Raw genomic sequence first — 56,465 nt, 5'->3', positions numbered from 1 at the left:
TGGAGGTGCACACCGCGGTCGAGCACCAGCTGCCCGTCACCTTCGTGATCTTCAACAACCAGTCGCACGGCATGTGCCACACCAGGGAGCAGCTGTTCTACGCGGGCGACTACTCCTACAACCTCTTCCGCCCGGCCCGGATCGGTGACGGCATGGCCGCCATGTTCCCCGGCCTGGACGCGGTGACCGCCCGGAGCGCGGGCGAACTGCGCGCGGCGCTCGACCGGGCCCATTCCGGCCGCTCACCCGCGCTGATCTGCATCGAGGTCGATCCGGCCGAGGTGCCCCCGTTCCGTCCCTTCCAACACGCCATCGCCGCCGGAACCAACCGGTCCGCCAACCAAGGAGTCGTACCAGGATGACCACCGCCCCGACGCACACCGACCCCGCCGCCGGATACACCCCGCCGCCCGCGGTCCCCGACGACCTCAAGGACGTCCCCGGGCTGCTGCGCTGGGAGACCACGCCCCGTGAAGAGGCGTTCGCGCGCGCCGCGGAGCTGACCAAGGAGACCTTCACCTACGACGAGGTGTACGGGCAGTTCGTGACGGTCCACCAGTACATCGACGCGCCCCCGCAGGCCGTCTACGACTATCTGACCGACGAGCGCAACCTCAACGAGTACACCTACAGCACCCGCGACTTCGCACCCACCGACACCCCCGGCCTCTACCAGGGCCGCGACACCCTGCTCGACGACGAGACCAAGATATTCCTGCGTATCGACGGCAACCCGGACGCGCTCACCGTGGACATGAAGTGCGCCTGGGACCAGGGCGAGGAACTGTGGATGGTCTACATCCACCGGATCATCTCGGCGGAGACCGTGCTGGGCAAGCGCGGATCGGTGGTCATCTGGACCAACTGCCACCACCCGTACTACGACAAGAACCCCCACCCCGAGCTGGCTTCCAGCCCGGAGCGCCCCTGGGTCGGCGACACCTGGGGCCTCTTCTACGCCGGTCACAAGGTGGAGATCGACAACCTCAAGACGATCCTCGAACTTCGCCACGGCACCGCCGCATGAGGACGGTGAGCCTGCTCGAACTCGCCTCCTACCTGCCGGGGGAACCGGTGGGCACGGACTACTTCCTCCAGTACCAGGAGGACAGCGGCGAGATGGCCGGGCACACCATGTTCAAGGCACCGCGCCACCGGCACCAGGTGGCCAGGGACGAGACACCCGCTGACATGATGGAGAAGGCCGGTCTGCTCCTGCAGGAACGGATCGGCGAGGACGCGGTCCGGGGCGCCGACGTGGTGATCACCAACACGCTGCTGCCCGAGGTGCCGTTCACCGGCCCGGGCGCCGAGGTCGCCCACCGGCTCGGCGTCGGGGCCGACTGGGTGCTCGACGCCCACAACGGCGGCTGTGCCTCCTTCGTGCACCTGCTCCGGCTCGCCACCGCCCTGATCGGCTCGGGCCAGGCGGGCTCCGCGCTGCTGTTCAACGTCCAGAACGGCGCGGGCCCGGTGATGACCCAGTCCGAGGTGCGCAAGCTCCCGGAGGCCGTCATCCCGGGCGACGGTTGCGGTGCCGCCTATGTGGCGGCCTCCGAAGAGTCGCCGGTGCTCGGCTTCGCGGTCGCCAACCGCGGCGACTACACCCGCGACTGCGGGCTCTCGCTCCACGACGGGCGCAAGTACTGGGAGCCGGGGGAGAGCCAGATGCACGTCGGGTTCACCCCCGACAAGGTGTCGGACATCGTCGAGCGCGGCAACCGGCTCGTCCCCGAGGTGGTGGGCCGGGTGTGCGAGCAACTCGACCTCAAGACCGGCGACATCGATCTGCTGATCACCAACCAGCCCAACCGGATGTTCCTCAAGCAGTGGCAGGAGCGGCTCTCCATCCCGCCGGAGCGCCATCTGGACACCTTCGACCGGTTCGGGAACCTCTTCGGCGCGGGCGTCCCCATCACGCTCGACCACGGCATCCGCGAGGGCCGGGTCGAGGACGGCAGCCTGCTGATGCTGGCGGGTTTCGCCCATGCCGGGGACTTCGCCGGGGCGGCGGCCGTGCACTGGCGAGCGGGAGGTGCGCGCGAGTAACCGGGGCGGGCCGGCCGGACCGGGCCCCGGCTCCGTCCGCCGGCCCGCCGGCCCGAGCACGCACCGCATCCACCCCGAGGAGAGCCCATGTCCCGACCCCGAGCCGTCGTCATCGGCGGTGGCATCGGTGGCCTGACCACCGCGCTGGCCCTGCACCGGCGCGGCTGGCACACCGTCGTCCTGGAACGCGCCTCCCGACTGGCCCCCGTCGGGGCCGCTCTCACCCTGGCCCCCAACGCTCAGCGCGCGCTGGCCGCGCTCGGCCTCGGTGAGGAGATCACCAAGCTGGCGTCCTGGCAGGGCGACGGCCTGATGTGCGATCCGGTGGGCCGCCCCCTGACCCGCACCCACAGCGAGGCCGTCGTCGCCCGGTTCGGTGCCCCCCTGATCGTTCTGCGGCGCAGCGATCTGATCGATCTGATCGTCGACCGGCTCCCCGAAGGCACCGTCCGCACCGGGGAGGCGGCGTTCCTCACCCACGCCGGCTCGGCGCGGCGCAAGGCCCACGTCGGCACCCCGAACGGGATGCACGAGGCGGATCTGGTCGTCGCCGCCGACGGCGTGCGCTCCCCGGCCCGCGCCATCCTCTTCCCCGACTTCCCCGGCCCCGCCTTCGGCGGCTGGACCGTCTGGCGCATCCTGGCGCCGACACCGGGCTCCGGCTTCGTCCCGCACGAGTCGTGGGGCCGCGGCCAGGTGTGGGGGAGTCTGGTGCGGGACGCGCAGAGCGTGTTCATCTACGCCTGCGCCGCGACCGGGGAGGGCGGCCGTTCCGCCGACGGGGAGAAGGCGGAGCTGCGCCGCCGGTTCGGCCAGTGGCACGACCCGGTGCCCACGCTGATCGAGTCGGTCCAGGAACACGAGATCCTGCGCAACGACGTCTACCACATGCGGGTGCCGCTGAAGGCGTTCAACCGGGGCCGTACCGCGCTGCTGGGCGACGCGGCGCACGCCATGGCGCCGACCCTGGGGCAGGGCGCCAACATGGCGATCGAGGACGGCGTCGTCCTCGCCCACCACGCCGCGCCGGACGGCGACCCGCTGGCCGCGCTCGCCCGCTACGACCGCGACCGCAGGCCCCGTACCAACGCGGTGGTACGGCGGGCCGCGCGCATCCTCAGGCTGACCTCGATGCGCTCCCCGGTCACCGTCGCCGCCCGCGACGGCCTCATGCGGGCGGCCTCCCGGTCCGTGCCGGGACTTCTGCTGCGCGGCTTCGACGGCATCGCCGACTGGCGGCCGCCGACCGCGCGGATCGGGGCCTGACCGGCCCGACCACCGGGCTGCCCGACCACCGGGCTGCTCCTGGGCCTCGCCCGACCCCGCGGCCCTCCCTCCCCGATGTCTCACGCGCCCGGCCTTCCCTGATCTCCCGGACTCGGGCGACCGACCCCGGTCGCCCGTGGCACCACCCATCACGAGTGAGAAGAGGAATCGAAAATGCGTCGGATCATCCAGGCAGGCACCGTCGCCACCACCGCCGCGCTGCTCGGCGGATTGGCCCTTGCCTCCCCGGCCTCCGCAGCCCCCACCGCCGTACAGACCGTGACAGCCACGTACGACTGCGGCGCCTACGGGGTCACCGACCTGAAGATCGAGGCGTCGGCCGAGGGCGGCGTCGGCTCCGTGAAGGTCTCCACCAGCGGTGGTCTCGCCCCGGCCGACATCCCGGCCGACTCCATCACCGCCACCCTGCGCCTGGAGCGGGCCTCCGGTGGCACGGTGGACTTCAGCGGCACCGCCAACGAGGCCGCGCCCGCCGGCCAGCCGGTGACCATCGGCCCGCTGACCGCACCGGTCGCCGCCGGTGACAGCCTCGACTCCTACATCCCGGCCGCGGGCTCCGACGACGCGTCGCTCAGCCTTGAGATCCTGGGCGTGGCGAACACCTGCAAGGCCGTCTCCAAGCAGACGCCGGGCCCGATCGTCTTCTGATGTCCGACCCGATCGTCACTTGACGCCGGGCCCGATCGTCTTCTGACGGCGGTCCCGACAGCGCCGGCCCCCCGAGCCGTTCGGGAGGCCGGCTGCTGTGCGTCAGCCCGCGGCTGCGTCCTCGTGCCGCACCCCGGGCTCCGGCGGCCGGATCAGCGGCCGGACCACCAGCGGAGCGGTGTCGTCGGCCGGGCGGGCGAGCGCGGCCAGGCAGTCCTTACCGGCCGGCACGTCCCGGACCACCCACAGCTCCCGCACGGCAGCCCCCGCCGCCTCCGTACGCTCCAACACCGCGCTGCGCCGGCCCGGACGGACGGCCACCCGGGCCAGATCGGTGCCCAGGCCGACTCCCCAGCCCTTGACCACGGCCTCCTTCCGTACCCAGCAGCGCATCAGTGCCTCGTCCCGCGCCGCGCCCTCCGGCGCCGCGGCGACATGGGCGCGCTCCTCGGCGCCGAGGCAGCGACGCACCACCGCGGGCACCGCGAGCGGGCGGCGGCACTCGATGTCCACACCGACGGGCGCCGAGCGGGACAGGGCGAGCATCCACCACGGGCCGGAGCGCGAGACGCTCACCCGCCAGTCGGTGCGGGGCGCGCGGATGAGCGGCGGGCCGTGCCGGTCGCTGCCGCAGCCCGGGCACCGCCCGGTGCCCCACGCCACCTCGGCCGGCCGGACGCCGTGCCAACGCGCGACCGTACGCCGCACCGCGGCCCGGGCGCCCGCGTAGTGGGCGGCCGCGACCGCGTCCCGGTACTCCGTGAAGCGGCGCCTCTCCCGCTCGTCCAGCACCGCCAGGTCGCCGGCCGCGGCGACATCCCGCACGCGGCCGGCCCAGATGTGCACCCCCGTACGCGCGGACCCGCTCACGGCCGGGCCCGCTGCAGGGCGCGTACGACCTGCACCCGGGAGCCGCACTCCAGCTTCTGCATCACAGCGCGCAGATGGTTGGTCACGGTCCACTCCGAGATGCCCAGTTCGGTGCCGATCTGCCGGTTGGTCATCCCCTCGGTGACCAGCAGGGCGATCTCGTGCTGCCGGGGCGTGAGGCCGTGCGGGGCCACCGGTCCCGTGGTCCGCGCGGCCGGCTTCCGCCGCGGTCCCGGGGCGAAGAGGCCCGCTATCAGGGCGTCGTGCAGCGAGACACCTTGCGCCCCGCGCCGCGAACGCCGCAGCACCCCGGCGTCGAGACCCTTGCGCAGTCGCTCCGTGACCGCGCTCAGCTCCGGGTGCTCGGCACCGGCGAGCCCGTGGCGGCGACGGATGCTCTCGGCGCAGGCCAGCACCCGGGCCAGGGCCTCCGGCTGCGCCTCGTCCCCGGGGTGCGCGGTGACCAGCGCCAGGGTCTCCAGGGCCTCGGCGACCTCGGCCGGGCCACCCGTGCACAGCAGCAGCCGCATCGACTCGCGTACGTCCTCGTACGCCTCGTCGGTGCGGCCGAGCGTCCCACGGACCCGGGCCAGGGCGGCGAGCAGGGTGGCGCGTACCGCGACCGGCGAGACCGGGTCCGCCCAGGCCTCCCCGCCCCCGCCCGGCGCGCCGGACATCACCTCGGGCGTCCCCGACGGCCCGGGTACGGCGGGCTGTTCGGCCAGGGCCGTGAGCACCGGCTGCTCCGCCTCCGGGTCGCCGAGCGCCGCCCGCAGCAGCGACTGAGAACGGCGGGCCATGGCCGCGCCGAGCGTGTCGCCGACTGCGCACAGCCCCTCCAGCGCCGAGCCGAGCAGCAGGTCGGCGGCGACCGGGTCGCCCCGGCGGCGCAGCAGTTCGCCACTGAGCGCGGCCACCCGGGCGCGGGCCCCGGGGTGTCCGGCGGCTGCCGCGTCGGCCGCGTCCAGCGCCTCCTCGGCGCGCCGTTGGGAGCCGTGCTCCAGCCTCCAGCGGGCGACGGCCAACAGCGCCTGAGCGGTCAGCGGGCCGCCCGCTTCCGCACGGTGCGCGGCGGCGGACTCCGCCAGCTCCTCCACCGCCTCCGGGGCGAGTCCGTGGCCCAGCAGGGGGACCTCCAGCGCGGTCAGCAGGCGCAGCGCCGCCGTGTGGTCACCGCGCCCGCGCAGATGACGGGTGGCCGTGCGCAGATCCGGCAGCCTGGTCTCCACGAGGGAGAGCAACTGCGCCACGTCGTGCCCGCGGCGCAGCCCCTCGGCGATGCCGGCGGCGAAGTGTGCGCAGCAGTCGGCATGTCCGTCGTGTGCGTCGGCGAGCGCCGCCGGCCGGTCGGCCAGCTGAGTCCGGTAGTGGACACGGACCGGTTGCGGCAGCCGGAACTCCGGGCCCCTCGGGCCGGTTCGGCTCAGCAGCAGGCTCCTGCGGACGAGGGACTCGATCCCGGCCACCAGCTCCTCCCGCTCCAGCCCCGCCGTCCGGCCGGCCTCGGACAGTCCGACCGGTGCCTCGAAGACGGCGAGGCCGTCGAGCAGCGCGCGCTCCGTGGTGCTCAACGGCCGCGCCCCCCACTGCAGGGCGCTGGCGACCGAGCCGTGCCGCGCGGGCGCGTCCCGTAGCCGTCTGCCCCCGGCGGGCGCACCGTCGCGCAGCCTCTTGAGCACGGCGTGCGGGCCCTCGCTGCCCACCGCTTCCGCCGCCAGTTCGATGGCCAGCGGGATGCCGTCGAGTTCCCGGCAGATCTGCGCCACGACCGACGGCCCGTCGCCCTCCGCCAGGCCGGCCCGGTAGTACGGTCCCACCCCGGCGGTGAACAGCCGCTCGGCGGACGAGCCCTCGCCGGTGGGCAGCGGCCCCACCAGGAAGAGGCGCTCGGCGCGGATGTTGAGCGGCACCCTGCTGGTGACCAGGACCTTCAACCGTGGGCAGGCCCGCAGCAGGGCGGCAAGGTGCAGGGCCACATCGGTGGCCACCGGGTCGCAGTTGTCCAGCACGACCAGCAGCTCCGCGGTGCCGATCCGTTCCTCGGCCCGCTCCGCCGTCGCCGCACCGACGGCCGACCACAGGGAGGCGGCACCTGCCGCCTCGGCGAGGTCGGTCCACAGCACGGGCACGGCGCCGCGCCACAACCGTGCCGCAACCGCCGCGTGGGCCAGGTGGCTCTTGCCCACTCCGGCGGGTCCGGTGAGCGTGATCAGTCGTTCCCGCTCGTCGGTCAGGAGACCGGCGAGCAGGTCGAGTTCTTCTCGGCGTCCGTGCAGCGTGCCGAAACCGGGCCCCGCGAGGAAGCCGGCGGCCGGTTCCTGGTCGTAGGGCGTACCGCTGCCCTCCGGTGTGTCCGGAACGGTGTCACCGAGCCCCCGCTCTGGTGCGAACATTTCAGCCCTCCATATGGTGTGTGTTGAGCGGAGCCGCCCGCGGCCTGCCCCGGCGCCCTACGGCGAGGCGCTGCGGGAGGCGGGGGGGGGCTCGTTCGGCCTCCCTGGTCTCCTTTCCGGTGTCGGCCGTGCCCGCGGCGACCACCATGGTGCTGCGGGGTCCTCCAGGGCCGGTCCGGGTGCCGGGCCGACGTGTGGTCGAGGGGTCACCGGGCCGGAACAGGGTCGTACCGGCGTGCCACCGCGGTGAGGTGGCGCAGCAGAGCGTTCTCGTGGGTGCGGACGAAGAAGTGTCCGCCGGGCAGCGTGCGCAATGTGGTTCCCGGGCCGCCGTGCGCCGACCAGGCGTCCATCGCCGCCACCGGCACCAGCCGGTCCTGGGCGCCGACGAACAGGTGCAGCGGCACCCGCAAGGGTTCGATCTCTTCCTTGGGCAGCGTTCCGGAGCACAGCCGCAGATCGTCCCGGACCAGCGGCATGTACCGGGACCGGAACCCGCGTCGGCCGGCCAGCTCGGGCGGTATGCCGCCCAGTTCGGCGAGTCTTGCGGCCAAGGCCTCGTCATCGGCGTCCGGATCGAGGACGCGGTTGGGGGGTACGTGCGGGGCGCGGTGGGAGCTGAGCACGAGTGCCCGGGGCAGTGCCGCACCGCGCCGCTGCCGTCGCAGGACCAGGGCGTGGGCGACGAACGCCCCCATGCTGTGCCCGTACAGGAGGTGGGGCCGGGCCAGGGCGTCGTCGAGCTGTTCGTCCATCTCCTCGACCAGGGCCGCCAACTCGGTGAACCGGCGTTCCTGGGCGCGCTCCTCACGGCCCGGCAGCTGCACCGGCTGCACCCGCAGCCCGGCGCCGAGACGGTCCAACGCCTGCTGCCACCCCGCGTAGGCGGACGCGCCTCCGCCCGCGCACGGCAGGCAGAAGAGCGACGGCCCCGTCCCGGCAGCGGTGGCCGTGCGCGGCAGATACGGCGTCATGGTGGGCCCCTCCCGTCGGTCTGGTCGGCCGGCCCCTCCCGGTTCGGGCGGAGCGACTGCTGACCGCCGTGCCACGAAGATCGCACCCCGCGCCGGGCCGGAAACAGTGGCGACGTCCTCGCGTACTGCGTGCGTTTCGCTGTGCTCGGCCATGACGTCGTCATGGTCGGCGCGGCTCCGGCCCAGCGCGTCGGAGTCCTCTCGGATGCGGGAACATACCGGTATGCCCGCAAATGCCAGGGGAGTTGAGAGCGCTGAAGCTGCGGTGAGCCCCTTTGGGAAGTGAAAAACAGAGGGATGTGCCCGGTAATACGTCATCTGGCGACCATGAAACGGTGACTGTCCGTTGCCGGGCCCCCGGGACAGGATCCTGCCGTGTGAGGAGCCGCACCAGCACCTGCCGCGTTCCTCGAAACAGTGCGATGACAGCTGCCGAGACCGTAAAGGACTTGCTCATGACGAACGAGACCATGGCCGGAACGCTCGTCCACACCACTGTCCCCGCCGCGGCGGACGCGCGAGGCGACGCGCTCCCGCAGCTGGTCGTGGACCGGCTCGACCACGGCGCCGACGAGGCGGACACCGCCCTGTTCAGCTTCACCGCCGTCCCCACTCCCTTCGCCGAGCCGGCCCTCGCATGACGGTGGCCACGGGGGAAGCAGGACTGGTGGAGTTCAAAAGCCACCTCGAATGCACGGTGGTGCCCGGCGAGGCCGCCTATCTGGTGTCGCACTCCGGTATCACCGCACTGCGCGGCCCGCAGGCCGAGATCCTCGCGCCGCTGCTCGACGGGACCCGCACTCCGGCCGACATCGCCCAGGATGCCGCGGCGTCGCTGACCCCCTCGGAGGTCGACGACGCGCTGAGCGTCCTGGACGAGGCCGGGCTCCTCAGATACCGGACGGAGTCCGGCCGCACGCCGCCGGACCGGGCCGCCGAGGCGTACTGGGACCTGGCCGGACTGGACGGCGCCCGGGCGGTCGAGGACACGGCGCGGGCGGCCGTGCGCATCGTCGCGCTGCCCGGCGTCGCCGCCGACGCGGTCCGGGAGGCGTGCCGCGCCTCCGGACTGCGGGTCACCGGCTCGGCACGCGAGGCAGGGCTCGGCCTCGTCCTGTGCGACGACTACCTCGCGCCCGAACTGAGCGAGGTGGACGCCGAGCACCGGGCCGCCGGACGCCCCTGGCTGCTGGCCCGGCCGACCGGCCCCGAACCTTGGATCGGCCCGCTCTTCCGGCCGGACGACGGGCCGTGCTGGTCCTGTCTCGCCGTTCGGCTGCGCGGCCACCGGCAGGCCGAACCGACCGTGCGGGGCGTCCCCCGCCTCTCCCGGCCTCAGGCCGCCCTCCCGGCCGGGAGGGCGCTGGCCGTGCAGGCGGCCGTGCTGGAGGCGGTCAAGTGGACGGCCGGGCACCGCGGGGCTGAACAGGACGAGGTACGCACCTTCGACCTGCTCGGGCTGCGGGTCGGCGTCCATACGGTGTCCCGTCGGCCGCAGTGCCCGGTGTGCGGCGATCCGCGGCTGGTCGGCGCGCGCGGCTGGCGCCCGCCCGTGCTGCGCAGCCGGCCCAAGGCCGGGTCCGGTCCGGAAGGCGGCCACCGCACGCTGAGCGCCGAGCGGATGCTGGAGCGGCACGGCCACCTTGTCGACCCGGTCACCGGTGTGGTCGCCCAGCTCCGTCGGGCCACCGGTGCCCCGGACTTCACCCAGGTGTACGTCTCCGGCCGGAACCTGGCCATGGCGGGCTCCGACTCCGGGGTGCGCTCGTTCAGCGGCGGCAAGGGCCTCACTCCGGCGGAGGCCCGGGCCGGCGCACTGGGAGAGGCGGTGGAGCGCTACAGCGGCACCCTGCACGGTGACGAGCCGGTGGTGCGCGACAGCCTCCGCGGACTGGGCGAGGTGGCACTGCACCCCAACGCGGTCCAGCTCTACCATGAGTGGCAGTTCCGCGACCGGTCCAGCTGGAACGCCGACCGCTCGCCCTTCACCTGGGTGCCGGAGCGCTTCGACGAGGACGCGCCGGTCGACTGGACCCCGCTGTGGTCCCTGGCCACGGGCACGTACCGGCTGCTGCCGAGCAGCATGCAGTACTTCTCCGCCCGGGCCGGCTCAGGGGGCGAGCCGCTCGCCGACTCCAACGGCAACGCGGCGGGCAGCAGCTTCGAGGACGCGGTGCTGCAGGGCCTGTTGGAGCTGGTCGAACGCGACGCCGTGGCCCTGTGGTGGTACAACCGCACGCGGCAGCCGGCCATCGACCTCGACGCCTTCGCGGAGCCCGACCTCGAAGCCCTCCGGCACGGCTACCGCCGGCAGCACCGCCAGGTCTGGGCGCTCGATCTCACCTCGGACCTGGGCATCCCCGTGGTGGCGGCGCTCTCCCGGCGGACCGACAAACCGTCCCAGGACATCGTCTTCGGGTTCGGTGCGCACTTCGACCCGCGGATCGCCCTGCGCCGGGCCCTGACGGAGATGGGGCAGCTGCTCCCCGCCGTGTGCGACGCCCGCCCCGACGGGTCGGGCTACCGCGTCGAGCTTCCCCAAGCGGTGGACTGGTGGCGGCACGAGACGGTGTCGAGTCAGCCGTATCTGCGTCCCGCCGTCGAACCGCAGCCCCGCACACCGCACTTCTGGGACTACACGCCCACCGCGGATCTGCGCGACGACATCGTGGCGGCCACCGGGCTGTTCACGGCGCGCGGGATGGACGTGCTGGTGCTCGATCAAACGCGCCCGGACCTCCAAGTGCCCGTCGTCAAGGTGGTGGTCCCCGGCCTGCGGCACTTCTGGGCCCGGTACGCGCCCGGGCGTCTCTACGACGTTCCGGTCGCACTGGGCCGGCTGACGGAGCCGACGCCGTACGCCCGGCTCAACCCGGTCGCGCTGTTCGTCTGACACCGGGTCGACGTCCGGGCGGGGTATGTCCTCGGCCGGTGCGGGTGCGGCGGTGGCGTAATTTCTGCGGGAAGGGGCTGATGTGAAACAGGTCATCCGCGTAAAGTCTTGCGGACGAGCGTTCGGGCCCTGAAAGCAGGCTCCGGTCCCTGGAGCGTCCGGAAATCCCCTCGCGAGCGCTCCCGAAGGGATAGGAGTATTCCGAGGATGCCAAGCGACGCTCAGCCGGACACCGCGGCGCCCCGCATCCGATGGTGGAGCACCAGCCCCGCTCCACGGCTGGCCCGGGGCATTCTACTGGCCGCACTCTCCTGCTATCTCGGCATCACGGCGATCAACATCATCAGCGTCCGGCCGACGACTCCCGCGATGGTGACCGGACTCGTCACGCTCGCGGCCGTCTTCGTGCTGCAACTCGTGCACTGCCGGCCGGGGGCGGCCCGGGCCCCGCTCTGGTCCAGGGCGGCGACCCTCGGCATCCAGTGCTTGCTCACGTTCCTGCCGCTGGCCTACTTCGGCATCATGTGGGGCGCCATGGCCGGCTTCCTCGGCGGCTCGCTGCTGCTCCTGCTGCCGCCCCGGGTGGGCTGGCCGCTGTACGGCCTGACGGGGCTGAGCCTGCTGATACCCGGTCTGCTGCAGAAGATGTCTGTCATAGATCTGCTGTACATGTGTCAGACGACCCTGCTGACCGGACTGGTGACCTACGGCCTCACCCGGCTCACCGCGCTGGTGGAGGAGGTCTATGCCGCCCGCGCCGAGATAGCCCGCATGGCGGCGAACAGCGAACGCCTCCGCCTCGCCCGCGACCTGCACGACCTGCTCGGCTACAGCCTCTCGGTGATCGTGCTCAAGAGCGAGTTGCTCCAGCGGCTGATCCGCGTGCAGCACGAACTGGCGGACCAGGAGGTGGAGGAGGTCCTCACCATCTCCCGCCAGGCGCTGGCCGATGTCCGCCGGGTGGCCCACGGCTACCGCGACATGTCGCTCACCTCCGAGATGTCGCTGGCCCGCTCGGTGCTCGACGCGGCGGAGGTCGAGACGGAGTTGGTCCTCGATCCCGCCGTCGAGGAGATCGACACCCGGTCGCGCACGGTGCTGGCCACGGTGCTCCGCGAGGGAGTCACCAATCTCCTGCGCCACAGCAAGGCCACCCGCTGCGGTATCACCGTGGTGATCGACCAGGACACCGCACGGCTCACGCTGCTCAACGACGGAGTGGTCGTCGACTACCACGACCCCTCGCCGGACAGCGGCAACGGTCTGGCGAACTTGCGTCAGCGGCTGGCCGAGGTCGGCGGCAGGCTGATCACCGAAGGCGACAACGAGGCCACCAAGGACTCCGCGGGCTGGTTCCGGCTGGTCGCGGAAGTGCCCGTAGCGGCGAACGCGCCGCAGGAGACGGCCGCTTCGAACGAGGCCAGGGAGAAGATTCCAGAATTAGGATGATTCGGGCGGCTGTTAACCTGACCCACCAAGGGGTACAGGCGGCTGCGTTTCGGACAGTCATGGGGGACTTTCGATGATTGGTGTCCTGCTCGCTGAAGACATGCACATGATGCGTGCGGCGCTGGTGGCGCTGCTGGACCTCGAACACGACCTGAAGGTCGTGGCAAGCGTGGAACGCGGTGACGAGATCCTTCCCGCGGCCCGCGAGCACCTCCCGGACGTCGCCGTCATCGATGTCGACCTGCCCGGTATCGACGGCCTGAGCGCGGCCGAGCAACTGCACGAACGCGTACCGATGTGCCGAACCCTGATCCTCACCACCCTCGGCCGCCCCGGCATGCTCCGCCGGGCGATGGCGGCGAAGGTCTCCGGTTATCTGCTCAAGGACGCCCCGCCGGAGGAACTCGCGCAGGGCATCCGCAAGGTGGCGGTCGGCCAGCGCGCGATCGACTCCGAACTCGCCCTCGCCGTCTGGGGCAGCGAGGACAGCCCCCTCACCTCCCGCGAGACGGAGGTGCTCCGACTGGCCTCCCACGGGGCCGACGCGGCCGAGATCGCAAAACGGCTGCGGCTGACCGCCGGCACGGTGCGGAACTACTTGACCACGGTGGTCAGCAAACTCCACGCCCGCAACCGGGTCGACGCCATCCGCATCGCCCAGGACTCCGGCTGGCTGTGAGCCCACCGCCCCCGCGGTGACGCGGCGCGTGCGACTGCGGGGGTCCGCCTGGCCGCGGGCAGCGTCCTCAGCACTCGATGACGTTCACCGCGAGCCCGCCGCGCGCGGTCTCCTTGTACTTGACCTTCATGTCGGCGCCCGTGTCGCGCATGGTCTTGATGGCCTTGTCGAGGGAGACATGGTGGCGGCCGTCGCCGCGCAGGGACATCCGGGCGGCCGTGACCGCCTTGACGGCGGCCATGCCGTTGCGCTCGATGCAGGGGATCTGGACGAGGCCGCCGACCGGGTCGCAGGTGAGGCCGAGGTTGTGTTCGATGCCGATCTCCGCGGCGTTCTCGACCTGTTCCGGGCTGCCGCCGAGGATCTCGGCGAGGCCGCCGGCGGCCATGGAGCAGGCCGAGCCGACCTCGCCCTGGCAGCCGACCTCCGCGCCGGAGATGGAGGCGTTCTGCTTGAAGAGCATGCCGATGGCGCCCGCGGCCAGCAGGAAGCGGACGACGGCGTCGTCGTCGGTGCCCGGCACGAAGTGGTGGGCGTAGTGCAGGACGGCGGGGATGATGCCGGCGGCGCCGTTGGTCGGCGCGGTCACCACGCGACCGCCGGCCGCGTTCTCCTCGTTGACGGCCATGGCGTAGAGCGTCGTCCACTCCATGGCGTGCGCCTCGACCTGGCCCTCCGCGCGCAGCTGGCGTGCCGAAGTGGCGGCGCGGCGGCGGACCTTGAGGCCGCCGGGCAGGATGCCCTCCTGGGACAGGCCGCGTGCCACGCAGTCCTTCATCACCTGCCAGATCTCCAGCAGGCCCGCGCGGATCTCGTCCTCGGTGCGCCAGGCCTTCTCGTTCTCCAGCATCAGCCGGGAGACGGACAGCCCGGTCTCCCGGGTGAGGCGCAGCAGTTCGTCGCCGGTGCGGAAGGGGTGACGCAGGACGGTGTCGTCCAGTTTGATGCGGTCCTCGCCCACCGCGTCCTCGTCCACGACGAAACCGCCGCCGACCGAGTAGTACGTCTTCTCCAACAGCGGGGTGCCCGCCTCGTCGTAGGCGAAGAGAGTCATGCCGTTGGCGTGGTACGGCAGGGAGCGGCGCCGGTGCAGGATCAGCTGGGTGCGCTCGTCGAACCGGATCTCGTGGGTGTCGCCTATCTCGGCGGCGAGGAGGCGCAGCCGGCCTTCCTCGCGGATCCGCGCCACCCGCTCGTCCGCGTTCTCCACGTCGACCGTGCGCGGGGACTCGCCCTCCAGGCCCAGCAGAACGGCCTTGGGGGTGCCGTGGCCGTGACCGGTCGCGCCGAGGGAGCCGAACAGCTCGGCGCGTACGGAGGCGGTGTGCGCCAGCGCGCCCTCGTTCTTCAGCCGGCGCGCGAACATGCGCGCGGCGCGCATCGGGCCCACTGTGTGGGAGCTCGACGGGCCGATGCCGATCGAGAACAGGTCGAAGACCGAGATTGCCATGGTGCGGCTCCATGCCCTTGCGGGCGCGAGTGCGATGTCTGTGTGGGGCGCGCTACGGCGCGGGGCTCGATTGCCCGCCCTGCCGGAGGGGCCCGGGCCGGAGGGACCGGGTGGGCCCCTCCGACAGGGCGGGAGCTGTCCTACTTACCCAGTGTGGGGTAGAGGGGGTGCTTTTCCGCGAGGGCGGTGACCCGTGCGGCGAGGGCCTTGCCCTTGGTGTCGTCGAAGCCGGGCAGCAGGGCCTCGGCGATGATGTCGGCGACCTCGGTGAAGTCCTCGTCCTGGAAGCCCCGGGTGGCCAGCGCGGGCGTGCCGATGCGCAGGCCGGAGGTCACCATCGGGGGCCGCGGGTCGTTGGGGACGGCGTTGCGGTTGACGGTGATGCCGATGTCGTGGAGCCGGTCCTCGGCCTGCTGCCCGTCCAGTTCGCTGTTGCGCAGGTCGACCAGGACCAGGTGGACGTCGGTGCCGCCGGACAGCACGGAGACCCCGGCGTCCACCGTGTCCTGCCGCAGCAGGCGCTCGGCGAGGATGCGGGCGCCGGAGAGGGTGCGCTGCTGCCGGTCCTTGAAGTCGTCGCTGGCCGCGACCTTGAAGGCGACGGCCTTGGCGGCGATCACATGCTCCAGCGGGCCGCCCTGCTGGCCGGGGAAGACCGCCGAGTTGATCTTCTTGGCGTGTTCCTTCTTCGACAGGATCACACCGCCGCGCGGGCCGCCGAGGGTCTTGTGCGTGGTGGTCGTGACCACGTCCGCGTGCGGCACCGGGCTGGGGTGCAGCCCGGCGGCGACCAGGCCGGCGAAGTGCGCCATGTCCACCATCAGGTAGGCGCCGACCTCGTCGGCGATCCGGCGGAAGGCGGCGAAGTCCAGCTGGCGGGGGTAGGCGGACCAGCCCGCGATGATCAGCTGCGGGCGGTGCTCCTTGGCCAGCCGCGCGACCTCCTCCATGTCCACCCGGCTGGTCTCGTCGTCGACCTTGTAGGCGACGACGTTGTAGAGCTTGCCGGAGAAGTTGATCTTCATGCCGTGGGTGAGGTGCCCACCGTGGGCCAGATCCAGCCCAAGGATGGTGTCGCCGGGCTTGAGCAGCGCGAACATCGCGGCGGCGTTCGCCTGGGCGCCGGAGTGCGGCTGCACGTTCGCGGCCTCGGCGTCGAACAGCGCCTTGACGCGGTCCCTGGCCAGGGTCTCGACCACGTCGACGTACTCGCAGCCGCCGTAGTAGCGGCGGCCGGGGTAGCCCTCGGCGTACTTGTTGGTGAGGACCGAGCCCTGGGCCTCCATGGAGGCGACCGGAGCGAAGTTCTCCGAGGCGATCATCTCGAGGGTGGACTGCTGGCGGTGGAGTTCGGCGTCGACGGCGGCGGCGACGTCGGGGTCGACCTCGTGAAGAGAACCGTTCAGAAGCGACATGGAAGAACCGTCCCTGTCAGTGGCGGCGGGGTGGGCAAGCTGCCTCGGGTGACCGAGGCGTACCTCGGTCACCCGAGGCGGGCGCCTCAGCTGCCTGAGGCGAATGCGGCGTACTCGTCGGCCGAGAGCAGGTCGTCCGGCACCTCGGAGATCTTCACCTTGAACAGCCAGCCGCCCTCGAACGGAGCGGAGTTCACCAGCGCCGGGTCGTCCACCACGTCCTGGTTGATCTCGGTGATCTCGCCGGAGGCGGGGGAGTAGAGGTCGCTGACGGACTTGGTGGACTCCAGCTCGCCACAGGTCTCGCCCGCGGTGACGGTGTCGCCCACCTCGGGGAGCTGGACGAAAACCACATCACCGAGCGCGTTGGCGGCGTGCTCGGTGATACCGACCGTCGCGACGCCGTCCTCGACGTCGGACAGCCACTCGTGCTCCTTGCTGTAGCGGAGCTGCTGGGGGTTGCTCATGAGTCTGATTCTCCCGGATGCGAAAGGTGCAGTGAAAACGGTCTTGGCAGGTGGAACGGGGAGCCCGAACGCGGACCCACCGACGCGCGGCGCTCAGCCCGGTGCGGTGACCCGGCCCGCCGGTGGTGCGGTCCTTCGGCGCCTGTGTGCCTCGCGCGGCTCAGTGCCTCTTGTAGAAGGGCAACGCCACGACCTCGTAGGGCTCGTGGGAGCCCCGGATGTCGACCGCGACCCCCTTCGTCCCGGGCTCCGCGTGGGCCGCGTCCACGTACGCCATGGCGATCGGCTTGCCCAGCGTCGGCGAGGGCGCTCCGGAGGTGACTTCGCCCACAACCTGGCCGTCGGCGACCACGGGGTAGCCGGCGCGCGGCACCCGGCGCCCCTCGGCGATCAGCCCGACCAGCTTGCGCGGCGGCGCGGTCCGGGCGCGTTCGGCGGCCGTGGCCAGCGCGTCCCGTCCCACGAAGCGGCCCTCGTTGGTCGACTTCTCGAACTTCACGATCCGCCCCAGGCCGGCGTCGAACGGGGTCAGCGCGGTGGACAGCTCGTGCCCGTACAGCGGCATGCCCGCCTCCAGCCGGAGCGTGTCGCGGCAGCTGAGCCCGCACGGCACCAGCTCGGCGTCCTTGCCCGCCGCCATCAGCGCTTCCCAGACGGCGACGGCGTCGTCGGGGGAGACGAACAGCTCGAAACCGTCCTCACCGGTGTACCCCGTACGGGCGATGAGCGCGGGCTTGTCCGCCACGATGTCGCGCTCGCCCGCGTAGTAGCGCAGCCCGTCCACGTCGAAGCCGGTCAACTGCTTGAGGATGCCCGCGGCGGCCGGGCCCTGGACGGCGATGAGCGCGTACTTGTCCCGGTCGTCCCGCACCTCGGCGCCGAAGCCGTCCTGGCGTTCGACCAGTGCGTCCAGCACGGTCTGCGCGTTGGCCGCGTTGGCGACGACCAGGTATTCCGGCTCGTCCTGCTGGCCCAGCCGGTAGACGATCAGGTCGTCGAGGATGCCGCCGTTCTCGTCGCAGATCATCGTGTAGCGGGCGCGGCCGACGGCCAGCTTGGACAGATTGCCCACCAGCGCGTAGTCGAGCAGCGCGCCCGCCTGCGGTCCGGTGACGGTGATCTCACCCATATGGGAGAGGTCGAAGAGGCCGGCGGCCGAGCGGACGGCCAGATGCTCCTCGCGCTCGCTGCCGTAGCGCAGCGGCATGTCCCAGCCCGCGAAGTCGGTCATGGTGGCGCCCAGCGCGCGGTGCGTGGCGTCCAGCGCGGTCTTACGGTTGGCCGGTGGCTCGGTCATGCAGGCTCCCAGAGTCCCGATGAATCCCCACAAGGGGTATGACGTGGATGTCCTCCCCATCTGTCATCGGAACCTGAGAGGTTCGCCGACAGCTCCCGAACGGCTGGAGCGCGGCTTGCACCTTGGGTGGAACCGTCGGCCCACACCGGGGCGTGAGCGTGACGGTCCGCTTTTCAGATCTGCCTAGCCTGCGCGGTAACGGGGCCTGAGAGATTCAAGGGAGGATCTTGCTCCTTCGGCGCCCCGGAGTGCGGTTGCTGCTGCCGCTTGCCGGGGACTCTCCCGCGCGGGTTCGAACGGCCGGTATGGAGTTGAGTGCGCACATCATCGCACGGGTGAGCGGGCCGTGGCTGCCCCTGTGCGGAAGCCGTCCACCTTGAATCACATTACCTTTTCTTTACATACTTGGGGGGTGGCGGCCGAGCCGTCACCTCGGGAGGGGAGATCCATTGGGCAGCCTGTGCCGTGCAGACGCGATGCCGAGGGGTGCGCGGGCGGGTCCCACCGCCCGCCCCGTGGTCCGCCACGACCTGCGCCGGACCGCCACCGAGCGCACGCTGCGCTACCGGTCGGGGGACGTGGTGGTCGTCTCCGGGCTGCCCGGGGGCGGCAAGTCCACCCTGATGAGAAGCGCCGTTCCCGGGGGTTCCGACGTCGTCCGCATCGACTCCCAGGACGCCCGGGAGCGCTGGGAGCGCCGGATGCCGCGCTGGCTGCCGTACGGCGTCTACCGGCCGCTGGTACGGCTCGCCCACTACGCCAGGCTGCGCGCCGCGCTCGGTTCCGGGGCCGCCGTCGTGGTGCACGACTGCGGCACGCAGAGCTGGGTGCGCCGCTGGCTGGCCCGGGACGCGGTACGCCGGGGCCGGTCGCTCCATCTGCTGCTGCTCGACGTCGCCCCCGAGGACGCGCTGGCCGGGCAGACCGCGCGGGGCAGGCGGGTGTCCGGCTACGCCTTCCGCCGTCATCTGCGTGCCGTGGGCAGGCTGCGGACCGCCGCCGTGACGGGGCGGCTGCCGGCCGGCTGCGTCTCCTCGGTGCTGCTGGACCGGAGCGCGGCCCAGGCACTGCGGGCCGTGCGCTTCGAGTCGCTGCCGGCGGGCGTGCCCATGGCGGTCTCGGCCCATCTGCGGCCGGTGCCCGCACCCGCTGCGGCGCCGCCGCCTACCGCAGCGCCGCCCGCTCCGGTGGTGCCCGCGGCCGTGCCGTCGGCCAGGGCCGGACCGCGGGCGGCGGTGGTCCCGCCGCCCGGAAGGGACGACGGGACCACCGACGGGAGCAGCTGTGGCCGGGCTCAGGGAGTGACCGGGATCAGCGGCCCGCTCCCCGGGTGAGCGGCCTTCAGGACTGCTGCCCGGGAGTCAGCTTCTGCGGCAGCAGCTGCTGCTCCTGTTCCTGCTTGCCGGGAGTCTGCCCCTGCGCGGGCTGCTGACCGGCAGGCTTGCCCGGCTTGGCGGGCTTCGCGGGCTTCTGCTGCTCGGTCTGCCCGGGCTTGGCGGGCTTGCCGGGCTTCGACTGCTCGGTCTGGCCAGGCTTGCCCGGCTTCGCGGGCTTCTGCTGCTCGGGCTTCGACGGGTCGGGCTTGGAGGCCGAGGGCTTCTGCGGCTGCTTCGGCTTCTGCTGCTGGGCGGGCTTCTGTTCGGTGGTGGGCTTCTGCTGCTCCAGCGGGTCGTCCTGCTGCTGACCGGGCTTTTGCGGCTTGCCCTGTTCCGGCTTCTGCGGCTGGGCGGGCTTGGGCTGCTGCGCGGGCTTCTGCCCCTGCGCGTCGTTGTCTCCCGTCGGATCCGGCTTGCCCTGCCCCGCACCGGTGTCGTGGTCGGCGGGTTGATGGACGCCGGACCGGTGCCCCGAGGCGTGATCCGCGGGCAGCGAGGACGCCGCGGAGGAGGCCGCGCCCGCCGCGCCGATGGCGAGCGAGCCGGCCAGGGAGACGGTGACGGCGGTGGCGGTGATTCTGTTCACGCGCATGTGCTCTCCTCCAATGAGCGTGCCGAATGGCACGTAGTGGGACGGAAACCACTTTTCGGGCGATGCATCAGGGATGCAACCGGAGCGTCGCCGGACGTGTTCCTCCGCCTCGTCCGAGGGACGGGAGCCATCCCTCCCTCGCGGGACCGTGCGCGCGGAGCATGGATAGGCTTGCCTGTATGACAGTTCCCTCGCAGCCCCAGCCGCAGCAGCCGCAGCACTTCGGGCCCGGGCACGGGGGCGGCTGGCCCGGCAACGAGCTGGAGGAAGCCCTGGCCGCCTCGCTCCAGGTGCCGCACGCGGGCGCCCGGCTGCTGGAGGTGCTGGGTCGCAGCAGCGTGTGGGTGCCGCTCCCGGAGGGGGGCAGCCGGGAGAGCCGCGAACTGGACCTGCCCACCATCGAGTTGGACGGCGCTGTCTATGTGCCGGTCTTCAGCTCGCAGGAGCAGTTCCTGCACGTCGTCGGCTCGCACATGTCCTTCACCATCGCTCCGGCCAGACAGTTCGCTCGGGGGCTGCCGCCGGGAGTGGGCATCGCGGTCAACCCGGAGGGGACGGTGGGGGTGCCGCTGCCCGCCGAGGCCGTCGCGGAGCTGTGCGCCAACACCCCGAACGAGCAGGCAGCGGCCGGAGTCGCACGTGGGGCGCGGGTACGGCTGTTCGAGCCGGACTGGCAGGACGACCCGCTCTCCTTCCTCGCCGCCGCCTCGGCCGAGTTCGCGGCGCTCCCGGCCGTACGGACGGCCCGGCGGGGGCTCGCCAGTACGGAGGGTGACCCGCCCGCGCTGTTCATCGGGGTGGAGCTGGATCTGCTGGACCCCGAGTCCCGGCAGGCGGCGCACGATGCGCTCGGCAGGGCGCTGCACGTGGCGCAGGTGCGCTGGCCGCTCCAGATGGTGCTGCTCGATGCGGCCGAGGACCCGGTGGTGGACTGGATGCGGCAGTGTGTCCGTCCCTTCTACACCAGGGAGACCCCGGCCTGAGCACGGCCAGGGGCCGGCGCGGAGTCGGTACCCGGCGGCGCGCGGGGCCGATCCGGTCCCGGGAGCGGACCCGAACCGAGTACGAGTACCGATGTCCCGGCCCCCTCTTAAGCTGGTTGGATAGTGGTGTGGGGCGACGAGTCGGGCAGGAACGGCGGCAGTGGTGGAAGGGCGGCCCAGGTGAGCGCGGGTGGAAGCGTCGAACAGCTCCTGCGGCGGGTGTCGCCCGGCGCGTACGGCACCTACGAGAACTATGAGGCCCTGCTCCAGGCGCTGGCGGGCAGCCAGGTGTGGATGCTGCTGTGGAACGGCCAGGCCGGCTCCCCCGACGCGCAGTACGGCAACATGGAGGTGGCCGGGTACGGCTACGCGCCCTGTGTGACCTCGGCCCAGGAGCTGGCGGCCTCCGGTTGGAACCGTGCGCACGAGGTCGTCGGCGGTCGCGACATCGCCGCGGCGCTCTTCCCCGATCGTTGGGGAATCTGGCTGAATCCGCACGCTCCGGGCGGTGGCGTCGGCATCCCGTGGCTGGACCTGCGGCGGATCGCGGTGGGCCTCGACCAACTCCCCGCCGGGCCCCTGCGGATCAGTGAGCCGACCCTTCAGATCCCGCAGTTCTATGCGCTGCTGACGCAGAACGCGCACCGGACGCCCGTCGTCCGTTCGCTGCGCCGCGCCTGGGTGCGGCCCGCGCTGGGCGTCCCGTATCTCACCGTGGGGCTGGACCTGTACGACAACGGTCCGGCGTCGGTCGAGGCCGCGCGGCAGATGATGGCCCAGTCGGTGGCCGCGGTGCCGGACGGGCTGCCCGTCTCCAGCGTCGCCATGGCGGACGACTACGACCCCGTGGCGATGTGGATGCGCAGCCAGTCCCGGCCCTTCTTCGACCGGGACGCGCACGCTCCGGCCGGTTACGACGCGTCCCGGGCGCCGGCTCCGGGCTTCGGTTACGGCTACCCCCGCCCCTTCTGATCCGGGGCCGGAATCCGGTCATTTTTTCGACGCCGCAGACGGTCCAGATCAGGACAAAACTGCGGGTCTCACACCGCTCAACGTCAACATCCGTCCGCATAACGGAACATGACGCGTCACATCACAGTTGCGCATCCTTTCCCCGGGAGGTCTGGCGACTGATCGTGAGCGCGATGAAGACTCCCGAGCCATAAGCCACCAGGAGGCCGCAGTCCGGCCTCCCGCCGGAACGGCTTGCGAACGTCTTCAGAAACTTTGACCGCTACAGCGGTGTGCGTGGACTGGTCAACTGCCGGTCGAGAAGGGGTCCCCAACACGATGACGGCACCACTGCACGAGGAAACGGCCGCGGAAACCGCGGTCGTGGAGCCGGCCCTCAACAAGGCCGAGAAGGCGATCGAGGGCCGCTCACTCGGCCGGATCGCCTGGGAGCGGCTCAAGCGTGACAAGGTGGCGCTGATCGGTGGCACGATCGTGTTGCTGCTCGTCCTGGTCGCGATCTTCGCGCCGGTGATCGCGGCGCTGACCGGTCAGTCGCCGAACGAGCGGCACGAAGACCTGATCGACCCGCTCTTCAGCACCCCCAAGGGCGCACTGGGCGGCATGTCCGCCGATCATCTGCTGGGTGTGGAGCCGGTCAGTGGCCGCGACATCCTCACCCGGATCGTCTACGGGGCGCGTGTCTCGATCCTCGTCGGCTTCCTCTCGGCCTTCGTCGCCGTCATCTTCGGCACCATCCTGGGCACGCTCGCCGGATACTTCGGCGGCTGGCTGGACGCGCTCATCAGCCGCGTGATGGACATGCTGCTGGCCTTCCCGCAGCTGCTGTTCATCATCTCCCTGATCTCCGTCATGCCGAACGACCTGTTCGGTCTGACCGGCACGGGCGTGCGACTGCTGGTGATGATCCTGGTCATCGGCTTCTTCGGCTGGCCCTACATCGGCCGCATCGTGCGCGGCCAGGTGCTCTCGCTGCGCGAGCGGGAGTACATCGAGGCGGCCCGCAGCCTGGGCGCGGGGCGCGGCTACATCATCGGCAAGGAGCTGCTGCCCAACCTGGTCGCGCCGATCACCGTCTACATGACGCTGATGATCCCGACCAACATCCTCACCGAGGCGGCGCTCAGCTTCCTCGGGGTGGGCGTCAAGCCGCCGACCGCCTCGTGGGGATCGATGCTCTCGGACGCCGTGTCGTTCTACGAGTCCGACCCGATGTACATGATCATTCCCGGCGTCGCCATCTTCATCACGGTGCTCGCCTTCAACCTCTTCGGTGACGGCGTACGCGACGCACTGGATCCGAAGGGCACCCGTTGATCCCCCATCCCAGACCCCGGCCCCGCCCAGCCCGTGCGGGCCGTGACCTACCACGGAGGTTGCGAGACGTGACAACCCTACGCACATCGAGGCGCCGATTGGCCGCGCTTTCGGCCGTCGCCGCCGCCACGCTGCTGGCCACCACGGCCTGCGGCGGGGGCGACAGCGACAGTGAGGGCGGCGGCGAGTACAACGCGGGCGTCAACAAGGTCGCCAACGCCTCGAACAAAAAGGGCGGGACGCTGAAGTTCGTCGGTGTCCAGGACGCCGACTCCTGGGACACCACCCGGATGTACTACGGCTTCGTCTTCGACTTCGCGCGCTACTACAGCCGTCAGCTGGTCAGCTACTCGCCCAAGCCGGGCAAGAAGAGCCTGGACCTGAAGCCGGACCTGGCCACGGACAACGCGCAGATATCCGAGAACGGCAAGGTCTACAAGTACACCCTGAAGGACGGCCTGAAGTGGGAGGACGGCAAGCCGATCACCTCCCAGGACGTCAAGTACGGGATCGAGCGCCAGTGGGCGCAGAAGACCCTCTCCGGCGGCCCCACCTACATCAAGGACGTCCTCGACCCGAAGGGCAAGTGGAAGGGTCCCTACGAGGACGACGGCGGCTTCGACGGCATCAAGACGCCGGACAAGAAGACCATCGAGTTCCATCTGCCGAAGCCCAACGGTGACTTCGAACAGATGCTGGCCATGCCGACCAACTCGCCGGTGCGCAAGGACAAGGACACCAAGTCCAAGTACACGCTGCACCCCTTCTCCTCGGGTCCGTACAAGTTCAAGTCGTACACCCCGAACAAGTCGCTGCTTCTGGTGCGCAACAAGCACTGGGAGCGCACCAGCGACCCGCTGCGCAAGGCGCTGCCGGACAAGATCAAGGTCACGCTGCTCACCAACCCCGACGAGCGCGACAAGCGCCTGATCAACGGTGACGCCGACCTCGACCTCAACCAGCGCGGTATGGAGGTCCAGGGCCGGCAGACCGCTCTCAAGGAGCACAAGGGCAACGTGGACAACCCGCAGACCGGGTTCATCTCCTACGTGGCCTTCCCGCAGAGCGTGAAGCCGTTCGACAACATCCACTGCCGCAAGGCCGCCATCTACGGCGCCGACCACAAGTCGGTGCAGACGGCGCGTGGCGGCCCGACCGCCGGTGGCGAGCTGGCCGTCAACATGCTGCCGCCCACCGTCCCGGGCCACGATGTCAACGACGACCAGTACGGCATCCGCAAGAACGGCGGAAAGGCCGACGTCGCCAAGGCCAAGGAAGAGCTCAAGAAGTGTGGTAAGCCCAACGGCTTCTCCACCACGCTCGCCGTGCGCAACACCGACAAGGCCGACGTGAAGTCCGCCGAGGCCCTGCAGGCGTCGCTCAAGAAGGTCGGCATCAAGGTCGAGATCGACGAGTTCGACGGTGCCCAGGGTTCCTCGATCGTCGGTAACCAGGCCACGGTCAAGCGCAAGGGCTACGGCATGGTCCTCTACGGCTGGGGCCCGGACTTCCCCAGCGGGCAGGGCTACGGCATCGAGCTGTGGCACAGCTCCAAGATCCGCGACAACGGCAACAACAACTACGCGCTGATCGACGACCCGAAGATCGACAAGGGTCTTGAGGACGCCATCGCCGAGCTCGACCCGGACAAGGCCGCCGAGAAGTACCGCGAGGTCAACAAGGAGGTCATGGCGGGCGGTTACTACCTGCCGCTGACCTATCTGAAGGTCGTCCAGTGGCGCTCGGACCGGCTCACCAACGTCTACTCGGCCGACTCCTTCAGCGGCTGGTACGACTTCGCGTCCCTCGGCGTCAAGTGACCCCCGAGGTCGCTGAGACCTCGACGTTCGCCACCGACATCACCATCTGACGGCGCCACCCGCCGCTGGCACGAAGGGCAGGTGAAGGCCGCTACGGCGGCCCGGCAGCCCACTCCCTGACCGGGAGTGGGCCCGGGCCGCCGACGGGCGGCCGGAGAGCAGTGCTCACATACCTCATCAGGCGGCTGTTCGCCGTCGCAGTGATGCTGGTCGTCATCATCCTGGCGGTCTTCTGCATCTTCTTCCTGATCCCCAAATGGACGGGGATCGACCCGGCCACCATGTTTGTCGGTAAGCAGGCCGACAAGGAGAGCGTCGAAGCCGTCCGCGAGAAGCTCCAGCTGGACGATCCGGTCCTGGTGCAGCTCTTCGAGTTCTTCAAGGGGCTGCTCGTCGGACGGGACTACACCTCCGGGGGCGACACCACGCACTGCTCGGCGCCCTGCTTCGGGTACTCCTTCCGTACCGAGCAGGAGATCTGGCCGGTGCTGACCGACCGGCTCCCGGTCACGCTCTCCCTCGCGCTCGGCGCGGCCGTGATCTGGCTGCTCATCGGCCTGACCGTCGGTGTGCTCTCCGCACTGAAGCGGGGCAGCCTGTGGGACCGGCTGGCCATGACCGGCGCCCTGGCCGGCGTCTCGCTGCCCGTCTACTTCACCGGTCTGATCTCGTTGGCGGTCTTCGCCTACCAGCTCGATCTGGTGAGCAACTCCTTCACTCCGTTCGGCGACGACCCGGTCAAGTGGTTCAGCGGCATGATCCTGCCGTGGATCACCCTCGCCTTCCTCTTCGGCGCGATGTACGCCCGGCTCACCCGGGCCACCATGCTGGAGGTGATGGGTGAGGACTACATCCGGACCGCCCGTGCCAAGGGGCTCAAGGAACCGGTCGTCATCGGCAAGCACGCGATGCGCTCCACCATGACGCCCGTCCTCACGCTTCTCGGCATCGACATCGGCGCCCTGATGGGCGGCGCGATCCTCACCGAGACCACCTTCAGCATCCCCGGACTCGGGCAGGCCGTGCTCAAGGCGATCACCGACCGCGACCTCCCGCTGATCCTGGGCGTCACCCTCATCACCGCAACCGCCGTCGTCATCGCGAATCTCATCGTGGACCTGCTGTACGGCGTGATCGACCCACGAGTGAGGCTGGGATGACAGACCACGAACACAAGTCCCACAAGGACGACGAGCCCGGCACCGGCACGGCGGGGGCCAAGGTTCCCGAGCAGGCCGACGCCCCCCGCGACGCGGCTGCCGCGGGCGCCGGGGCAGCCGCGGCCAAGGCCTCGGACCTGACCGGCACCGGCACCGCGCCCGGCGAGGTGGAGCTGGACAGGCGACCGCCCACGGCCTTCTTGGAGGTACGCGACCTGCGGGTGCACTTCCCCACGCAGGACGGCATGGTCAAGTCCGTCGACGGCCTCTCCTTCAAGCTGGAGAAGGGCAAGACCCTCGGCATCGTCGGTGAGTCCGGCTCCGGCAAGTCCGTCACCTCGCTCGGCATCATGGGCCTGCACACGGTCGGCCAGTACGGCAGGCAGCGCCCCCGGCTCTCGGGCGAGATCTGGCTGGACGGCCAGGAACTGCTCAGCGCCGACGCCGAGACGGTGCGCAAGCTGCGCGGCCGCGAGATCTCCATGATCTTCCAGGACCCGCTCTCGGCGCTGCACCCCTTCTTCACCGTCGGCCACCAGATCGTGGAGGCGTACCGCGTCCACCACGACGTCGACAAGAAGCAGGCCCGCAAGCGTGCCGTCGAACTGCTCGACCGGGTCGGCATCCCCGAGCCGGGCAAGCGGGTGGACAGCTACCCGCACGAGTTCTCCGGCGGTATGCGCCAGCGCGCGATGATCGCCATGGCGCTGGTCAACAACCCCGAGCTGCTGATCGCGGACGAGCCCACCACGGCGCTCGATGTGACCGTCCAGGCGCAGATCCTCGACCTGATCCGGGATCTGCAGAAGGAGTTCGGCTCGGCCGTCATCATCATCACCCACGACCTGGGTGTCGTCGCCGAACTCTCCGACGACATCCTGGTGATGTACGGCGGACGCTGCGTCGAGTACGGCACCGCCGAGCAGGTCTTCTACGAGCCGCAGCACCCCTACACCTGGGGGCTGCTGGGCTCCATGCCGCGGATCGACCGGGACAGGTCCGACCGTCTGATCCCGGTCAAGGGCTCGCCGCCCAGCCTCATCAACGTCCCCTCCGGCTGCGCCTTCAACCCGCGCTGCCCGTACGCGGACGTCCCCAAGGGCGACATCACCCGCACCACGCGTCCCGAGCTGCGCGAGGTCAAGCCCGGGCACCTGTCCGCCTGTCACATGGCGCAGGAGGACAGGGAGCGGATCTGGAACGAAGAGATTGCCCCGAAGCTGTGAGCGCCGTGAGTGAGGACGACGAGCCGATGACGAAACCCGAGAAGTCCCCGGGCTCCGAGCAGACGGCCGGCTCCACGACCGCGCCGGGCGGCGGCCTGGGCACGAAGGAAGAGCCGCGCGAGGGCGAGCCGCTGCTGAAGGTCAGCGGCCTCAAGAAGCACTTCCCCGTCACCAAGGGCCTCTTCAAGCGGCAGGTGGGCGCTGTGCTGGCGGTCGACGGCATCGACTTCGAGGTCCGCGCCGGCGAGACCCTCGGTGTCGTGGGCGAGTCGGGCTGCGGCAAGTCGACGATGGGCCGCCTGATCACCCGGCTCCTGGAACCGACCGCCGGTGCCATCGAGTTCGAGGGCAAGGACATCACCCACCTGGGTGTCAGCGGGATGCGTCCGCTGCGGCGCGACGTCCAGATGATCTTCCAGGACCCGTACTCCTCGCTGAACCCCCGGCACACGGTCGGCGCCATCGTCAGCGCGCCGTTCAAGCTCCAGGGGGTGCAGCCCGAGGGCGGTGTCAAGAAGGAGGTCCAGCGGCTGCTGGAGGTGGTCGGGCTCAGCCCCGAGCACTACAACCGCTACCCGCACGAGTTCTCCGGCGGCCAGCGCCAGCGCATCGGCATCGCCCGCGCGCTGGCCCTAAGCCCGAAGCTGGTGGTGGCCGACGAGCCGGTCTCCGCGCTGGACGTCTCCATCCAGGCGCAGGTCGTCAACCTCCTGGACGATCTGCAGGAAGAGCTCGGCCTCACCTATGTGATCATCGCCCACGACCTGTCGGTCATCCGCCATGTCTCGGACCGGATCGCGGTGATGTACCTGGGCAAGATCGTGGAGCTGACCGACCGCAAGTCGCTGTACGACACGCCCATGCACCCGTACACGCGGGCGCTGCTGTCGGCGGTCCCGGTGCCGGACCCCCGCCGCAAGGCGGCCGACAGCCGGGAGCGGATCCTGCTGCAGGGCGATGTGCCCTCGCCCATGAACCCGCCGTCCGGGTGCCGCTTCCACACCCGCTGCTGGAAGGCCACGGAGGTCTGCCGCACCAAGGAGCCCCCGCTGGTCCCGCTGGCGGCGGGCCACAACGTCGCCTGCCACCATCCGGAGAACGCCCCGGACCAGGAGCCCGGCGACACCAAGCTGCTTCGGGAGAGCGACGTCAGCAAGAGCTGAACCCCTTCCCGAGGGGCCGGCCCGCCCGGCCCCTCGGGAGAGCTTCCGGACCTGTCGCCGCCCGGCCGATGCGCCCCCTGCGGCCCCGTCCCCCGCCCCGGATACAAAGGTGCGGTGGAAACCCTCTTCAGTCCTCCGCTCCAACACTGGCTGGACATCGCCGGCATCTTCGTCTTCGCCGTCTCCGGCGCCCTGCTGGCCGTCCGCCGCAATTTCGACGTCTTCGGCATCGCCGTCCTCGCGGAGGTCACCGGCCTCGGCGGCGGCCTGTTCCGCGATGTCGTCATCGGTGCCGTGCCCCCGGCCGCCTTCACCGACCTCGGCTACTTCCTCACCCCGCTCGTCGCCACCGTCCTGGTCTTCTTCCTCCACCCGGAGGTGGAGCGGATCAACAAGGCGGTGAGCGTCTTCGACGCGGCCGGGCTGGGACTGTTCTGTGTGACGGGCACGCTCAAGGCCCACGAGTTCGGGCTGAGCCTGACGTCCTCGGTCGTGATGGGACTGGCCACGGCCGCCGGGGGCGGGGTACTGCGCGACGTTCTGGCCAACGAGGTGCCCTCGCTGCTGCGCTGGGACCGGGAGATCTACGCGGTGCCGGCGATCGTCGGCTCCAGTGCCGTGGCGCTGCTGATCCACCTCGACGCGGTGCGCCCGGAGACGGCGGTGGGTGCGGCGCTGCTGGCGTTCGTCCTGCGGCTGCTGGCCCTGCGCTACAACTGGCGGGCCCCTCGCGCGTGGAAGCGCAGCAGCGCGACGGCGGACACGGAGGCGGCCGGCGGCACCGACAACGCACCTACCCACGGGTAACAAAGCCGGTGTACGGTGCCACACATGTCCGACGCACCTTCCCAGATCACCGAGCCGGCCCGCACCGGCAGCAGCGAGTTCGACCGCGACACCGCGGTCCGCACCCGTGAGTCCGGCGTCCACGAGGCGCTCCTCTCCCCGGGCTGGGCAATAGGCAAGGCCCTCAACGGCGGATATCTGCTGGCCGTGCTGGGCCGCGCGCTGCGCCAGGCGCTCCCGCACCCGGACCCCTTCACCATCACGGCCCACTATCTGACCGCCACCGTCGCGGGCCCGGCCACCATCCGTACCTCGATGGCCCGCAGCGGCCGAACCGTCTCCACCGCCTCGGCCGGACTCTTCCAGACCGACGACCGAGGCCGGGAGATCGAGCGCATCCGCGTCCTGGCCACCTACGGCGACCTCGGCGCGCTCCGGGACGACGTACGCACCAGCGCCAAGCCGCCTGCCATGCCGCCCCGTGAGCAGTGCTTCCGCGCCACCGACCACCCGGACGGCGACGCGGCCGTCCCCGAGATGGGACGGCGGCTGGATCTGCGGCTCGACCCGGACACCTGCGGCTGGGCGCTGGGAGCGCCCAGCATGCGCGGAGAGATCCGGGCCTGGCTCGAACTCGCCGACGGCCGCGCCCCGGACCCGCTCTCGCTGCTGATGGCGGTGGACGCGCTGCCGCCCACCGGCTTCGACCTGGGGCTCACCGGCTGGGTGCCCACCGTGGAACTCACCGTCCATGTGCGGGCCCGCCCCGCGCCCGGCCCGCTCCGGGTGGCCATCACCACGCGCAACCTGGCGGGCGGCTACCTGGAGGAGGACGCCGAGGTGTGGGACAGCGCGGACCGGCTGGTGGCCCAGTCCCGGCAATTGGCCCGCGCGTAGGACCGGCACGGGCGCCTCGGCGTCCCTTTTCCTCCGGTGTGCTTACGTTGGTAGGGAAAGTGACCGAGACTGTCCGAGAGAAAGCGACGCACGTGACCTACACAGTGAAGAGCACGCTTCCCGAGTCGGATCTCAAGACCGTCGCCGAGGCGCTGCAGGGCACGCTGTTGGACCTCATCGACCTCTCCCTGGTCGCCAAGCAGATCCACTGGAACGTGGTCGGCCCGCGCTTCCGCTCCATCCACCTCCAGCTCGACGAGGTGGTCGACACCGCCCGCCAGTACTCCGACACCGTGGCCGAGCGCGCCTCCGCGCTCGGCATCAGCCCCGACGGCCGCGCCGGCACCGTCGCCGGCGGCAGCGCCATCGCCACCGTCAAGGAGGGCTGGCTGCCCGACAACGACGCGGTCCGCCTCATGGTCGAGGCCCTCGGCGCCGTCATCACCAAGGCCCGCGAGCGGATGAAGGCCGTCGGCCCGGTCGACCCGGTCACCGAGGACGTCTTCATCCAGCTCACCGGCGTACTGGAGAAGGAGCGCTGGATGTTCCAGGCGGAGAACCGCGGCTGAGCGGGAAGGGGCGGTCCGTCGGCCGGGTGCGCTGCTACGCGCCGGTCGTGCGCCCCGTGGGGAACCGTAGGATTGGGGAACCATGGCTGACACCGCCCACTCCGCCTACCTCGACCACGCCGCCACCACGCCCATGTGGCCCGAAGCGGTGCGGACGATGACCGAACAGCTCGCGGTCGTCGGCAACGCCTCCTCCCTGCACGGGGCCGGACGGCGGGCCCGGCGCACCGTCGAGGAGGCCCGGGAGTCGCTCGCGGCCTCGCTCGGCGCGCGACCCAGCGAGGTCGTCTTCACCGCGGGCGGGACCGAGGCGGACAACCTCGCCGTCAAGGGGCTGTACTGGGCGCGCCGGGACCAGGACGCGCGGCGTACCCGGGTGCTGGCCAGCCCGGTGGAGCACCACGCCGTGCTGGACGCCGTCGAGTGGCTGGCCGAGCACGAGGGCGCCCGGCTGGAGTGGCTGCCGGTGGACGGTTACGGCCGGGTGCACCCCGAGGCGCTGCGCGAGGCCGTCGAACGCGATCCCTCCGACGTGGCGCTGGCCACCGTGATGTGGGCGAACAACGAGATCGGGACCGTCACCCGGGTGCCGGAACTCGCCGAGGTCGCCGCCGAATTCGACGTACCGCTGCACTCGGACGCCGTGCAGGCGTTCGGCCAGCTCGACCTGTCCTTCGAGGAGTCGGGACTGGCCGCGATGGCCGTCACCGGGCACAAGGTCGGCGGCCCGTACGGTGTCGGCGCGCTGCTGCTGCGGCGCGAGCACGCCCCCGTACCGCTGCTGCACGGCGGCGGCCAGGAGCGGCACGTACGCTCCGGCACCCTGGACACCCCCGCCATCGCCGCGTTCGCGACGGCCGGACGGGTCTCCGTCGAGCGGCGGGCCGACTTCGTCCGCGAGGTGGGCGCACTGCGGGACGCCCTGGTGGCGGCCGTCCGCTCCGCCGTACCGGACGCGGTGCTCAACGGCGACCCCGACCCGGACGGACGGCTTTCGGCCAATGCGCACTTCTCCTTCCCCGGCTGCGAGGGGGACTCGCTGCTGCTCCTCCTGGACGCGCAGGGGATCGAGTGTTCGACCGGTTCGGCCTGCACGGCGGGCGTCGCCCAGCCCAGCCATGTCCTGCTGGCCACCGGCACCGAACCCGACCTGGCCCGGGGCACGCTCCGCTTCTCGCTCGGCCACACCTCCACCAAGGCGGACGTGGACGCGCTGGCGGAGGCGATCGGCCCGGTCGTCGAGCGGGCCAGGACCGCGGGGCTGAGCTAGCCGCAGCGCGGGACCCCGGGGGCTGAGCCGGCCGCGGCGCGGGCGGCCGGTCAGTTGTCCGGCAGCGTGCTCTTGACCCTCGTCCTCATCTCCGCGCGCACCATCCGCAGATACTTGTCCCAGTCCCAGTGCCGGCCGGGGTCCGTGTGGTCGGCACCAGGGACCTCGTGGTGGCCGATGATGTGCCGGCGGTCGGCCGGGAAGCGGTAGCGGGCACAGATCCCGGCCGTCAGCCTGGCGGAGGAGCGGTACATGGTGTCGGTGAAATCCTGCGGACGGTCTATCCAGCCCTCGTGCTCGATGCCGACGCTGCGCTCGTTGTACTCCTTGTTCCCCGCGTGGAAGGCCACGTCCAGTTCGCGGATCATCTGGATGATCTGCCCGTCCTGGCAGACGATGTAGTGCGCCGCCGCCCGGTGCGCCGGGTCCCGGAAGACCTTCACGGCGGCCGCGGCACTGCCCTGCGTGACGTGGATGACCACCCGGTCGATACCGAAGTCGGCGGGCCGGTCCCCGCGTCGCATGTTCCCGTCCGCGGCGGCCACCCACCGGGCGCGGGCGTCGTCGACCTGGCCCTCCATCCGGGGCTTGTCGTTCCCCGGCATCCGCCACCACCAGCGCTTGAGCTCCTGCTGGGTGGCCACCCCGAGCACGCCGAGGCCCACCACCGTGCTGCTCGCGATCAGCAGTCTGCGCCGGGCCACACCGCGCTCGGGCCCGGTCTCCTCGGGCCGGCTCCCGCCGTCGCCCGCGCCCCGGCCGTCACCGGCTGCGGGCCCGTCCCCGGAGCCGTCCGCCGGGCCGCCCGTCCGTCCTTCATCCGCCGCCTGTCCCATGCGCTCCCTAACGCGTTCGGGTCACCGGGTGGTTCCGTCTACCCTGGAGGGCGCTATGACTACTGCATCCTCGCGGGGGACAGCCTCCGCGCGCCCGCTGCGTGTCCTGGCCGCCATGTCCGGCGGCGTCGACTCGGCTGTCGCGGCAGCCCGGGCCGCCGAGGCCGGACACGACGTGACGGGCGTGCATCTGGCTCTTTCCGCCAACCCTAAGTCGTTCCGTACGGGTGCGCGCGGCTGCTGCACCATCGAGGACTCGAACGACGCACGCCGCGCCGCCGACGTCATCGGCATCCCCTTCTACGTGTGGGACCTGGCCGAACGTTTCCGCGAGGACGTGGTGGAGGACTTCGTCGCGGAGTACGAGGCAGGTCGTACGCCCAATCCCTGTCTGCGCTGCAACGAGAAGATCAAGTTCGCGGCGCTGCTGGACAAGGCGCTCGCGCTGGGCTTCGACGCCGTGTGCACCGGCCACTACGCCACCGTCGTGACACGTGCGGACGGCCGCCGGGAATTGCACCGCGCGAGTGACGCGGCCAAGGACCAGAGCTATGTGCTCGGCGTGCTGGACGAGCAGCAGCTGGCCCACGCGATGTTCCCGCTGGGCGACACCCTCACCACCAAGGAAGAGATCCGGGCCGAGGCCGAGCGGCGGGGGCTGGCCGTCGCCAAGAAGCCCGACAGCCACGACATCTGCTTCATCGCCGACGGCGACACCCAGGGCTTCCTCGCCTCCCGGCTGGGCCGTGCCGAGGGCGACGTCGTCGACGAGTCCGGCACCAAGGTGGGCACCCACGAGGGCGCGTACGGGTTCACGATCGGCCAGCGCAAGGGGCTGCGGCTGGGCCGCCCGGCCCCGGACGGCAAGCCGCGCTACGTCCTGGACATCTCGCCGGTCGACAACACGGTCACGGTGGGCCCCGCCGCCTCCCTGGACGTCGCCGCGCTGACCGCCGTACGGCCCCGCTGGTGCGGCGAGCCCCCGGCCGACGGCCCCCGGCGGTACACGGCGCAGCTGCGCGCGCACGGCGCCGAGACACCGGTGGAGGCCCAGCTGACCGATGGTGAGCTGCGGGTCCGTTTCGCCGAGCCGGAGCGCGGAGTCGCCCCGGGCCAGGCGATCGTGCTGTACGACGGCACCCGGGTGGTCGGCTCGGCGACGATCGACCGGACGGAGCGGGCGGTCCCGGCGGCCTGAGGGCTCCGAGCGGCCCTGGCCGCCCGGTCGCGGCTGGTCGGGGTCGGCCGGGCCATGGGCGGCCCCGCCTGGCCGTGGGCCGGGCGGGGCCGCGCAGGGGTCAGGCGCCCAGCAGTTCCAGCGCCTGCGGGCCGTCGTCCGCGAAGGTGACCAGGTCCGCCAGCGGGATGGGCAGAAAGCGCTCGGCCTCCATCCGGGCCATCTGCTGCCGAAGGCCGTCGTAGAAGCCCGCCGTGTTGAGCACCACGATCGGCTTGGCGTGCATGCCGTGCTTGCGCAGCTCCAGGATCTCGGTCGCCTCGTCCAGCGTCCCGGTGCCGCCCACCAGGACCACGACGGCGTCGGCACGGTCCAGCATCAGCGCCTTGCGCTCGGCGAGGTCGGCGGTGATGATCATCTCGTCGGCGTTCGGCCGCGCGACATCGCGCAGGAACTCCACCGAGATGCCGATGAGCCGGCCGCCCGCCTCCTGCACACCGTCGGCCACCACCTTCATCAGCCCGGAGTCCGAGCCGCCCCACACGAGGCTGTGCCCGCGCTTGCCGAGCAGTTCGGCGAACTCGCGGGCCGCGTCGGTGTAGACGCTGTCGAGCTCGGCGGCCGAGCAGAAGACGCAGATGTTCATGGGTGCGGAAGAGGCCATGACCGTCAGCTTACGGCCGGATTCCGGCGCCGAGCAGCCGGGTGGCGGCGAAGTCGTACGCCGGTTCGGATGTGGCGTGGCACACTACGGCGGGTCGGTCACGGGGACACGGGGGCCGTCGAACCACGGCCGGGGGAGTGGAGTTGAAAGCGCAGCGGCGACGTTGGACGTGGATCGGCGCGATCTGGGCGGTGCTGGTGGTGACGGGCGGCGCCGTCACCCTGGGTCTGCAGGAGGAGCCGGAACCCACCTTCGGCTGGCGCGAGATGGACGGCGGGTCCGGCGACGCCGTGCCCCGTGACGGTTCGCCGTCCTTCGCGCCCAGCTCATCGGCCGACCATGACGGGGGCTGCCCGTCCGTACCGCCCACCGACCCACCGGACGAGGAGCACCACGCACTCGACCGGCAGCACCAGCCGCCGACCGGTCGACCCGGCGCGCGGGACTTCACCACGGAGCCGAACTCCACAGTGACGGACTGCGCGTACGTGGAGTGAGCCTTGTCCGCCGGCCGGCGGACAGGCCGCACGTCCTCCCCGGCCCACGCCGGGGAGGACGTACGGCCCGCTGTCGGGCCGGCCCTGCGGAAGCCTCAGCCCTTCGTCAGGGTGAAGCGGAAGATGCCCCAGGTGAGACGGTGCTTCTCGCCGCCGTCGACCCAGTGGGTGAGCCCCTTCTTCATCTGGCTCAGATAGTCGCTGCTGACCTTCGCGGCGAGCCCTTCGGCTTCCTGCCGCTCGGTCTCCTCCAGCACCCGCCCGTAGTGCGTGACGAGTTGCTCACGCAGGTCCTCGAACCCCGCACGCGAGTCCTCGTGCTCGGACGGGGTGAAGCCGAGGCGGCCGAGCTCCCGCTTGTAGAAGCCGGGCGAGCCCATGTCGTCGAGATGGATGCGGTCCAAGATGGGCTGGATGGCGCCCAGGTCGGTGCCGTCGGCCGCCATCGGGTCGGTGAAGACCAGCTTTCCGCCCGGTTTGAGGACACGCCGGATCTCCTCCAGCACCCGGATGCGGTCCCCGCTGTGCAAGAACGCGTCCTGCGACCAGACAACGTCCACGCTGGAGTCGGGGAACGGCACGCTCTCGAAGGAGCCGTCCACCACCTCGATGCGGTCGGTGAGACCGCGGGCCGCGTTGAGCTCCTTGTGCCGCTGGTTCTCCACCTCGCTGAGGTTGAGGGCCTGCACCGTGCAGCCGAACGTCTCGGCGAGGTAGCGGGCCGAGCCGCCGAAGCCGGACCCCAGATCGAGTACGCGGGACTCCTTGGTGAGCTCCAGCCCGGAGGCCATGCGCTCGACGGTGCGGCGGCTGGCGTCGGCGATGGGCTCCCGGGCGTCGGCATAGATGCCGACGTGAATGTCCTCGCCGCCCCAAACAGAGGAATAAAAGGCGTCGGCGTCGGGGGAGTTGTAATAACTCCGCGCCGTGTTCACGGCAGCGCCGTAGGCCCCTTCTTCCTGATCCTCCATTCGGTATTCCTTCTCCGCGACATGCACGAAGAAGTCCGGTTGTTCGTCCCGGTAGGTGTGCTGGAAGTCACCGTACGTCTCGACGCGTTGGAACCCGACCTCGGTCATGAGGCGCCGCGTGTAGTCCTTGCGGAGCGGGAACATGTTGAGGTGGTAGACCGAGCTGTCCGGGAAGCGGTACCGCATGCGGCACAGCCCCTCGTCCATGTATTCCGGTTCCACCGCGACGTCCTCGCCGCAGTAGTAGTACGTGTGCTTGCTGGAGTAGCCGCGGTCCAGGATCGCGTCGTAGTTGCGCTGATCCAGGATGAGGATTCCGTCGTGCTTCAGCATCGCGTAGAACTCGGCCAGCGCCTTGCGCCGGTCGCGTTCCGAGAAGAGATGCGTGAAGGAGTTGCCGAGGCAGACGATGGCGTCGTACTCACCGTGAACGTCCCGGTTGAGCCATCGCCAGTCGGCTTGGACGACCCGCAGAATATGGTCGCCGTGCTTCATTCCGTTTTCGAACGCCATCGCCAGCATATCGGCGCTGCCGTCCGCGCTCACGGTTTCGAACCCGGCTTCCAACAGCCGTACCGAGTGGAACCCGGTACCTGTCGCGACGTCGAGGACGCTCCTTACGCCTCGCTTCCGCAACAGGTCGATGAAGAAATTTCCCTCGCTCTCCGCTCGCTTCTCCCAGTCTATGAGAGAATCCCACTTCTCCACGAAGCTGGGGACGTATTCCTCTGTGTAGTGTCCGGTTTCTCGAACCTCTACGGGGTTGTCTCCGAATTCCTGAGCCGGTCGCGCGGAAATGACGAAACCTCCAGTGGTAGAGACGGTGGCCCATGGCGCGGTCGCCGAGGACGCACCAGGCTTCGGGCTCGGTGAACCGCGCGTGGTCTCCGGTGCATAGCTATCCACCCCCCGGAGATCTATGCCACCAACTCGCTGGCGCACGCATGCGATTGTCCGGAAAACGCGCTCCGACCAGCGTTTATTCGATTCCAGATTGTCGGCGGGCCGGTGGGGCCCACCTGCCGCAGCAAACGGGACAGTTGGGTATGCTGCGGTTGGCAGCACCACAATTCCGTACGACTCGTGCAACCGCGTACAACACAGCACCGAACATGGCGAGTACACATGGCTAAGCGCAACCACTCCGCCCTCTCCGTCGCCGCTTCCTCGTTCCGCGGCCGCGATATCGGCATAGACCTCGGCACGGCCAACACGCTGGTGTACGAGCGCGGTCGCGGCGTGGTCCTGGACGAACCCTCCGTCGTCGCGATCGACACGAACACCGGCAAGGTGCTCGCGGTCGGCGCCCAAGCGCGCCAGGCCGTGGGCCGGACTCCCGGCTCGATCAGGGCCACCCGGCCCCTCAAGGGCGGTGTGATCACCGATTTCGAAGCCACGGAGGGCATGCTGCGGTATTTCATCCGCGCCGCCCGCGACGGCAAGGGCCGCGGCAGGTCGCCCCGCGTGGTGGTGTGCGTGCCCAGCGGCGTCACCGGCGTCGAACGGCGCGCCGTGCTGCAGACCGCCAGCCGGGCGGGGGCCCGCTCGGTGCGGCTGATCGAGGAGCCGATAGCGGCGGCGATCGGCGCCGGGCTGCCGGTGCACGAGGCGCGCGGCTCGATGGTCGTGGACATCGGCGGAGGCAGTACGGAGATCGCCATCATCTCGCTGGGCGGCATGGTCGTCGCCCGCTCCGCGCGGGTGGCGGGCGATGCGCTGGACGCGGCCATCGCCTCCTGGATCGAGCGGGAGTACACCATCGCGGTGGGGGAGCGGACCTCCGAGGAGATCAAGATGTCCCTCGGCAGCGGTGAGTTCGTCCCCGTGCGCGGCCGGGACAAACACACCGGTATGCCCAAACTCGTCCAGCTGTCGCCGGAGGAGATCGGCGAGGCCGTCGAGCGCCCGGTGCGCTCCATCGTGGCGGCCGTGCAGGCGGCCTTCGAGGAGTGCCCGCCGGAGCTGTACGGCGACATCATGGAGCGCGGCATGGTGCTGACCGGCGGTGGGGCGCTGCTGCACGGCCTGGACGAGCGGCTGACGAGGGAGACGGGTATGCCGGTGACGGTGGCCGACGAACCGCTGGGCTGCGTGGCCCTGGGCACCGGCCGCTGCCTGGAGGAGTACGACAGGCTGGAGTCGATCTTCGCGGCGTGAGCGCACGTGCGCCCCTCCCCCAGCCTCCGGCCGGGAGGTACCCCCAGGGGCGCGGGGAACTGCTCCCCCAAGCTCTTCGAGCAGGGGGTGCCCCCACTGGCCCCGGCGCGCCCGCAGTCTGCGACGGACGAGCAGGGGCAGCCCCTGCCCAGGGCCGGTGGGAGGGCGCCGCACGATCCACCGGATACGCCGAAGGCGGCTGTGCGGGATCATGGGGGCATGGCAACACACGTGATCACAGGCGCGGGCTCCGGTATCGGTGCCGAGGTGGCGCGCCGCCTCCAGGACCGCGGCGACACCCTCTACCTGCTGGCCCGGGACGCGGGCCGCGCCAAGGAGCTGGCCCGCCGGTTCGACGGCGCCCACACGCTCGTCGGCGACCTGGCCGAACCGGAACGGCTCTCCTGGGCGTTCGAGCACCAGACGCTCCCCGAGGACGTCGACTCGCTGCTGCACATCGCCGGCGTCGTCGAACTGGGGTCCGTGGGCGAGACCACCCCCAAACTGTGGCAGACCACCCTCGCCGCCAACCTGGTGGCGCCCGCCGAGCTGACCCGGCTGCTGCTGCCGCAATTGCGCCGCTCCCGCGGCCACGTCGTCTTCGTCAACTCGGGCGCCGGGCTGCGGACCAACCCGGAGTGGGGGGCCTACGCGGCCAGCAAGCACGGCCTCAAGGCGCTGGCGGACGCGCTGCGCGGCGAGGAGAGCGGCAACGGGATCCGGGTCACCTCCGTCTATCCGGGCCGCACCGCCACCCCGATGCAGGAGAAGGTGCACCGTCAGGAGGGCAAGGAGTACGACCCCGGCCGGTGGATCCCCGTCGAGGCGGTGGCGACCACCGTGCTGACGGCCCTGGACCTGCCCAGGGGCGCGGAGGTCACGGACCTGAGCGTGAAGCCGGGAGGCTGACCAGGTGAGCGACGACAACCGCGCCAACCCCTGGGGGCCCGCCGCGGCCGCCGGTGTCGGGTCAATGCCCGGCACCGACGCCCGTGAGGCCGCCAGGACGGTCTTCGGCGCACTGGAGGAACCCCAGCACCTTCCCTACCTCCCGGAGCTCCCCGCCCGGGGGCCCGGCGCCGACATGCTGGGCCGCACGGCCGGGCTGCTGGCCGAGATGTATGTCCACCTGGAACCCAGCGGGTGGCGGATCAGCGACCGGCCCGGGCGGGACACCCGCCGGGCCCGGGCCTGGCTCGGCGAGGACCTCGACGCGCTGGAGGAGTTCACCCAGGGATACGGCGAAGGGGACGGTCCGCGCGGCATCAAGGTCTCGGCGGTCGGCCCCTGGACGCTCGCCGCCGGCCTGGAGCGGCGCAACGGAGAGGCCATGCTGGGCGACCACGGCGCCGTCCGCGACCTGGCCGCCTCGCTCGCCGAGGGGCTGGCCGGGCAGCTGGCCGACGTCCGCCGCCGGGTGCCGGGCGCCGCCCTGGTCCTGCAGCTGGACGAGCCGTCGCTGACCGCCGTACTGCGCGGCAGCGTGCCCACGGCCAGCGGCTACCGCACCCATCCGGCCGTGGACCGGGCGGTGGTCGAATCGACGCTGCGCGAGCTGCTCGCGGTCCACGACGGTCCCACCGTGGTGCACTCGTGCGCTCCCGAGGTGCCGTTGGGGCTGCTGCGCCGGGCCGGTGCGGACGGCATCTCCCTGGACCTCTCGCTGCTCACCGAGCGTGACGACGAGGCGGTGGGTGAACTTGTGGAGGGCGGCGGCACGCTGTTCGCGGGTGTCGTGCCGGGCAGCGAGTCGGACGGCGCGGCATTGTCAGACCCTGCCGGTAGCGTCGGGGGTGTCAGGTCGTTGTGGCGCAGGCTCGGGCTGTCTCCGGGCCTGCTGACCGAGTCCGTCGTGGTCACCCCCACGTGCGGGCTCGCGGGAGCCTCGCCCGCGTATGCGCGGGGGGCACTCACCCATTGCGCCCGGGCGGCACGAGCACTCGCTGACAACCCTCAGTGACGGGAGGACCAACGGTGGCCGGCGAACAGGACGGAACGGTCTCCGCCGAGACGCGGCAGGACGTGGCGGTCCCGGCGCGAAAGCGGGAGGAGCACCAGCGCCTCGCGGAGCAGATCGAGGAGCACCGCTTCCGGTACTACGTGAAGGACGCACCGGTCGTCAGCGACGCCGAGTTCGACCGGTTGTTGCGCGGGCTGGAGGCGCTGGAGGAGGAGTACCCCTCCCTGCGCACACCGGACTCCCCGACCCAGAAGGTCGCCGGGCGCTACGAGACGGAGTTCACGGAGGTCGCCCACCGGGAGCGGATGCTCTCGCTGGACAACGCCTTCGACGACGCGGAACTGGGCGAGTGGGCGGACCGCGTGGCCCGCGAGCTGGAAGGGGTGGACTACCACTTCCTGTGCGAGCTGAAGGTCGACGGCCTCGCGGTGAACCTCACCTACGAACACGGGCGGCTGACCCGCGCGGCGACCCGCGGCGACGGCCGCACCGGTGAGGACATCACGCCCAACATCCGCACCATCGCCGACATCCCCGAGCGGCTGAGCGGCGAGCGGCTGCCGGAGCTGGTCGAGGTGCGCGGTGAGGTGTTCTTCCCCATGGAGCGCTTCCAGGAACTGAACGCCCGGCTGGTGGAGGCGGGCGACAAGCCGTTCGCCAACCCGCGCAACGCCGCGGCCGGCTCGCTGCGGCAGAAGGACCCGCGGGTGACGGCCACCCGCCCGCTGCACATGGTGGTGCACGGCATCGGAGCCCTGGAGGGCTTCGCCAAGGAGGACTTCGCCCGCCTCTCGAACGTCTATCAGCTGCTGCGCGAATGGGGTCTGCCGACCTCCGCGCACGCCAAGGTGGTGGACGGGCTGGTGGGCGTACGCGAGTTCATCTCCTACTACGGCGAGCACCGTCATTCGGTGGAGCACGAGATCGACGGTGTCGTCGTCAAACTCGACGAGATCCGCCTCCAGGGACGGCTCGGTGCCACCTCCCGGGCACCCCGCTGGGCCATCGCGTGGAAGTACGCGCCGGAGGAGGTCAACACCAAGCTGGTCGACATCCGCGTCGGCGTGGGCCGCACCGGCCGGGTGACGCCGTACGCCGTGGTGGAGCCGATCACGGTCGCCGGCTCCGAGGTCGAGTTCGCCACCCTGCACAACCAGGACGTCGTCAAGGCCAAGGGCGTGCTGATCGGGGACACGGTGGTGCTGCGCAAGGCGGGCGACGTCATTCCCGAGATCCTCGGCCCGGTCGCCGATCTTCGGGACGGCAGCGAGCGGGAGTTCGTGATGCCCGCCGAGTGCCCCGAGTGCGGCTCGCCGCTCCAGCCCATGAAGGAGGGCGATGTCGACCTGCGCTGTCCCAACGCCCGCTCCTGCCCGGCCCAGTTGCGCGAGCGGCTGTTCTACCTGGCGGGCCGCAAGGCGCTGGACATCGAGCACTTCGGTTATGTCGTCGCCAGCGCGCTGACCCAGCCGTTGGAGCCCAAGGAGCCGCCGCTGCGCGACGAGGGCGGGCTGTTCGACCTGACCGTCGAGGACCTGCTGCCCATCGTGGCCTACGTCGTCGACCCGGACAGCGGGCTGCCCAAGCGTGACCCGGAGACCGGTGAGGACAAGACGGTCACCCTCTTCGCCAACAAGCAGGGCGAGCCCCGGAAGAACACCCTGGCGATGCTGGAGAACATCCGGGCGGCCAAGGACCGTCCGCTCGCCCGGATCATCACCGGACTCTCCATCCGGCACGTCGGACCGGTCGCCGCGGAGGCGCTGGCCCGCGAGTTCCGCTCGCTGGAGCGGATCGCCGAAGCCGAGGAGGAGGAGTTGGCCGCCACCGAGGGCGTGGGGCCGACGATCGCCGCCTCGCTCAAGGCGTGGTTCGCCGAGGACTGGCACCGCGAGATCGTTCAGCGGTGGGCAGCGGCCGGAGTCCGGATGGAGGAGGAGTCCACCGGTGAGGAGGGCCCGCGCCCGCTGGAGGGGCTGACCACGGTCGTCACCGGCACCCTGGCCTCCTACACCCGGGACGGCGCCAAGGCCGCGCTGCAGGAGCGGGGCGCCAAGGTCACCGGATCGGTGTCGAAGAAGACGGACTTCGTCATCGTGGGGGAGAACCCTGGCTCGAAATACGACAAGGCGGTGCAGGCGAAGGTGCCGATTCTGGACGACGACGGGTTCGCCGTCCTGTTGGCCGAGGGGCCGGAAGCAGCCCGGGAGGCCGCCCTTGCCACTGGGGAAGAGGAGGAAGCGGACGCCTGACGGCGGAGTGGGCCACCAGGGGTGAGTCCGGGACAAGCCCCAACGTTCCCCCCTCGCACGGCTGTTCACGCACAGACCACATCCAGCCACCCGAGCCCCGCCGCTCACGTGGCCGGGCCCCGGGCGCTGGGTACCGGAGCCCTTACGGCACACCGGAGTTGGGCACGACCGGCATAGACGCATTCAGGGCAACAGCGGCCGATCGCTGCCCCTGCGCCCAGGCAGCGGCCTACTGTTGACATAGACGCCTGTCGTGGCGAGGGCAGGCGTGGACGGCTGCGAGAGGGACCAGGATGCTGGATTTCTCCGGGGGATCCAGGCCCCCGTTCTCCCGCCTGCCCTCGGACGGCACCCGGGGCGGGGCTGGGCGAGACGCCAGGGCGGGCAGGTCCGGGGGCAGGGCGGCGAGCAGGGGCGCTCGTGCGCCCGGCGGCGGGGGCACCGGCAGTGGGCCCGGCGGTGGGGCGAGCGGCGGCGGATCCGGCGGGACCGAAGAAGCCCACTGGCTCCACCGGCTGGTCGCGCTGCGCCCGCCGCTGCTGCCCGTGCTGGCCGTGGCCGCCGCCGCGCTGGCGCTGGCCGCGGGTGTCGCCCGGGTGCTGTCACGGGGCCACGCGCTCTTCCCCGGTGGCGCGGCCGGCTGGTCGTTCGCGCTCCTCACCGGCTGCGTGGTGGCGCACCTGGTCACCATGAGCCGGGACCGCTGGTGGGGCGGCACGGGCTCGGGGCCCGCGCTCACACTGGCGATCCTGCTGCTGCACGGCTGGGTGCCCGCGCTGCTCGTCAGCCTCGCCGTCGTCGTCCTGGTCGGTGCGGCCCGCCGGACCAAGTGGCGGCAGGCGTGCGTGCACGGCGCCGTCGACATCCTCGGTATCGGCGCCGCCGGACTGGCTCTCACGCTGTGCGGCGTGCACCCGTCGGTCGAGCACCCGTGGCGGCCCGACACCTGGTCGGCGACGGCAGCCGCGGCCGTGCCCTTGGCGGCCGGCGTCTATCTGCTGGTGACCCGGGCGCTCCAGTGGTTCTGCTTCGCCCCGCGCACCCGGGGGCTGCCCTCCGCGCTGCGCACCGCGCTGGTCCGGCAGGGGCTGGTGGCCGTGGCGCTGTTGGGCATCGCACCGCTCATCGTCGTCGTCGCCGTCCACAAGCCGCCGCTGCTCCCGCTGTTCGCCATTCCGCTGATCGCGCTCGACTCCACGCTGCGCATCGCCCGCGCCCGTGCCGAGGAACAGCTGCGGGATCCGCTCACCGGGCTGCCCAACCGGCTGTGGCTGCTGGAGCGCGCCTGGGCGGCGCTGGACGAGGCCGAACGCACCTCGACCCGCTCCGCGCTGGTCCTGATCGACCTCGACCGGTTCCGCTCCGTCAACGACACCCTCGGCCACCTGGCAGGCGACCGGCTGCTGCTCCAGATCGCCGAGCGGCTGCGGGCCGCACTGCCGCGCGGCGCCGAGGCGGCCCGGCTCGGCGGGGACGAGTTCGCCGTGCTGCTGCCCGTCGCCGACTCCACGACCAGCGCCCAGCGGATCGCGCGCAGCCTGGTCTCCGCGCTCAGCTCCCCGCTCGACCTGGACGGGCTGACGCTGGTGCTGGAGGCCAGCGCGGGCGTCGCCGTCTTCCCGGAGCACGCCACCGAGGCCGAGGGGCTGTTGCGCCGGGCCGATGTGGCCATGTACGAGGCCAAGCGGGACCGCACGGCCGTGGAGGTCTACGAGGCCACCCGGGACGGCAACACCCCCGACCGCCTCGGGCTGCTGGCCGATCTGCGGCGCGCGCTCGACGCGGGCGAGGTCGAGCTGCACTACCAGCCGAAGGTCGGCTTCGACGGCACCGTCTCCGGGCTGGAGGCGCTGGTGCGGTGGGCGCACCCCGAGCGGGGCCGGGTTCCCCCGGACGAGTTCATCGCCATCGCCGAGACCTCCGGACTGATGCCGCGGCTGACCGAGTACGTGCTGGAGACCGCACTCGCCCAGGTGGCCGTCTGGCGTTCCGGCGGGCTGACGGTGCCGGTCGCCGTCAACGTCTCGCCGCGCGATGTCCACTCGCCCGGCTTCGCGGGCGCCGTTGCCGCCCGGCTGGCCCGGCACGGGGTGCCGCCCGGCGCGCTGCAGCTGGAGATCACCGAGCATGTGCTGCTGGAGGACCCGCAGCAGGCCGCCGACACCCTGGCCGGGCTGACCGGGCACGGCGTCAAGATGTCGCTGGACGACTTCGGGACGGGCTACTCCTCGCTGGTCCACCTGCGGCGGCTCCCGGTGAGCGAGCTGAAGATCGACCGGTCGTTCGTGGCGCGGCTGGCGGTGGACACCGAGGACGCGGAGATCGTGCGGTGCACCGTCGATCTCGCGCACTCGCTGGGGCTGCTGGTGGTCGCCGAGGGCGTCGAGGACGACGAGACGTGGGAGCGGTTGCGGGACCTGGGGTGCGACGCGGTGCAGGGCTGGCTGGTGGCCGCGGCCATGCCGCCCGGCGAGACGACCGCGTGGCTGCGGGCGCGGGAGGTGCCGGCGGCCCGCTCCGTATCGTCCGGGCCGCCCGCGCGGACCCCGTAGCGTCCCCGCGCCCCGAACAGGCGCGGGCCGCCCGCAGCCTGCGGACGGCGGTGCGGGGCGGCCCCTTCTCAGCACATGGGAGGGGGCACCGTTCAGCGGTCCTCCTCGGCCAACGCGTACAGCAACTCATACGCGACCGGCACCAGTCGGCAGGCCCGGGACCAGCGGGTGGCCACCGCCGCAACGCCGACGCCGGATGCCGGATGGTATCCGGCGAACGCCTGCTGCCCGAACGTCGCGCCGGCGTGGAAGAGGATCGGCCCGCCCGGCGCCGGGTGCTGGAACCAGGTGAGGGTGTGCGTCTCGCCACGCCTGCCGCCGCGGTGCAGCTGCGGCTCCTGCACCTCCTTCAGCGGCCCGCTCAGCGGGGTGCCGGCGGGGTGCAGATGGGCCTCCAGATAGCTGAGCATGTCGTGCGGGGTGGCCCGGACGGCCCCGGCGGCGGCGAACGCGCCCATGTCGGTGGGGGGAAGCGGGCTGCGGCCGTTCGCACGGTGCCCCACGGCGTCCGCACCCACCGGGCCCGGCCCCAGCGTGGTGCCGGTCAGCCCGAGGGGCCGCAGCACCCGGGTGCCCAGCAGCGCCGGATAGGCGGCCGAGCCCGCCCGGGCCAGCGCGGAGCCCAGCAGCGCGACGCCGAAGTTGGAGTAGTTCCAGCGGCGTCCCGCCGGGTGCCGGGGCCGGGTGGTGGCGAAGGCACGTAGCAGGCGCTCGGTGTCGTAGCGGGCGTAGCCGCTGTGGCGCGGACGCAGCAGTGCCCCGGGGAGCAGGTCGCGCGGAATCCGGGGCAGCCCCGAGGTGTGGGTGGCCAGATGGCGCAGTGCGATGCGGCGGGAGGCCGGGTGCGGCAGTCGCAGCGTGCGCGGCAGATGGGCGGCCAGCCGGTCGTCCTGGGTCAGCAGCCCCTCGGCGGCCAGTGCGGCCATCAGCAGCACGGTGAACGTCTTGGACAGCGAGCCCAACTCGTAGCGCAGCGCCTCGCGCGGGGTCGCGGGCTCGGGCGCCCGGCCACCGGTCACCACGGTGCGCCTGCCGCCGCGGGTGACGCCGAGCACCACGTCGGGCGCTTCGATGCGGGCCGCCTCCAGGGTGATCCGGTCCCGCAGCGCCGCCTCGGAGCCGGTTGTCCGCACCGGCAGCAGCGTCTTCATACGCCGCCCGCCGACAGCGAGCGGGAGGTGGCCATGGCCGATGCGAACGCGGCGACCAGCGTGGGGTGGTGCACGATGTCGAAGACGTCGGACGGGTCGCCCTGGGGCATCCGGCCGTGCACCGGCATCGCCCCGGACTCGGCCTGCGCCGCCGCGTACGGCTCCCACAGCTGCCCGTCCAGCCCGGGGCGCGGCAGACAGGCGTCGACGATGAGGAGTTCGCCCAGCAGGTCCCAGTGTTCGAGTTCGGCCCAGTCCGCCGCCCAGGCCGGCAGATACAGCTCCAGATACTCGGCGAGCGGCGCCGGGATGCCCTCCGGGTTCTCGCCCCAGTTGGTGAGGTGGAAGACCGTGTGCGTGATGTCGTAGGCGATGTGCAGATGCACCGTCCACGGCTCGGGGCGTCGGCCGAGCCAGGTGGCTGCGAGCGCCTCGGCGAAGTCGCCGCTGGGCGTCAGACCCATCCTGCGTTCCGCGTTGAGGACGCCCAGCCGGCGTGTCGGGGCCATTTCCAGCGCCTGCCAGGTGGCGGTGCGCCGGGGTGTCTCCAGCGCGGCCTCCAGGCCGGGGTGCCGGTAGCCCAGTTCGTGGAAGACCGCGTAGATCTCCAGGGACACGGGCGAGAAGGGCTCGTTGTGCTGGTGCATGGCCAGCACGCCGCCGCCGTCCAGCAGCTCCCGCCAGGCGAAGTCCAGCAGCGATCCGGCACGGGCGCGCTGCCGGCCGCCCGCCACTCCCTCGCGGAAGAGCATCCGCATGTTGATCGCCAGTTCGCCGATCGGCTTGAGGCGTTCGACCAGCGTGTCTCCCCGCGCCAGGTCCGCCTCGGTCAGCCGGAAGTGGTCGCGGTGGGCGTCGAGCCAGCTCAGCGCGCGGTCACCGACGGTGTGCAGCAGCGCGGGGGGAGCGGGAGTCGTCACGGTCATCCGGTGGCCTCGCTCTCGGGGTTCGCGTTCGCGGTCGGGTTCGCGCTCGCGCTCACGTTCGTCGCCGCGTTCGCGCATGGGTGCGCGCCGCGGGCCAGGGTGCCGGCGAAGGCCAGCACCAGGGTGGAGTGGTAGCAGGCGAAGAAGACATCGGTGGCGCCGGTGCCGGGCGGGGGCGGATCGCCCTGCTCGGGGAGGGCGCCGTCCGCCGTCCTGGCTCCGGCCAGCCGCTGCCAGGCCACCGGGTCGAACGGTGCGTCGGGCAGGCAGGCGGTCACGGCCAGCAGCTCGCCCACCAGGTCCCACACCCGCTCGTCCAGCCAGCTGTCCACCCACGCGGGCAGCCACAGCCGCAGATACTCCGCCGACGCCGGGGGGAGCCGGGTCCGGTCGCGGCCCCAGTCGGTGAGGTGGAAGACGTCGTGGGTGAGGCCGTAGGCGGTCCTGCACTCCAGCAGCCAGGGCTCCGGCAGCCGGCCCAGCCCGGTGTGGGCCAGCACCGCGTCGAAGTCGGCGTGCGGCGGCAGCCCGATCCGGGTCTCGGCGTTGAGCACCGACAGCGTCCGGGTGTGGTCCTCGCGCGCCACCCGCCAGCCGCGCAGCGCGGTCGTGGTCCGCACCAGTGCGTCGACGGCGGTGTTGCGCAGCCCGGCCCGGGCGAAGACGCCGTACAGCTCCACGGGGTAGGCGGCCTGCGGTTCGCCCCTGATCAGCTCGGTGAACAGGTCCCCCTCGCGGGTCTCCTCCCAGGCGTGGGAGAACAGTCGTTCCGCTTGGGCGCGCAGGGCGGGCAGCGGGTGGCAGGCCGCGATCAGCGCCGACAGCTCGGCGAGTTCGCCGAGCGGTTTGAGGGTCAGGTTCGGGTCGGCGGTGGTGGAGGCGTCCGGGGGCAGGCGGAAGCGCTCGCGGTTGCGCTCCGCCCAGCCCAGGGCCTCGCGCACCAGGGTGTCGAGGAGCTCCGCGTCCGCGTCCCCTCCTGCCCCGGCTGTCGGACGCCGCTGTGGAGCCGCCTGGCGCGCGGTGGTCACCGGCCCCGTCCGAAGAAGCGCTGGGCGGCGGTGACGTGGATGGCGACCCGGGGGTCGTCGCTCATCTGCCGTACGAAGCGCAGCCCGCTGTCCAGCCCGAGGGTGGGCGGGGTCTGCGGCAGCCTGGCCAGCCACCGGCCCAGTCCGGCCGACTGGTGCCAGTCGCGGCGGCGCACCGCGCGGACGAAGCCGCGGGCCAGGTCCTCGGTGCGGCCGGCCAGCCGGTCGGTGAGGTCGAGGGCGAGTCCGGGCAGCGCCAGCGACGCCAGCTGGGAGACCCGGTGGGACAGCCGGGGCCAGGGTTCGGTGTCGAGCCAGTCGTCCCCCGGCTCGGGCGGGGACGGCCAGCGCGTGGTGTGGGCGGGCAGGAACGCGCGGGAGGCTTCCACCAGCCCGTGGTAGCTCCAGGCCGAAACCGCCGAGGTGTCACCGGTGGGCGGGAACGCGGTGAGGGCCTCGCGCACCATGGCCGCGTCCGCGTTCCCCGCGCCGTCGGCGCCGGGGTGGCCGTCCAGCGCGTACGGGGCGAGCGCGTCGGCGCCCAGCACCCGTACCGCGGCGGGTGCCAGGGCGTCCTCCTGCCGCAGGATCCTCGAGAGCGCATAGGGATCGCCCTCGCCGCGGAGGGCAAGGGCGATCTCGGATGCGGCATCAGCGATGACCGCGCTCAAGGCGGCTGCTCCCTGTGCCTGATCCGTCAAGACGGCCCCCTCACTTGGTGTCCGTCTTGGGGCGGGGGGTCGGGGGCGAGACGAGCAGCAGGCCGAGCAGCAGGGCCGCGCCCGCGCACTCGCGGGAGTCGCGGAAGACGCCGTCCGGCTCGGGGGCGCTCATCAGGTCTTCCACTTCGGCGGCCAGCGCCGAGGTGTCGGGCTGGACAGTGCGATCCATAGGCATACGATCACTCCTTTTCCTCTCGGGAACAGCCTCTATCGTGAGCGCCTACCCATAAGTGCGCAATTCGGGGCATTCCGGGCAAGAGGCAACGTCTCTGACCAGGCGCGACGCGCCCGCCCCGGTGCGAACGGCGGTGTGTCCCGAGTCGGGGGACCCGGGCGCGAAAGCCAGTCCCGGGCAGTCGGAGGCGCCCCATAGGATTGGGGCGGACCATCCGACACTCACCCAGAGGACCGCTGCATGCCTGGCATCTCGCGCGAGGAGGTCGCCCACCTCGCGAAGCTGGCGCGCCTGGAGCTGAAGGACGAAGAGCTCGATCACTTCGCCGGACAGCTCGACGACATCATCGGCGCGGTAGCCGCCGTCTCCGAGGTCGCCGACGACGCTGACGTACCGCCGACCTCCCACCCGCTCCCGCTCACCAACGTCATGCGACCGGACGAGGTCCGTGAGTCGCTGACCCCGCAGCAGGCGCTCTCCGGCGCCCCGGCGCAGGAGCAGCAGCGTTTCAAGGTGCCGCAGATCCTGGGAGAGGAGTGACCGGGATGGCCGGTGAACTGATCAAGCTGACCGCCGCCGAACTGGCGGCGAAGATCGCAAGCGGTGAGGTCACCGCCGTCGAGGCGGCCGAGGCCCACCTGGCCCGGATCGAGGCCGTGGACGAGAAGGTCAACGCCTTCCTCCACGTCGATCGCGAGGGGGCGCTCGCGCAGGCCCGCGAGGTCGACGCCAAGCGGGAGCGCGGCGAGAAGCTGGGCCCGCTGGCGGGCGTACCGCTCGCGCTCAAGGACCTGTTCACCACCGAGGGTGTGCCGACCACCGCGGGGTCGAAGATCCTGGAGGGCTGGATCCCGCCGTACGACGCGACGGTCACCAAGCGCCTCAAGGACGCCGACGTCGTCCTGCTCGGCAAGACCAACATGGACGAGTTCGCCATGGGGTCCTCCACCGAGAACAGCGCGTACGGACCGACGGCCAACCCCTGGGACCTGACCCGGATCCCGGGCGGTTCCGGCGGTGGCTCGGCCGCCTCGCTCGCCGCTTACATGGCACCGCTGGCCATCGGCACGGACACCGGCGGCTCGATCCGCCAGCCGGCCGCGGTCACCGGCACGGTCGGCGTGAAGCCGACGTACGGCGGCGTCTCCCGCTACGGCATGATCGCCTTCTCCTCCTCCCTGGACCAGGGCGGACCGTGTGCCCGCACGGTGCTGGACACGGCGCTGCTGCACAGCGTCATCGCGGGCCACGACGAGAAGGACTCGACCTCCATCGCCCAGCCGGTGCCCGACATCGTGGCGGCGGCCCGCAACGGCTCCGCCGAGGGGATGCGCGTCGGTGTCGTGCAGGAGTTCCGCGGCGAGGGCTACCAGCCCGGGGTGATGCAGCGCTTCGACGAGTCGGTGGAGCTGCTGCGCGAGCTGGGCGCCGAGATCGTGGAGCTGTCCTGCCCGTCGTTCACCAAGGCGCTGCCGGCCTACTACCTGATCGCCCCGTCCGAGTGCTCCTCGAACCTGGCCCGGTTCGACGCCATGCGCTACGGCATGCGCGTCGGGGACGACGGCACCCACTCGGCCGAGGAGGTCACGGCACTGACCCGCGAGGCCGGCTTCGGCGACGAGGTCAAGCGCCGCGTCATGCTGGGCACCTATGCGCTCAGCTCGGGCTACTACGACGCCTACTACGGCTCGGCGCAGAAGGTACGTACGCTGATCACCCGGGACTTCGAGAAGGCGTTCGAGCAGGTGGACGTGGTGGTTTCACCGACCACGCCCACCACCGCCTTCCCGATCGGCGAGCGCGTCGACGACCCGATGGCGATGTATCTCGCCGACGTATGCACACTCCCGTCCAACCTGGCGGGCAACTCCGCCATGTCCATCCCGTGCGGGCTCGCGCCGGAGGACGGGCTCCCGGTGGGGCTGCAGATCGTCGCCCCCGCCATGGCCGATGACAGGCTCTACCGTGTCGGTGCGGCTCTGGAAGCCGCCTTCCAGGCACGTTGGGGTCACCCGCTGCTAGAGGAGGCACCGTCGCTGTGAGTTCGAAGCTGCAGAAGGCCAAGGGGTTCAAGAAGTCCAGGACCGGGCTCTACTTCTCGATCGCCACGTCGCTCATCGGCGTCCCCGGCACCGTCAAGCGCGCCAAGGAGGCCAAGAAGGAAGGGGACACGCTGCAGCTGATCGATGTGGCGGTCTCCGCGGCAGGCATCGTCACGGGTGTGGTGCTGCTCGTACGCGAGCTGCGGCGCCTGGACAGCGACGACATCCTCTCCGACTGACGCGGGGCAGAGGGCAGAAAGGTAAGTTTTCCGTGACCGTCACCGAACTGGTGTCGTACGACGAGGCGCTGGCCTCCTACGACCCCGTGATGGGCCTCGAGGTCCACGTCGAGCTCGGCACCAGGACCAAGATGTTCTGCGGCTGCTCGACCGAGCTGGGCGCCGAGGCCAACAGCCAGGTCTGCCCGACCTGTCTGGGCCTGCCCGGCGCGCTGCCCGTCGTCAACAAGGCGGGCGTGGAGTCCGCCATCCGTATCGGCCTCGCGCTCAACTGCCGGATCGCCGACTGGTGCCGCTTCGCCCGGAAGAACTACTTCTATCCGGACATGCCGAAGAACTTCCAGACCTCCCAGTACGACGAGCCGATCGCCTTCGACGGCTATCTGGACGTCCAGCTGGAGGACGGCGAGGTCTTCCGCGTCGAGATCGAGCGCGCCCATATGGAGGAGGACACCGGCAAGTCCACCCACGTGGGCGGGGCGACCGGGCGTATCCACGGCGCCTCGCACTCGCTGCTGGACTACAACCGCGCCGGCATCCCGCTCATCGAGATCGTCACCAAGCCGATCGTGGGCGCCGGCGAACGGGCCCCCGAGGTCGCCAAGGCGTACGTCGCCGAGCTGCGCGAGCTCATCAAGGCGCTCGGCGTCTCCGAGGCCCGGATGGAGATGGGCCAGATGCGCTGCGACGTCAACCTCTCGCTGCGCCCCCGGGGCACCGAGAAGTTCGGCACCCGCAGCGAGACGAAGAACGTCAACTCGCTGCGCAGCGTCGAGCGTGCGGCCCGGTTCGAGATCCAGCGGCACGCCGCCGTGCTCTCGTCCGGCGGCACGATCATCCAGGAGACCCGGCACTTCCACGAGGACGACGGCTCCACCACCTCGGGCCGGGTCAAGGAGGAGGCGGAGGACTACCGCTACTTCCCCGAGCCCGACCTGGTGCCCGTCGCGCCCTCGCGCGAGTGGGTCGAGGAGCTGCGCGGCACGCTCCCGGAGCTGCCCCGGGTGCGGCGGATGCGGCTGCGCGAGGAGTGGGGCATCTCCGAGCACGAGATGCAGTCGGTGCTCAACGCGGGTGCGGTCGACCCGATCGTTGCCACCGTGGACGCGGGCGCGCCCGCCGACCAGGCACGCAAGTGGTGGATGGGCGAGCTGGCCCGCCGTGCCAACGAGGACGGCGTCGAGCTGACCGCACTGCCCATCACCCCCGAGCAGGTCGCCCGGATCTGCGCGCTGGTCGCCGAGGGCTCGCTGAACGACAAGCTCGCCCGGCAGACCATCGAGGGCGTGCTGGCCGGTGAGGGCGGCCCGGACGAGGTCGTCGAGAAGCGCGGCCTCAAGATCGTCTCCGACGAGGGCGCGCTCGGTACGGCCGTGGACGAGGCCATCGCCGGCAACCCGGACATCGCCGAGAAGGTGCGCGGCGGCAAGATCCAGGCTGCCGGTGCGCTGGTCGGCGCCGTCATGAAGGCCACCAGGGGTCAGGCTGACGCGGCCCGCGCCCGCGAGATGATCCTGGAGAAGCTGGGCGTGGAGGGCTGACGCCTCAAGGGGCTGAGGCCTCGCGGGGCTGCGCCCTCGCGGGGGTGACGCCTCGTCGGCGTGAGCCCTGCTGAATGAGCACGGGTGGGGTACCGGATCGTTCCGGTACCCCACCCGTGCTCTCAGGCCGGACGCCGCTGGTCGGCGAAGGCCACCATTTCGGGCAGTACGGCGGCTATCGGCTCGGGGTCCGTACCGTCCAGATGCCGGTACTCGGTGCCGACGGTCACCACCAGCCGCTCCACCAGCCCGAGCTCGGGCCACCGGCCTTCCTCGGCTATCGCGCGTGCCGCCTCGACGGCGGACACCCCGCGCGCGTGCAACTCGTGCGCCCGCTCTCGTACGTGTTCGAGATAGCCGACGTGCGAGCGCAGCCCCGCCGGGTCGAGCACGGGTCCGTGCCCCGGCACGATCGTCTCGGCCCCGCCGGCCAGCACCCTCTCGCACGCCTGGATGACATTCTCCAACGGCCCCGCCCAGTGCACCGCATGGTCGCCGGGCTCCTCGGGCGTCGAGGCGAAGACGATGTCGCCGGTGAACACGGTGCCGTGGTCGGGCAGCTGAACGACCAGATCCCCGGTGGTGTGCGCGGACGGCAGGCTGGTCAGCACCACCGGATGCCCGCCCACGGTCAGCTCCAGCTCCCCCTCGAACACGGTCGTCGGCGCGACGACCCGGGTACGGGACCAGTCGAAGTGCCCGAAGTGTTCGGCGAGATAACTGCCGACCGGCGACTGCCGGCCCGTCCCCTCGATCAACTCCCGCATCTGCTGCGGACTCGGCTCCACCTCGATGTGGTGCCGGGCCTCACGGGTGGCGATCACTTCGGCACCCGGCAGTACGTCGGCACCCCACAAATGGTCCCCGTTGGCATGGGTGACCGCGATCCGCGCCGGCTCACCGCCGCCCAGCACCTGACGGGACGCCGCGCGGAACGACTCGGCCAGCGGCCGGTCGTACGGCGTATCGATCCACAGCCCCTCTCCGTCCCCCACCAGCAGCCCGCAGTTGGCGAGCCCCCATCCGCGCTGCGGCGGCTTCCAGAGATACAGACCGTCACCGAGTACACGAAGGGAGGAAGGAGAGAGTGCCATGCGTTCGATTATCCAGTGCGGAGTTTGGTCAGCACCGATGAGTTCCTGTGCCGAGGGCGGTCTGTCCTTGCAAGAGCCGCATCACACCCCATGAAGGAGACCGCGATGACCGAGACCTGTGCCGCCGCCCCCGTTGCCGCCGCAGGAGAGGGCGCCCGCCGCCGGCGCAGCGAGATCGCGGCGAAGGTCCTCACCGTGCTGCTCGCCCTCTTCCTCGGCGCGGCCAGCGGAGCGCCCAAGCTGTTCCGGGCCGAGGCCGCAGTGGAGCCCTTCGACAAGATCGGCTGGGGCGACTGGTTCATGTACACCGTCGGCTCGCTGGAGGTCCTGGGTGCCGTCGCCCTGCTGGTACCGATCCTCTCCGGGGCCGCCGCACTGGCCTTCATCGGACTGATGGTCGGCGCCACCGTCTTCAATCTGACCGTGCTCGAAGCCCCTGAGGCCGTGATCACGACCGCCCTGGTGTCCGCTCTCCTCGCCTACATCGCCCGCTCCCGCCGCGCCCACACCGCCCAACTTCTCCGCCGTCTGCGCCGGTGACTCCGTCAGGCCCTACCTGATGTGACCGACAAACCGTGCCCACGCCTCGTACCCGAACACGAGCGTGGGCCGGTCCGCGTCCAGCCGCTGTTTGGTGTCCCGTACGGGGACGGTGCGGGGGAGGTTGGTGGCGACCTCGACGCACTCGTCGCGGTCGTCGCTGTAGCTGCTGGTGCGCAAGGCGGGAACCGCTACCGCCGAGCGATTCCCTCGCTTTGATCCACTGAGTAGCACAGGAATATCGCTCATGATTCAGCTCGACACCTTCAGAAGGCGCGGCGGCCCGACCCGGGTGACTACTTCCTCAGCTCGCGGACGAGGTGAGCCTTGCCGTACTGGCCTCGGTGCCGTCCTACAAGAAGTGGCTGGATACGACGGAAGAGGCATTGAGGCTCAAGAACTACGGGTGAAGGGGGCCGGTGGTCACCGGCCCCCTTCACCATGAGTGGCAGACCCTCAGTTGCTGAAGATGTTGCCCTGGTTCTGGCCGCGGGCGCCCTGGCCGCCCATGCCGTACTGGGCGGCCAGGCCGCCGCCGATCTGGGCGTTCTGCGGCGGGAGCAGCTCGCTGGGCTGGACGAGGGCATAGCCCTGGCCCATGAAGGAGAGCTCCCAGCCCTCGCCGGTGCTGCCGCGGCGGCGCCAGACGCCCTGGGAGGAGGTCTGGGCCTGCATCTGGACGCGCAGACCGGTGGACCAGGCGACGACCGCGTCCGCGTCGGCGTTGACGTAGGTGTCCGGGGTGACGTCCAGCAGCAGCGGCTGGCCCGAGGTCATCAGCGCCACCTTGCCCTGACCGGTGATGTTGAGGTTGTAGGCACCGGTGCCGGAGATGCCGAACTGGCTGTCCACGGAGATGATCTCGTGGTGCAGGGTGGAGTCCATGGCCAGGACGTACGAGGCGTCGACGGTGAGGCCGTCGCGGTCGACGTCCACCACATGCACGTACTGCGCCAGATTGGCGAGGAAGACCGTCCCCTGACCGGAGCAGCGCATCAGCGGCAGCTGCTCGCGGGCCGGGCCCCGGCGCCGGCCCTGCCCCTGGAACTCGGCGTCGAACTCCAGCAGCCCCTGGTAGGCGACCATGGCGCCCTTGCGGGCCAGCACATCGTCGTGACCGGTCAGCTGCACCCGCAGCAGTTGCGGATTCTGCACCGCGTAGCGGTCCTGCGTCTGGACCTCGGCGTATCCGAAGAGCGTACTCTGCACGGCTGTTCTCCCTTTCCCCGTCGGCTTCCCGTCAGCCCCGGACCCGGATGCGGTCCGTGCTGTCCTCGCTCGGCTGGACGACCACGAAGCCCTGCCCGGAGAACGCGATCTGGTACGCCTCACCGCTGCCCCGGCCGATGAGTGCCCCGGCCTTCATGCTGCGCTTGCCCTTCATCTTCAGACCGCTGGACCAGGCCACCAGCGCGTCCGGGTCCACATACGTCTCGTCCTCACCGTGCCCGCAGTCGACGACCACCGGGGTGCCGCGCGAGGTCAGGGCGACCCAGCCGGTACCGCGGATGCCGACGTTGAACAGTCCCTGGCCCGCGAACTTGGCGAGCCCCTTGACCCGCTCGACGCCCCACTGCAGGTGGGCGTCGAAGGCGAGGAGGTTGGTGCCGTTGACCGAAAGCGACTCCTCGTTGAGATTGACGCACACCACGTCGGCGCCGTAGTCGGCCAGATAGAGCAGGCCGTCGCCGCGGCAGAGCATCAGCGGGTTCTGCTCGCCGGTCAGCCACTGCGAGGCCATCTGGCGGACGGCGGGCGGATTGGCCTCGTACTGCACGAAGCCCTCGTAGGCGACCATCGAGCCGGGCCGGGCGAACAGGTCCCGGCCCGACTGCATGGCCACCTTGACCATGTGGGACCCGTGGTTCTGCATACGTGCTGCCACGGGAGCGGGCGCGTAGCCCGCGAGTGGTGCCGGCTGGTTCATGACGGGCTCCCC

Annotated in this window: 52 protein-coding genes, 1 pseudogene and 1 riboswitch (1 of these 54 running past the window's edge); of the genes and pseudogenes, 33 read left to right on the top strand and 20 right to left on the bottom strand. The window is 71.4% G+C overall.

Annotated features, from left to right (window positions below; genetic code table 11):
• The 5 genes from JW613_RS31570 to JW613_RS31550 all read left to right on the top strand — a co-directional run.
• Positions 1 to 362, top strand: the end of a protein-coding gene (locus tag JW613_RS31570; RefSeq protein WP_209214285.1) for a thiamine pyrophosphate-binding protein. 1,438 nt of this gene lie to the left of the window's left edge; 362 of the gene's 1,800 nt are visible here — the last part of the coding sequence; the start codon falls outside the window, past its left edge; the stop codon is at positions 360 to 362.
• Positions 359 to 1,027 (top strand): SRPBCC family protein, encoded by a 669-nt coding sequence (locus JW613_RS31565; protein WP_209214284.1) that lies wholly within the window; start codon positions 359 to 361, stop codon positions 1,025 to 1,027. The genes JW613_RS31570 and JW613_RS31565 overlap by 4 nt, the downstream gene beginning before the upstream one ends.
• Positions 1,024 to 2,049, top strand: coding sequence for a 3-oxoacyl-ACP synthase III family protein (locus tag JW613_RS31560; protein ID WP_209214283.1), 1,026 nt, complete (start codon positions 1,024 to 1,026; stop codon positions 2,047 to 2,049). The genes JW613_RS31565 and JW613_RS31560 overlap by 4 nt, the downstream gene beginning before the upstream one ends.
• Positions 2,050 to 2,136: 87 nt before the next feature.
• Complete coding sequence (locus JW613_RS31555; RefSeq protein ID WP_209214282.1) at positions 2,137 to 3,315, top strand: FAD-dependent monooxygenase; 1,179 nt, start codon at positions 2,137 to 2,139, stop codon at positions 3,313 to 3,315.
• Between the two features lie 174 nt (positions 3,316 to 3,489).
• Positions 3,490 to 3,984, top strand: a complete 495-nt coding sequence (locus JW613_RS31550; RefSeq protein WP_209214281.1) for a hypothetical protein — start codon at positions 3,490 to 3,492, stop codon at positions 3,982 to 3,984.
• A 102-nt stretch (positions 3,985 to 4,086) separates the two neighbouring features.
• On the opposite strand, the gene JW613_RS36685 is transcribed toward JW613_RS31550, so the two are convergent.
• The 3 genes from JW613_RS36685 to JW613_RS31535 form a co-directional block, all read right to left on the bottom strand.
• Positions 4,087 to 4,854, bottom strand: coding sequence for a 4'-phosphopantetheinyl transferase family protein (locus JW613_RS36685; RefSeq protein WP_209214280.1), 768 nt, complete (start codon positions 4,852 to 4,854; stop codon positions 4,087 to 4,089).
• A complete protein-coding gene (locus JW613_RS31540; RefSeq protein ID WP_209214279.1) occupies positions 4,851 to 7,247 on the bottom strand; it encodes a helix-turn-helix transcriptional regulator in 2,397 nt (798 codons plus the stop codon). The genes JW613_RS36685 and JW613_RS31540 overlap by 4 nt, the downstream gene beginning before the upstream one ends.
• 206 nt (positions 7,248 to 7,453) lie before the next feature.
• Positions 7,454 to 8,221: a thioesterase II family protein gene (locus JW613_RS31535; protein WP_209214278.1), complete on the bottom strand. Its 768-nt coding sequence runs from the start codon at positions 8,219 to 8,221 to the stop codon at positions 7,454 to 7,456.
• A 455-nt stretch (positions 8,222 to 8,676) separates the two neighbouring features.
• Between JW613_RS31535 and JW613_RS31530 the strand changes: the two genes are divergently transcribed.
• The 4 genes from JW613_RS31530 to JW613_RS31515 all read left to right on the top strand — a co-directional run bounded on the left by JW613_RS31530 (position 8,677) and on the right by JW613_RS31515 (position 13,242).
• A complete protein-coding gene (locus JW613_RS31530; protein WP_209214277.1) occupies positions 8,677 to 8,862 on the top strand; it encodes a hypothetical protein in 186 nt (61 codons plus the stop codon).
• Positions 8,859 to 11,114: a TOMM precursor leader peptide-binding protein gene (locus tag JW613_RS31525; protein WP_209214276.1), complete on the top strand. Its 2,256-nt coding sequence runs from the start codon at positions 8,859 to 8,861 to the stop codon at positions 11,112 to 11,114. Before JW613_RS31530 ends, JW613_RS31525 begins: the two co-directional genes overlap by 4 nt.
• Positions 11,115 to 11,321: 207 nt before the next feature.
• A complete protein-coding gene (locus JW613_RS31520) occupies positions 11,322 to 12,563 on the top strand; it encodes a sensor histidine kinase (protein ID WP_209214275.1) in 1,242 nt (413 codons plus the stop codon).
• Positions 12,564 to 12,636: 73 nt separating this feature from the next.
• Positions 12,637 to 13,242, top strand: a complete 606-nt coding sequence (locus JW613_RS31515) for a response regulator transcription factor (RefSeq protein ID WP_099884430.1) — start codon at positions 12,637 to 12,639, stop codon at positions 13,240 to 13,242.
• 67 nt (positions 13,243 to 13,309) lie between these two features.
• Here JW613_RS31515 and JW613_RS31510 read toward each other — a convergent pair whose 3' ends face one another.
• From JW613_RS31510 to gcvT, 4 genes are all read right to left on the bottom strand, one after another.
• Positions 13,310 to 14,692 carry an L-serine ammonia-lyase gene (locus JW613_RS31510; protein ID WP_209214274.1) on the bottom strand — a complete coding sequence of 461 codons (1,383 nt, stop codon included), beginning with the start codon at positions 14,690 to 14,692 and terminating at the stop codon, positions 13,310 to 13,312.
• 140 nt (positions 14,693 to 14,832) lie between these two features.
• Positions 14,833 to 16,107, bottom strand: a complete 1,275-nt coding sequence (gene glyA / locus JW613_RS31505; protein WP_209214273.1) for a serine hydroxymethyltransferase — start codon at positions 16,105 to 16,107, stop codon at positions 14,833 to 14,835.
• Positions 16,108 to 16,193: 86 nt separating this feature from the next.
• Positions 16,194 to 16,574, bottom strand: coding sequence for a glycine cleavage system protein GcvH (gene gcvH, locus JW613_RS31500; RefSeq protein WP_209214272.1), 381 nt, complete (start codon positions 16,572 to 16,574; stop codon positions 16,194 to 16,196).
• A gap of 160 nt (positions 16,575 to 16,734) precedes the next feature.
• Positions 16,735 to 17,871, bottom strand: coding sequence for a glycine cleavage system aminomethyltransferase GcvT (gene gcvT, locus JW613_RS31495; RefSeq protein ID WP_209214271.1), 1,137 nt, complete (start codon positions 17,869 to 17,871; stop codon positions 16,735 to 16,737).
• Between the two features lie 183 nt (positions 17,872 to 18,054).
• A riboswitch (glycine riboswitch) is annotated at positions 18,055 to 18,166 on the bottom strand.
• A 181-nt stretch (positions 18,167 to 18,347) separates the two neighbouring features.
• Here gcvT and JW613_RS31490 point away from each other — a divergent pair.
• A pseudogene (locus tag JW613_RS31490) lies at positions 18,348 to 18,956 on the top strand (AAA family ATPase); the annotation flags it as partial.
• Between the two features lie 256 nt (positions 18,957 to 19,212).
• Here the strand turns inward: JW613_RS31490 and JW613_RS31485 are convergent.
• Positions 19,213 to 19,839, bottom strand: coding sequence for a proline-rich domain-containing protein (locus JW613_RS31485; RefSeq protein ID WP_209214270.1), 627 nt, complete (start codon positions 19,837 to 19,839; stop codon positions 19,213 to 19,215).
• 179 nt (positions 19,840 to 20,018) lie between these two features.
• Here JW613_RS31485 and JW613_RS31480 point away from each other — a divergent pair, with 179 nt between their 5' ends.
• From JW613_RS31480 to JW613_RS31430, 11 genes are all read left to right on the top strand, one after another.
• The gene (locus tag JW613_RS31480; RefSeq protein WP_209214269.1) at positions 20,019 to 20,822 is read left to right on the top strand and encodes an enhanced serine sensitivity protein SseB C-terminal domain-containing protein; all 804 of its coding nucleotides are present in this window, start codon (positions 20,019 to 20,021) and stop codon (positions 20,820 to 20,822) included.
• A gap of 180 nt (positions 20,823 to 21,002) precedes the next feature.
• Complete coding sequence (locus JW613_RS31475) at positions 21,003 to 21,794, top strand: enhanced serine sensitivity protein SseB C-terminal domain-containing protein (protein WP_099884444.1); 792 nt, start codon at positions 21,003 to 21,005, stop codon at positions 21,792 to 21,794.
• Between the two features lie 318 nt (positions 21,795 to 22,112).
• The gene (locus tag JW613_RS31470; protein WP_099884446.1) at positions 22,113 to 23,111 is read left to right on the top strand and encodes an ABC transporter permease; all 999 of its coding nucleotides are present in this window, start codon (positions 22,113 to 22,115) and stop codon (positions 23,109 to 23,111) included.
• Positions 23,112 to 23,179: 68 nt separating this feature from the next.
• On the top strand, positions 23,180 to 24,931 hold the full coding sequence (locus tag JW613_RS31465) for an ABC transporter substrate-binding protein (protein WP_209214268.1): 1,752 nt from the start codon (positions 23,180 to 23,182) through the stop codon (positions 24,929 to 24,931).
• A 161-nt stretch (positions 24,932 to 25,092) separates the two neighbouring features.
• Positions 25,093 to 26,091, top strand: coding sequence for an ABC transporter permease (locus tag JW613_RS31460; protein WP_099884449.1), 999 nt, complete (start codon positions 25,093 to 25,095; stop codon positions 26,089 to 26,091).
• On the top strand, positions 26,088 to 27,317 hold the full coding sequence (locus tag JW613_RS31455) for an ABC transporter ATP-binding protein (protein ID WP_245226602.1): 1,230 nt from the start codon (positions 26,088 to 26,090) through the stop codon (positions 27,315 to 27,317). The genes JW613_RS31460 and JW613_RS31455 overlap by 4 nt, the downstream gene beginning before the upstream one ends.
• Entirely contained in the window at positions 27,314 to 28,480 is a 1,167-nt protein-coding gene (locus tag JW613_RS31450) for an ABC transporter ATP-binding protein (RefSeq protein WP_307842522.1), read from the top strand. The genes JW613_RS31455 and JW613_RS31450 overlap by 4 nt, the downstream gene beginning before the upstream one ends.
• Positions 28,481 to 28,594: 114 nt before the next feature.
• Positions 28,595 to 29,287, top strand: a complete 693-nt coding sequence (locus JW613_RS31445; protein ID WP_209214267.1) for a trimeric intracellular cation channel family protein — start codon at positions 28,595 to 28,597, stop codon at positions 29,285 to 29,287.
• 24 nt (positions 29,288 to 29,311) lie between these two features.
• Entirely contained in the window at positions 29,312 to 30,163 is an 852-nt protein-coding gene (locus tag JW613_RS31440; RefSeq protein ID WP_209214266.1) for a thioesterase family protein, read from the top strand.
• 92 nt (positions 30,164 to 30,255) lie between these two features.
• Positions 30,256 to 30,732 (top strand): Dps family protein, encoded by a 477-nt coding sequence (locus JW613_RS31435; protein WP_099884454.1) that lies wholly within the window; start codon positions 30,256 to 30,258, stop codon positions 30,730 to 30,732.
• A gap of 82 nt (positions 30,733 to 30,814) precedes the next feature.
• Positions 30,815 to 32,002 carry a cysteine desulfurase family protein gene (locus tag JW613_RS31430; protein ID WP_209214265.1) on the top strand — a complete coding sequence of 396 codons (1,188 nt, stop codon included), beginning with the start codon at positions 30,815 to 30,817 and terminating at the stop codon, positions 32,000 to 32,002.
• A gap of 50 nt (positions 32,003 to 32,052) precedes the next feature.
• Here the strand turns inward: JW613_RS31430 and JW613_RS31425 are convergent, their stop codons facing one another.
• Positions 32,053 to 32,838: an N-acetylmuramoyl-L-alanine amidase gene (locus tag JW613_RS31425; protein WP_209214264.1), complete on the bottom strand. Its 786-nt coding sequence runs from the start codon at positions 32,836 to 32,838 to the stop codon at positions 32,053 to 32,055.
• Positions 32,839 to 32,893: 55 nt separating this feature from the next.
• Between JW613_RS31425 and mnmA the strand changes: the two genes are divergently transcribed.
• On the top strand, positions 32,894 to 34,036 hold the full coding sequence (gene mnmA / locus JW613_RS31420; RefSeq protein WP_209214263.1) for a tRNA 2-thiouridine(34) synthase MnmA: 1,143 nt from the start codon (positions 32,894 to 32,896) through the stop codon (positions 34,034 to 34,036).
• A 100-nt stretch (positions 34,037 to 34,136) separates the two neighbouring features.
• On the opposite strand, the gene JW613_RS31415 is transcribed toward mnmA, so the two are convergent.
• Positions 34,137 to 34,661 carry an LOG family protein gene (locus tag JW613_RS31415; RefSeq protein ID WP_209214309.1) on the bottom strand — a complete coding sequence of 175 codons (525 nt, stop codon included), beginning with the start codon at positions 34,659 to 34,661 and terminating at the stop codon, positions 34,137 to 34,139.
• Positions 34,662 to 34,816: 155 nt separating this feature from the next.
• Between JW613_RS31415 and JW613_RS31410 the strand changes: the two genes are divergently transcribed.
• Positions 34,817 to 35,176, top strand: coding sequence for a hypothetical protein (locus JW613_RS31410; RefSeq protein ID WP_209214262.1), 360 nt, complete (start codon positions 34,817 to 34,819; stop codon positions 35,174 to 35,176).
• Between the two features lie 95 nt (positions 35,177 to 35,271).
• Here the strand turns inward: JW613_RS31410 and JW613_RS31405 are convergent, their stop codons facing one another.
• A complete protein-coding gene (locus JW613_RS31405; protein WP_435853297.1) occupies positions 35,272 to 36,945 on the bottom strand; it encodes a glycine/sarcosine N-methyltransferase in 1,674 nt (557 codons plus the stop codon).
• 327 nt (positions 36,946 to 37,272) lie between these two features.
• Between JW613_RS31405 and JW613_RS31400 the strand changes: the two genes are divergently transcribed.
• The 5 genes from JW613_RS31400 (at position 37,273) to JW613_RS31380 (ending at position 45,068) form a co-directional block, all read left to right on the top strand.
• Positions 37,273 to 38,304 (top strand): rod shape-determining protein, encoded by a 1,032-nt coding sequence (locus JW613_RS31400; protein WP_209214261.1) that lies wholly within the window; start codon positions 37,273 to 37,275, stop codon positions 38,302 to 38,304.
• Positions 38,305 to 38,523: 219 nt separating this feature from the next.
• Entirely contained in the window at positions 38,524 to 39,213 is a 690-nt protein-coding gene (locus tag JW613_RS31395; protein ID WP_209214260.1) for an SDR family oxidoreductase, read from the top strand.
• Between the two features lie 4 nt (positions 39,214 to 39,217).
• Positions 39,218 to 40,264: a methionine synthase gene (locus JW613_RS31390; protein WP_307866122.1), complete on the top strand. Its 1,047-nt coding sequence runs from the start codon at positions 39,218 to 39,220 to the stop codon at positions 40,262 to 40,264.
• 14 nt (positions 40,265 to 40,278) lie between these two features.
• Complete coding sequence (gene ligA, locus JW613_RS31385) at positions 40,279 to 42,516, top strand: NAD-dependent DNA ligase LigA (protein WP_307866121.1); 2,238 nt, start codon at positions 40,279 to 40,281, stop codon at positions 42,514 to 42,516.
• A gap of 293 nt (positions 42,517 to 42,809) precedes the next feature.
• Entirely contained in the window at positions 42,810 to 45,068 is a 2,259-nt protein-coding gene (locus JW613_RS31380) for a putative bifunctional diguanylate cyclase/phosphodiesterase (RefSeq protein WP_209214259.1), read from the top strand.
• Between the two features lie 92 nt (positions 45,069 to 45,160).
• Here JW613_RS31380 and JW613_RS31375 read toward each other — a convergent pair whose 3' ends face one another.
• The 5 genes from JW613_RS31375 to JW613_RS31355 are packed head-to-tail and all read right to left on the bottom strand — an operon-like array spanning position 45,161 to position 49,070.
• Positions 45,161 to 46,219 carry a serine hydrolase domain-containing protein gene (locus tag JW613_RS31375; protein ID WP_209214258.1) on the bottom strand — a complete coding sequence of 353 codons (1,059 nt, stop codon included), beginning with the start codon at positions 46,217 to 46,219 and terminating at the stop codon, positions 45,161 to 45,163.
• Entirely contained in the window at positions 46,216 to 47,145 is a 930-nt protein-coding gene (locus JW613_RS31370; protein ID WP_209214257.1) for a DUF6895 family protein, read from the bottom strand. Before JW613_RS31370 ends, JW613_RS31375 begins: the two co-directional genes overlap by 4 nt.
• On the bottom strand, positions 47,142 to 48,173 hold the full coding sequence (locus JW613_RS31365; protein ID WP_307866120.1) for a DUF6895 family protein: 1,032 nt from the start codon (positions 48,171 to 48,173) through the stop codon (positions 47,142 to 47,144). Before JW613_RS31365 ends, JW613_RS31370 begins: the two co-directional genes overlap by 4 nt.
• Positions 48,170 to 48,844 carry a hypothetical protein gene (locus JW613_RS31360; protein WP_209214256.1) on the bottom strand — a complete coding sequence of 225 codons (675 nt, stop codon included), beginning with the start codon at positions 48,842 to 48,844 and terminating at the stop codon, positions 48,170 to 48,172. Before JW613_RS31360 ends, JW613_RS31365 begins: the two co-directional genes overlap by 4 nt.
• Before the next feature lie 40 nt (positions 48,845 to 48,884).
• Positions 48,885 to 49,070, bottom strand: coding sequence for a hypothetical protein (locus JW613_RS31355; RefSeq protein ID WP_245226601.1), 186 nt, complete (start codon positions 49,068 to 49,070; stop codon positions 48,885 to 48,887).
• A gap of 240 nt (positions 49,071 to 49,310) precedes the next feature.
• Here JW613_RS31355 and gatC point away from each other — a divergent pair, with 240 nt between their 5' ends.
• The 4 genes from gatC to gatB are packed head-to-tail and all read left to right on the top strand — an operon-like array spanning position 49,311 to position 52,892.
• Positions 49,311 to 49,610 (top strand): Asp-tRNA(Asn)/Glu-tRNA(Gln) amidotransferase subunit GatC, encoded by a 300-nt coding sequence (gene gatC, locus JW613_RS31350; protein ID WP_209214255.1) that lies wholly within the window; start codon positions 49,311 to 49,313, stop codon positions 49,608 to 49,610.
• Positions 49,611 to 49,615: 5 nt separating this feature from the next.
• Positions 49,616 to 51,112 (top strand): Asp-tRNA(Asn)/Glu-tRNA(Gln) amidotransferase subunit GatA, encoded by a 1,497-nt coding sequence (gene gatA, locus JW613_RS31345; RefSeq protein WP_209214254.1) that lies wholly within the window; start codon positions 49,616 to 49,618, stop codon positions 51,110 to 51,112.
• Entirely contained in the window at positions 51,109 to 51,351 is a 243-nt protein-coding gene (locus JW613_RS31340; RefSeq protein ID WP_099884477.1) for a hypothetical protein, read from the top strand. Before gatA ends, JW613_RS31340 begins: the two co-directional genes overlap by 4 nt.
• A 32-nt stretch (positions 51,352 to 51,383) precedes the next feature.
• The gene (gene gatB / locus JW613_RS31335) at positions 51,384 to 52,892 is read left to right on the top strand and encodes an Asp-tRNA(Asn)/Glu-tRNA(Gln) amidotransferase subunit GatB (protein WP_209214253.1); all 1,509 of its coding nucleotides are present in this window, start codon (positions 51,384 to 51,386) and stop codon (positions 52,890 to 52,892) included.
• A gap of 122 nt (positions 52,893 to 53,014) precedes the next feature.
• Here the strand turns inward: gatB and JW613_RS31330 are convergent, their stop codons facing one another.
• Positions 53,015 to 53,986, bottom strand: coding sequence for an MBL fold metallo-hydrolase (locus JW613_RS31330; RefSeq protein WP_209214252.1), 972 nt, complete (start codon positions 53,984 to 53,986; stop codon positions 53,015 to 53,017).
• A 105-nt stretch (positions 53,987 to 54,091) separates the two neighbouring features.
• Here JW613_RS31330 and JW613_RS31325 point away from each other — a divergent pair, with 105 nt between their 5' ends.
• On the top strand, positions 54,092 to 54,526 hold the full coding sequence (locus JW613_RS31325) for a DoxX family protein (protein ID WP_209214251.1): 435 nt from the start codon (positions 54,092 to 54,094) through the stop codon (positions 54,524 to 54,526).
• Between the two features lie 12 nt (positions 54,527 to 54,538).
• On the opposite strand, the gene JW613_RS31320 is transcribed toward JW613_RS31325, so the two are convergent.
• From JW613_RS31320 to JW613_RS31310, 3 genes are all read right to left on the bottom strand, one after another.
• The gene (locus JW613_RS31320) at positions 54,539 to 54,706 is read right to left on the bottom strand and encodes a DUF397 domain-containing protein (protein WP_245226600.1); all 168 of its coding nucleotides are present in this window, start codon (positions 54,704 to 54,706) and stop codon (positions 54,539 to 54,541) included.
• Between the two features lie 276 nt (positions 54,707 to 54,982).
• Positions 54,983 to 55,735: an AIM24 family protein gene (locus JW613_RS31315; protein WP_209214249.1), complete on the bottom strand. Its 753-nt coding sequence runs from the start codon at positions 55,733 to 55,735 to the stop codon at positions 54,983 to 54,985.
• A 31-nt stretch (positions 55,736 to 55,766) separates the two neighbouring features.
• Positions 55,767 to 56,453, bottom strand: coding sequence for an AIM24 family protein (locus JW613_RS31310; protein WP_209214303.1), 687 nt, complete (start codon positions 56,451 to 56,453; stop codon positions 55,767 to 55,769).
• Positions 56,454 to 56,465: the final 12 nt, after the last annotated feature.

Source organism: Streptomyces smyrnaeus (assembly GCF_017676345.1).
GTDB lineage: Bacteria > Actinomycetota > Actinomycetes > Streptomycetales > Streptomycetaceae > Streptomyces > Streptomyces smyrnaeus.
This window is presented reverse-complemented; position numbering and strand designations above follow the sequence as displayed.

What these genes read in the sequence shown, in the direction of transcription:
- JW613_RS31565 (WP_209214284.1), top strand. Translation starts at nt 359, where the DNA reads ATGACCACCGCCCCGACGCACACCGACCCCGCCGCCGGATACACCCCG.
- JW613_RS31520 (WP_209214275.1), top strand. Translation starts at nt 11,322, where the DNA reads ATGCCAAGCGACGCTCAGCCGGACACCGCGGCGCCCCGCATCCGATGG.
- JW613_RS31515 (WP_099884430.1), top strand. Translation starts at nt 12,637, where the DNA reads ATGATTGGTGTCCTGCTCGCTGAAGACATGCACATGATGCGTGCGGCG.
- JW613_RS31550 (WP_209214281.1), top strand. Translation starts at nt 3,490, where the DNA reads ATGCGTCGGATCATCCAGGCAGGCACCGTCGCCACCACCGCCGCGCTG.
- JW613_RS31370 (WP_209214257.1), bottom strand. Translation starts at nt 47,145, where the DNA reads ATGACCGTGACGACTCCCGCTCCCCCCGCGCTGCTGCACACCGTCGGT.
- gcvH (WP_209214272.1), bottom strand. Translation starts at nt 16,574, where the DNA reads ATGAGCAACCCCCAGCAGCTCCGCTACAGCAAGGAGCACGAGTGGCTG.
- JW613_RS31355 (WP_245226601.1), bottom strand. Translation starts at nt 49,070, where the DNA reads ATGCCTATGGATCGCACTGTCCAGCCCGACACCTCGGCGCTGGCCGCC.
- gatA (WP_209214254.1), top strand. Translation starts at nt 49,616, where the DNA reads ATGGCCGGTGAACTGATCAAGCTGACCGCCGCCGAACTGGCGGCGAAG.
- JW613_RS31530 (WP_209214277.1), top strand. Translation starts at nt 8,677, where the DNA reads ATGACGAACGAGACCATGGCCGGAACGCTCGTCCACACCACTGTCCCC.
- gatC (WP_209214255.1), top strand. Translation starts at nt 49,311, where the DNA reads ATGCCTGGCATCTCGCGCGAGGAGGTCGCCCACCTCGCGAAGCTGGCG.
- JW613_RS31425 (WP_209214264.1), bottom strand. Translation starts at nt 32,838, where the DNA reads ATGGGACAGGCGGCGGATGAAGGACGGACGGGCGGCCCGGCGGACGGC.
- JW613_RS31540 (WP_209214279.1), bottom strand. Translation starts at nt 7,247, where the DNA reads ATGTTCGCACCAGAGCGGGGGCTCGGTGACACCGTTCCGGACACACCG.
- JW613_RS31395 (WP_209214260.1), top strand. Translation starts at nt 38,524, where the DNA reads ATGGCAACACACGTGATCACAGGCGCGGGCTCCGGTATCGGTGCCGAG.
- JW613_RS31470 (WP_099884446.1), top strand. Translation starts at nt 22,113, where the DNA reads ATGACGGCACCACTGCACGAGGAAACGGCCGCGGAAACCGCGGTCGTG.
- JW613_RS31485 (WP_209214270.1), bottom strand. Translation starts at nt 19,839, where the DNA reads ATGCGCGTGAACAGAATCACCGCCACCGCCGTCACCGTCTCCCTGGCC.
- glyA (WP_209214273.1), bottom strand. Translation starts at nt 16,107, where the DNA reads ATGTCGCTTCTGAACGGTTCTCTTCACGAGGTCGACCCCGACGTCGCC.
- JW613_RS31510 (WP_209214274.1), bottom strand. Translation starts at nt 14,692, where the DNA reads ATGGCAATCTCGGTCTTCGACCTGTTCTCGATCGGCATCGGCCCGTCG.
- JW613_RS31325 (WP_209214251.1), top strand. Translation starts at nt 54,092, where the DNA reads ATGACCGAGACCTGTGCCGCCGCCCCCGTTGCCGCCGCAGGAGAGGGC.
- JW613_RS31535 (WP_209214278.1), bottom strand. Translation starts at nt 8,221, where the DNA reads ATGACGCCGTATCTGCCGCGCACGGCCACCGCTGCCGGGACGGGGCCG.
- gcvT (WP_209214271.1), bottom strand. Translation starts at nt 17,871, where the DNA reads ATGACCGAGCCACCGGCCAACCGTAAGACCGCGCTGGACGCCACGCAC.
- JW613_RS31375 (WP_209214258.1), bottom strand. Translation starts at nt 46,219, where the DNA reads ATGAAGACGCTGCTGCCGGTGCGGACAACCGGCTCCGAGGCGGCGCTG.
- JW613_RS31525 (WP_209214276.1), top strand. Translation starts at nt 8,859, where the DNA reads ATGACGGTGGCCACGGGGGAAGCAGGACTGGTGGAGTTCAAAAGCCAC.
- JW613_RS31400 (WP_209214261.1), top strand. Translation starts at nt 37,273, where the DNA reads ATGGCTAAGCGCAACCACTCCGCCCTCTCCGTCGCCGCTTCCTCGTTC.
- mnmA (WP_209214263.1), top strand. Translation starts at nt 32,894, where the DNA reads ATGACTACTGCATCCTCGCGGGGGACAGCCTCCGCGCGCCCGCTGCGT.
- JW613_RS31430 (WP_209214265.1), top strand. Translation starts at nt 30,815, where the DNA reads ATGGCTGACACCGCCCACTCCGCCTACCTCGACCACGCCGCCACCACG.
- JW613_RS31555 (WP_209214282.1), top strand. Translation starts at nt 2,137, where the DNA reads ATGTCCCGACCCCGAGCCGTCGTCATCGGCGGTGGCATCGGTGGCCTG.
- JW613_RS31330 (WP_209214252.1), bottom strand. Translation starts at nt 53,986, where the DNA reads ATGGCACTCTCTCCTTCCTCCCTTCGTGTACTCGGTGACGGTCTGTAT.
- JW613_RS31480 (WP_209214269.1), top strand. Translation starts at nt 20,019, where the DNA reads ATGACAGTTCCCTCGCAGCCCCAGCCGCAGCAGCCGCAGCACTTCGGG.
- JW613_RS31560 (WP_209214283.1), top strand. Translation starts at nt 1,024, where the DNA reads ATGAGGACGGTGAGCCTGCTCGAACTCGCCTCCTACCTGCCGGGGGAA.
- JW613_RS31440 (WP_209214266.1), top strand. Translation starts at nt 29,312, where the DNA reads ATGTCCGACGCACCTTCCCAGATCACCGAGCCGGCCCGCACCGGCAGC.
- JW613_RS31380 (WP_209214259.1), top strand. Translation starts at nt 42,810, where the DNA reads ATGCTGGATTTCTCCGGGGGATCCAGGCCCCCGTTCTCCCGCCTGCCC.
- JW613_RS31455 (WP_245226602.1), top strand. Translation starts at nt 26,088, where the DNA reads ATGACAGACCACGAACACAAGTCCCACAAGGACGACGAGCCCGGCACC.
- JW613_RS31415 (WP_209214309.1), bottom strand. Translation starts at nt 34,661, where the DNA reads ATGAACATCTGCGTCTTCTGCTCGGCCGCCGAGCTCGACAGCGTCTAC.
- JW613_RS31310 (WP_209214303.1), bottom strand. Translation starts at nt 56,453, where the DNA reads ATGAACCAGCCGGCACCACTCGCGGGCTACGCGCCCGCTCCCGTGGCA.